We start from the raw sequence: 55335 nt of genomic DNA on the forward strand, positions 1-55335 counted from the left end.
TGTGCACCACGGACTGGAGGATCGCGGGCACGATGGCGCCGATCACCTGACCGATCCCGCCGCCCTGCAGCAGCGTCGCCAGCGCGACGGCGACCGCCACGCACGGCGGGACGATCCAGAGGAGCAGCTTCAGCAGCCGCAGCCATGCCGCGTAGTACCGGGGGCCGACGAGGTGCAGAGGACGGTCTGTCAGCGAGGCGGCGTAGGCCAGCGGCTCGCCGAGACCGGCGACGACGGCGCGCTCGGCCGCGTCGGGCGCCTCGCCCGCGGCGATGCGCGGCTCGACCTGTTCGGCGATCGCGGCCTCCAGCTCGGCGACGACCTCGTCGCGCACGGCGACGGGGACCGAGCGCCCGACCGCGGCGACGTAGCGGGCGGCGTAGGCGGGATGGGCGGTGGTGGTGGGCATGTCAGTGCTCCGTTCCGGAGAGGGCGGCGGTGGCGGCGGCGATGGCCGCGACCTCCTGGATGAGGGTGTCGGCGAGACGGATCCCCGCCGCCGAGGTGCGGTAGAACTTCCGCGGACGGGCCTCGTCCGTGTTCCACTCGCTGTCGAGGAAGCCCTGCTTCTCCAGACGGCGGAGCAGGGGGTAGAGCGTGTTCGCGTCGGTGGGGAACCCGGCCGACGCGAGCTGCTCCAGCAGGCCGTAGCCGTAGCCGGGCTCGCGCAGCAGCTGCAGACTGGCGAGCACGATCGTGCCGCGACGCAGCTCCTGGAGGTGTCCCTCGAACTCGTCTTGACTCATGTCCATCACCATATTGTGTGACACACACCATTGTCAAGGACACGACATCGTGCGTGCCCGGACTTCGAGCCGCGCGCCCCGCCGACGTCGTCGAGCGGGTCCGGGCAGGATGGAGGCATGCCCGCACGGATCGAGATCGCCCGCATCGACCCCTTCGACGACGAGGCCGTGGACGCGTGGTGGGACGTGTACGCCGCCGCTCGACACGCCGACCGCGGCGAGCGCGCCGTGCTGTGGTCGCGGGAGGAGATCCGCCGGGAGCTGCAGCAGGAGTCCGACGTGACGGACCGGCGCGCGTATCTGGCCCGCCAGGCCGGCGCCGTGGTGGGTGCGGCGAGCCTCGCCCTCCCCCTCAAGGACAACACGCACCGGGCCGAGGTCGCCGTGTACGTCGGTCCCGCCGATCGCCGTCGGGGGATCGGATCCGCGCTTCTGGCCGCCGTCGAGGACGAGGCCCGCGCCGCAGCCCGCCGCACGCTCACCGGCGCGACCCAGTGGTCCGCCGACGGGCCGCGCGACGGGGCGGGGCATCCCGGGCCGGAGTTCGCCCGAACGCACGGGTACGACATCGCCCTGGGCGACCTCGAGAGCACGCTCGCGCTCCCCGTCGCCGCCCGGACGCTCGACACCCTCCTGGCGGACGCGCCGCGGGACGACTACGCCGTCCGCAGCTGGATCGGCCCCGTCCCGGAGGACGTCGTCGCCGGATGGGCGGAGCTGGACAGCACGCTCGACACCGAGGCGCCCACCGGTGACCTCGACATAGAGCGCGCCGCCCCCGATGTCGCCGGCATCCGTGAGAACGAGGACCTCATCGCCGCACAGGGCCGGACCTCCTTCGGCGCCGTGGCCCTCGCCCCGGACGGGGCGGTGGCGGCGTACACGCAGCTCGTGGTCTCCGGCGACGACGGCAACGCGTACCAGTGGGGCACGCTCGTGCGCCGCGCCGATCGCGGTCACCGGCTGGGTCTGCGCCTCAAGGTCGAGAACCTGCGCCGGCTCCAGCAGCACATGCCCGAGGTGCCGCGCGTCATCACCTTCAACGCCGAGTCCAACGCCCCGATGCTCGCGGTGAACGAGGCGCTGGGCTTCGTGCCGACCGGACGCCTGGCGGAGCTGCAGAAGCGACTCGACCCGGATCCGCCGGCGGCCGGGCCGGATCGCCGTGCCGAGGGCATGATGGACGCATGATCCCGCCGCTGACCGACGTCCTCTCCACCGCGCGCGTCGTGGCCCTTCCGCTGCACACCCGCTTCCGCGGCGTGGACGTCCGCGAGGCGGTGCTGTTCGAGGGGCCGCAGGGATGGGCCGAGTTCGCCCCGTTCACCGAGTACGACGATGCCGAGGCCTCGGCGTGGCTCGCCGCGGCCCTCGCCGACGCGTGGGAGCCCCGTCCCGCACCGGTGCGGGACGTCGTCCGCGTCAACGCGACCGTCCCCGCGGTCGCGGCGGGACGGGTCGGAGCCGTGCTCGCGCGGTTCGAGGGATGCCGGACCGCGAAGGTGAAGGTCGCCGAGCCCGGCCAGACCCTGGCGGACGACATCGCGCGCGTCCGCGCCGTGCGGGAGGCGATGGGACCCGAGGGGCGGATCCGCGTCGATGCGAACGGGGGCTGGAACGTGGACGAGGCCGAGCGCGCGATCCACGCCCTCGCCGTGTACGACCTGGAGTATGCCGAGCAGCCGTGCCCGCGCGTCGAGGACCTCGCGGAGCTGCGTCAGCGCATCCGGTACATGGGGATCCCGGTCGCGGCGGACGAGAGCGTGCGCAAGGCCGCAGACCCCCTCGCGGTCGCGCGCGCCGGCGCCGCGGACCTCCTCGTCGTCAAGGCCGCGCCGCTGGGCGGCATTCGGCGGGCGCTGGGCATCGTCGCCGAGGCGGGGCTGCCGGTCGTCGTCTCCAGCGCCCTGGACACCGCCGTCGGGCTCTCCCAGGGCGCCGCCCTCGCCGCCGCGCTCCCGGAGCTCGACCACGACTGCGGTCTGGGGACCGCGTCCCTGTTCGCCGACGACGTCGCCGAGGCGCGACCCCGCGACGGTGCCGTGGGCATCGGCCGGGTGATCCCCGATCCCGCGGCCCTGTCACGCCTGGCCGCACCGGCCGAGCGCCGCGACTGGTGGATCGACCGGCTCACGCGCTGCCACGGCTTGCTGGCCGCCGGCGACGACCGGGCCTGACCCCGCGCGCCCGCCCCGGCCGTTGAGCGAGGTCACCACGTTTCGACTCGTCGCTGCGCTCCTCGCTCAACGACCGGAAGAGGTGCCGGTCGTTGAGCGAGCGCAGCGAGACGAAACAGGGCCGGGTCGCCGCGTTTCGACTCGTCGCTACGCTCCTCGCTCAACGACCGGAAGAGGTGTCGGTCGTTGAGCAACACTTCGACTCGCTGCGCTCGCTCAGTGCAGGTCTCCGCGAGACGACACGCCCCCAGCCCCGGGGTCACCAGTCGTGGACGGTGCCGTCGGTCAGCCGGTTCACCGGCAGGTAGGCGGCGGTGTAGGCGAACGAGGCGGCCGCCTCCTCGTCCAGCTCGACGCCCAGACCGGGCGTCTCGCCGGGGTGCAGGAACCCGCGGTCGAAGGTGTACGACGTCCGGAACACGTCGAGCGTCGTGGCGCTGTGGGGCATGTACTCCTGGATTCCGAAATTGTGGATCGCCAGGTCCAGGTGCAGGGCGGCCGCCATGCCCACCGGCGAGATGTCGGTCGGGCCGTGGATCCCGGAGCGGATGCCGTAGATCGCCGCGAAGTCGAGCAGCTTCCTCATCGCCGTGATCCCGCCGGTATGGGTCACCGCCGAGCGGACGAAGTCGATCAGGCGCTCGGTGATGAGCGTCTGATAGTCGTACACCGTGTTGAACACCTCGCCGATCGCGAGCGGCGTCGTCGAGTGCTGGCGGACGAGGCGCAACGCGCTCTGGTCCTCTCCGGGCGTGCAGTCCTCCAGCCAGAACAGCCGGTACGGCTCGATGTCCTTGGCGAAGCCGGCGGCCTCGATCGGGGACAGCCGGTGGTGTCCGTCGTGCAGGATGCGCAGCTCCGCGCCGAAGTCGTGGCGGATGCTCTCGAACACGCCCGGCATGTGCGCGCGGTACTTGGCCGTGTCCCAGACCTCCTCGACCGGGGCGGTCGCCGCTCCCCCGTCCGCCGCGCGCTTCGCGGGCTCGTAGTCGTAGCGCGCCCCCGGCGCGTTCGACGCCACGCCGTAGATCTGGCCGAGACCGGGAACGCCCGTCTGCACCCGCACCGCGGTGAAGCCCTGCTCGACGTATCCGGTGATCGCGTCCCTCAGCGCCGCGTAATCCGTGCCCGAGGCATGGCAGTAGGCGCGGATCCCGTCGCGGCTCGCTCCGCCGAGGAGCTGGTACAGCGGCACCCCGGCCTTCTTCGCCTTGATGTCCCACAGCGCCATGTCCACGGCGGCGATCGCCGCCATCGTGACCGGCCCCCGGCGCCAGTACGGACCGCGGTAGAGGTACTGCCAGGTGTCCTCGATCCGGTCCTCATCACGACCGATGAGCGTGGAGGCGACGTGATCGCGGAGGTAGGACGCGACGGACAGCTCCCGGCCGTTGAGGGTCGCGTCGCCCCAGCCCACGACGCCGTCGGAGGTGACGATCTTCAGGGTGACGAAGTTGCGTCCGGGGCTGGTGACGCTGACGTCGGCGAGCTCGATGGTCATGCGGATCCTTCGGGAAGAGGGGTGGGTGGGGCGAGGAGGGGCGCGCTGTGCGCCCCTCCGGCGGTCACATCGCGGGGCGCGGATCGGTGAGGTCGCGCCCGGTCCACTCGCGACCCCAGATCGAGGCGACGAGCGTGCAAGCGGTGAAGACCGCGAGCAGGACGATGATCGGCACGACGCTGCCGGTCGCGGCGGCCACCCAGGCCGCGGCGACCACCGGGCCGACGCCAGTGGCGATGATGGCGGCGACCTCGCGGACGATCGCGGTCAGCGTGTAGCGGTTGCGCGCGCCGAAGATCTCCGGGATGGAGATGTTCTCCAGCGACGCCAGGCCCAGCACCGACACGTTGTGGATCACGATGTAGCCGACGAACACCGCGCCGATCTCCTTCGAGGTGATCGCGAGCATCGTCGGCACGACCAGTGCCAGGGAGAGCGCGGACATCACGATGTACATGCGGCGCCGGCCGAACCGGTCACCCAGGAAGCCGACGAGCGGGATCGTGAGGAAGCCGACGAGGGACGAGACGATGACGACCTCCGCGCCGATCCCCTTCTGCAGCGCCAGGTTCACCGTGATGAACGAGATCAGGTAGGTCTGGATCATGCCGGAGTTGCCGGCCTGGCCGAACCGCAGGAAGAACGACACGATCGTCGCCTTGACCGGCTTGCGCCCGAGGGACTCGAGGGTGCGGATGTCGTTGGTCTCCGTCGCCAGGCGCACCATCTCGTCGCGGGAGAGCGCCTTGCCGTCGACGACGTCGGCGCGCTCCTCGAAGACCGGGCTCTCCTTGAGACGGAAGCGCACCCACAGGGCGAACAGCATGATGACGGCGCTGGCGACGAACGGGATCCGCCAGCCCCAGGCGACGACGTCGCTCTCGACCATGACGGCGAGCAGGATCGCCCAGATCGCCGAAGCGAAGAGCGTGCCGCAGTTCGTGCCGAGCGCGACGAGGGAGGCGACGATCCCGCGCCGGTTCGTCGGCGCGTACTCGCTGAGCATCACGCCGGCCCCCGAGATCTCCGCGCCTGCGCCGAAGCCCTGCATGAGGCGGAGGATCACGAGGAGGATCGGTGCGAGGATCCCGACCTGCTCGTAGGTCGGGAGCACGCCGATGAGGGTGGTCGCGGCGCCCATCAGCAGGATCGTGTAGAACAGCACGTTCTTGCGGCCGACCCGGTCGCCGATCCGCGCGAAGAACACCGCGCCGATCGGGCGGGCGACGTAGCCGACGCCGTAGGTCGCCATGGCGAGGACGACGGCCATCCCGGCGTCCTCCCCGGCGAAGAAGAGCTGGTTGAAGACGAGGGCGGCGGCCAGCGAGTAGAGCTGGAAGTCCATGAACTCCAGCGCGGTGCCGAGCCAGCCGGAGACGGCGGCGCGGACCAGGTCGCCCAGGCTGCGCTGCGCGGGCGCCGTGGTCGCGGCTCCCGGGGCGGATGAGGTGCTCATCGATACTCCTTCGTATGTGGCGGTCGTGCGGATCGGCTCCGCCGCGCTCCGGTCGTCGAGCGAGCGGAGCGAGACGAAACGGACAGCCCCGCCCCAGTCGTCGAGCGAGCGGAGCGAGACGAAACGGACAGCCCCGCCCCGGTCGTTGAGCGAGCGGAGCGAGACGAAACGGACATGGGGGCGGTGGGATCAGAGGGCGAGCAGGACCTTGGCGGAGGCCGAGGAGTCGCGCGCCGTGTCGAAGGCGGTCGTCGCCTCCGACACGGGCAGGACGTGGGTCACCACCGCGGCGAGTCGGTCGGACCCCGCGAGGATCCGGACCGCCTCGTCGATCTCGTCGACGAAGCGGAACGCGCCGCGGAGGACCACTTCCTTGCTCGGCAGCGGCGCAAGGTTCACGCCCGCCTCGGCGTCCGGCAGCATCCCGACCTGGACCACGGTGCCCGCCCTGCGGACCGCGCGCACCGCCTGCGTGAGCGACGCGGGGTGACCCGCGCACTCGAACACCACGTCGTAGGACTCCGCCGGGATCTCCTCCTCGCCGACGCGGTGCTGCGCGGCGGCGCCGAGCTCCGCGGCGCGGGCGAGAGGCTCCGGGCGCAGATCGGCGGCGCCCACGGCTCCGGCGCCCGCATGCAGGGCGGTCGCCACGACCAGGAGCCCAATGGGTCCGGCGCCGATGACGAGGACGCGGCGCCCCGTGAGGTCACCGGCGAGGGAGACGGCGTGGAGCGCGACGGCGAGCGGCTCCGCGAGGGCGGCGCGCTCCAGAGGCAGGCCCTCGGGCAGGACCCGGACCATGTGCTCCTCGACGATCAGGTATTCGGCGGCACCGCCCTGACGATGCGGGAATCCGGCCGCGCTGCCCAGGTAGTCGCCGCCGGGCCGCAGGTGCGGGTGCTCCTCGAGCCCCGCGACGGGGGCCCCGTAGCGGGCGGGGTGCACGGTCACCGGCGTCCCCGCGGCCAGGCGCCCGGACGGGTCGAGGTCGACCACGCCGGACAGCTCATGACCCGGGGTCAGCGGCTCCCGGATCGTGAACTCCCCGTTCGCGCCGTGGAAGTAATAGTGCAGGTCGGATCCGCAGATCCCGACGAATCGCACCCGCAGACGGATCTCGCCGTCTCCGGGCTCCGGGATCGGGGCGTCCTCCCAGCGGACGTCCTCCTTGCCATGGATCGCCAGTCGCTTCATCGGGACTCCTCGTCGTGGGCGGGATGGGTTCGTCCGGTGTGGTCCATCGTCGCGGACACCGGCTCGGTCGCGTCCACCGCGTCGCGGATCGCCGCCTCGACGCCGTGACGGGTGATGGTCTCGATCAGCTCCCCCACGCGATCGGCGAAGGCCGGCCGTTCGCCGAGCTCCTGCCCGAAGAGGCGGAGGCCGGAGAGGACCCGGTGAGCGAGCTCTCGCGGGTCGCGGGACGCCGCGGCCTGCTCGGCGAGCCGCGGGCGCGCCGCATCGGACATCGCGCGGGCGTGCGCACCGGGGTCGAACCCCGGAAGGGGCGCCATGCAGGCGAGGTAGCCGGCGACGGAGAGCGCGATGAGGTGGGGCATCCGCCCGTCGCGCAGCAGCCGCAGCGCCGGCTCGGGGATGCGCTGGCGGAGCTTGACGGACCCGTCCGTGCCCACCTGCGAGGTCCGGTGCGCCAGGGCGTCGTTGGCCCACCGGGCGAAGAGCTGGCGCTCGTACTCCTCCAGGTCGACCTGCGAGGGGACCTCGATCGACGGGACGTACTCACGGGCGAGGATGGCCCGGGCGGCGCGCTCGATGGCGGGGCGGGCGATCGCTCCGGCGATCAGCTCGTCGCCTCCGAGCGCCCCCAGGTACGCGATGAGGGAGTGGGTGCCGTTGAGGAGGCGGACCTTCATCTGCTCGTAGCGCCCGACCTCGTCGGTGAACACGGCACCCCCCGCTTCCCACGCCGGTCGACCGGCGGCGAAGCGGTCCTCGATCGCCCACATCGTGAAGGGCTCGGCGGGGACCGGGGCCTCGTCCCTGACCCCCAGGCTCCGGGCGACGTCCGCGCGGAGGACGTCCGTCGTGGCGGGGACGATCCGGTCCACCATGCTGGACGGGAACGTGACGGCCGCGTCCAGGAAGGCCAGCGTCTCCGCCCCCTCGGCTCCGGGGAGCTCCTGGAGGAACTCCCGGACCCGGTGCCCGGTGTGCTCGCCGTTGGCCGCGAGGTTGTCGCAGCTGAGGATGGTGATCGGCTCGCCGCCGGCGGCCGCCCGGCGCTGGAGGCCGCGGGCCAGCTGGCCGATCGTGCTGCGCGGGGACCCGCCGGCGAGATCGGCGACGATCTCGGGAGCGCCGGTGTCGAGGAGCCCCGTGGCCGGCGAGGAGCTGTAGCCGTTCTCGGTCACGGTGAGGGTGACGATGCGGATCGCCGGGTCGGCGATGCTCGCCACGACCCGCTCGGCGTCGTCCGCGGCGACGAACGCGTCGGTGTGCGCGGCGGGGATGCTCAGCCCCATGCCCTCCGGCGAGATCTCGGCGACCGTGTAGAGCAGGTCCTGCCGGTGCAGGGCGTCGACGACGGACCGCGAGCGCGAGGCCACTCCGACGATCCCCCAGTCCCCGCCCTCCGCCGCGAACGCAGCCGCCGTGAACACGGCCTGGTGCGCACGGTGGAAGCTGCCGAGGCCGAGGTGCACGATGCCGGCGCCTGCGGGACGCGGAGGGACGCGGAGCCCTCCGGAGGCGGAACGCCGGAGACCCGGGGTGGCGCTCATCGCACGACCGCCTCGGTGACGACGCCTGCGGGATCCTCCGTGATCAGCATGAGAGCAAGCATGATTGACTTGTACAAGCTTGTCAAGTGCTTGCACAAACCGTGATGCAGCATGATGATGAGGACACCGATCCGCCAGAGGAACACCGTGACCGTCACCCTGACCGACATCGCCCGACACGCCGGAGTCTCGCTGGCGACCGCCTCCCGCGCCTTCGGCGAGCCGGAGCGGCTCGCCCCCGCGACGCTGCGTCGCGTGCACGAGGCCGCGGCGGAGCTCGGTTACGAATCGACGCAGACGCCCTCGGGCGAGAAGACCATCGCGATCGTCTTCCCCGACGTCGCGAGCCCCGTCTACGCGGCACAGCTGAAGGGGATCCAGTCCCAGGCCTGGCAGGGACGACACGCGACCGTCGTGTTCGACTCCGACGAGGACCTGCGCCGCGAGCGCGAGCAGATCGAGCGCGCCCGCGCCTTCGACGGGATGCTGCTGTGCTCGCCGCGCCTGCCCGCGGACGAGGTCGTCGCCCTCGCGGGAACCACGCCGTTCGTCGTGCTCAACCGCATCATCGAGGACGCGCACTGCGTCGTGATGGACACCGAGCAGGGACCGCGGCAGGCGGTGGAGCACCTCGTCGCGCTGGGACACCGCCACATCGCGTATGCCTCCGGCCCCGCCCACTCCTGGGCCGACATCCGGCGCGGCGGGACGATCGCCCGCGCGTGCGAGGACCTGGGCGTGCGCATGACGCGCCTGAGCCATCAGGCGGCGTCGATCCAGGGCGGCCGGGCGGCGGCCGCGACGGTGGTCGCCAGCGGAGCCACCGCGGTGATCGCCTACAACGACCTCATCGCGCTCGGCATCGAAGCCGGCGTGGCGGACCTCGGGCTCCGCTGCCCCGATGACCTCAGCATCATCGGCAACGACGACATCGACCTCGCCTCGGTCACGCGGCCGGGGCTCACCACGGTGCGCCTCGCGATCGGACGCTGCGGAGCGCTCGGGGTCGAGCTGCTGACCCGGGCCATGGCGGGCGCCCGCCCGGACGGCGTCGTCGATCTGGACTCGCAGCTCATCGTGCGCGGCTCCACCGCCCCGCCCCGCACTCCCGGTCACTGAGCGACACTTCGACTCGCTGCGCTCGCTCAACGATCGGAAGAAGTGTCGGTCGTTGAGCGAGCGAAGCGAGACGAAACGAAGCAGGGTCGGGTCGCCGCGTTTCGTCTCGTCGCTGTGCTCCTCGCTCAACGACCGGAAGGTGGCCGGAAAGGGGCGACCGGGAGCTGAGCGGAGCGATGGCCTCGTCCGACGCGCCGGCATCGGGCCTGGCGGGAGCCGACCGAAGGACGGCGGGGGACCGCGCGACGGACGAGGCCATCGCGCAGCGGACCGACCCCACACCGCGGACCGGGTGAGCGCGTTTCGACTCGTCGCTACGCTCCCCGCTCAACGACCAGCAGGGGGCGAGCCGGGAGCCGAGCGGAGCGATGGCCTCGTCCGACGCGCTGGCATCGGGCCTGGCGGGAGCCGACCGAAGGACGGCGGGGGACTGCGCGACGGACGAGGCCATCGCGCAGCGGACCGACCCCACACCGCGGACCGGGCGACCGCGTTTCGACTCGTCGCTGCGCTCCTCGCTCAACGACCGGGCACACCCGCCTCAGCGGTCGGCAGCAGGGCAGTCGTCGCCGAGCAGGAGCTCCACCACCGCGCCCAGCTCGGTGCTCGCGCCTCGGCGCAGGCGCTCGGCGTCCAGTCCCGCCATCGCACCGCGGACGGTCCACCCCTCCCACGCGATCATGAGCATCCGCGCGGCGTCGCCCGGGGACACCCGGAGCGTCATGGTGCCCGACTCGACGATGTCGGAGATGATCCGGGCGATCCCGTCCACCATCTCCTGCTCCTGCTGCAGGTACGCCCGCCCGAACGCCTCGTCCCGCAGCGCGTGGATGCGGATCTCGCTGAGCAGCATGACCCCGAGACGGTCGTCGTTGCCGGTGTCCATGACCTGCTGGACGAGCTGGGTGACGTCGCAGCCCTCGTCCAGTACCCCGGACGCCGTCATCTCCGCCACGCGATCCCGCACCGCACGGAGCCGTTCGTTGCCGACGGTCCCCGCGAGCATGAGGAACAGCTCGTCCTTCGACTCGAAGTTGGAGTAGAACGCGCCGCGGGTGAAGCCCGCCCGCTCGCAGACGGCCTCGACGGTCGCACCGTCGAGCCCGGACTCGGCGAACACCTGCGCGGCGGCGTCGAGCAGGCGCGCTCGTGTGTTCTCCCTGCTGCGCGTCGACGTCGTCGACATCTTCCACCTCCTGATCGGCCGGCCCCGTCGCCGCCGATCTCTCGTCGATCCTCGCATGAGGAGCGGGACGGATTCACACCCCGCGCACAGAATGCGAGAGGGCCACCGGATTACGATACATTGACGTATCGGATACACGACTGTATCGAACTTTCCCGGGAGGAACCCCCGTGTCCACACTGCTGTCCTCACTCGGACGCTGGTCGTTCCGCCACCCGTGGCGCGTGCTCATGTCGTGGCTGATCGTCCTCGGGATCGCCGGCGCCGGGGCGCTGACGCTCGGCTCGGGAACGGACAACACCTTCTCGATCCCCGGCACCGAGTCCCAGGCCGGTCTGGAGCAGCTGGAGCGCACCTTCCCGCAGGTCAGCGGGACGAGCGCGCAGTTCATCGTCGTCGCCGCCGACGGCCACCGGGTGACCGACGACGCCTATCGCTCCCCCATCGAGGACGCCGTGGACGAGCTCGCGGACCTGGACGGGGTGCTCGCGGCGACCTCGCCGTTCGACGAGAACATCGCCGGGATGGTGAGCGAGGACGACACCGCCGCGATCGTCCGGCTGCAGTTCGAGGGCCAGGCCACCGACGTGACCCCCGCGACGGAGGACGCCCTGCGCGGCGTGGTCGCCGAGCTCCAGGACCAGCTGCCCTCGGGGACGGAGACCGTGCTCGGCGGGGACCTGTTCGCCATGTCGATCCCGGCGGTCACGATCACCGAGGCCGTCGGCCTCCTCATCGCCCTGCTCGTGCTGATCGTGACGTTCCGCTCGTTCGTCGTCGCGGGTCTTCCGCTCCTCACGGCGGTGCTGGGCGTGGGGATCTCGATGGCGGCCATCTTCGCCGCGACCGCCTTCGCCACGGTGTCGTCCACCACTCCCCTGCTCGCCCTGATGCTGGGCCTCGCGGTGGGGATCGACTACGCCCTCTTCATCGTCGCCCGCCATCAGGACCAGGTCCGCGCCGGGGTGGATCCGGAGGAGTCCGCGGCCCGCGCCACCGGCACGGCGGGCTCCGCCGTCGTCTTCGCCGGGGTGACCGTCCTCATCGCCCTCATCGGCCTCGGCTTCGCGGGCATCCCGTTCCTGACCACGATGGGCATCGCCGCGTCGGTGGCGGTGGCGATCGCCGTGCTCATCGCCGTCACCCTGACGCCCGCGATGCTCGGTTTCGTCAAGGGTCGCGTCGCCGGCCGGGCCAAGAGGCCCTCGCGACGCGCCCGCAAGGCCGGCGCGAAGACGGGCGCCGAGGACACGGCTGACGCCGAGACGGCGCACGACGCCCCCGCCCGCGAACCCGCCGCCCGTCCCTCGTTCTCCGAGCGCTGGGTCGCCGGGGTCACGCGGCGGCCCATCCTGGTCGCGCTCGCTGTCGTCCTCGGTCTCGGGATCGTCGCGGTGCCGGCGGCGAACCTCGCCCTCGCCCTTCCGAACGCCGGGGTCCTCCCGCAGGGGTCGGAGGCCCGGGAGAACTACGACCTCACCGCCGAGCACTTCGGTCCCGGCTTCAACGGACCGCTGATCCTCACCGGCACGATCGTCACCTCCACGGACCCGCTGGGTCTGATGGAGGATCTGGGCGAGGCCGTGGAGAAGGTGCCCGGCGTCGCCGAGGTGGCCCTCGCCACCCCGAACGAGACCGCCGACACCGGCATCGTGCAGATCATCCCGACGACCGCCCCGGACGCGCCGGAGACGGCGGACCTCGTCCGCGAACTGCGCTCCCACCACGACGAGTGGCTGGACGAGTTCGGGGTGGACCTGAAGGTCACCGGCTTCACCGCCGTGGCGATCGACATCTCGGATCAGCTGGGCGCCGCGCTCCTGCCGTTCGGGATCTTCGTGATCGGCCTGTCTCTCGTCCTCCTCACGATCGTGTTCCGCTCGATCTGGGTGCCGATCACCGCCGCACTCGGCTACCTGCTGTCGATCGTCGCCGCCTTCGGGGTCGTCTCGGCCGTGTTCGAATGGGGCTGGTTCGCGGACCTCCTGCACGTCGCCCGCGTCGGCCCGATCATCAGCTTCATGCCGATCGTCCTCATGGGGGTGCTGTTCGGCCTGGCCATGGACTACCAGGTGTTCCTCGTGTCGCGGATGCGGGAGGACTACGTGCACGACCCCGACGCGAAGCACCCCGACCGTGCCACGCGCCGCGCCGCCGCGGTCCGGGCGACGCGCACCGGGTTCGCCGGATCCGCCCGCGTCGTCACGGCGGCCGCGCTCATCATGTTCGCCGTGTTCGTGGCCTTCGTCCCGGAGGGCGACTCGTCCCTCAAGCCGATCGCGCTCGGGCTCGCCGCGGGTATCGCGATCGACGCGTTCCTCGTGCGGATGACGTTGATCCCCGCCCTCATGGCGATCCTCGGCGACCGCGCCTGGCGGATCCCGGCGTGGCTGGAGCGGATCCTGCCCCACGTCGACATCGAGGGTGAGGCCGTGGAACGGGAGCGGAGCCTGCGGTCCTGGCCCGGTGACGACGCTGTCGTCGCCGCGGACGACCTCGCGATCGGCGACCGCCATCCTGCCCTGCGGAGCGTCTCGCTGCGACTCGCTCCGGGTGCCGCGCTCGTGATCACCGGCGCCGACCCCGTCGCCCGTCGGACGCTGGCCCTCACGCTCGCCGGACGCGTCCCCGCGTCCGGAGGCCGCCTCCGCGTCGCCGGCCATCTTCTTCCCGGCCGCGCGGCCTGGGTCCGCGCCCACGTCGGCTGCGTCGTCGCCGAGACCTCCGGGGATCCGCTCGCCGACCTGCGCGATGCCCTGCGCGGCCGTACCTCGCTCGTCGTCCTCGACGGCTGGGACGCCCTCTCCCCCGCGGACCGCGATCAGGCCGCCGCGCTCCTCCGGGACGCCTCCGCCCGGCTGTCGCGCGCGGCCCGCGATCCGCTCGCCGTCGTCGTCACCGCCGCCACGGCATCGGACGCGGCCGCCGCGCTGACCGACGCCGGGTGGCGAACGGTCGCCACGCACGACCTCGCCCTTCCCGCGCCGCTCGCGCGCCGGTCCTCCTCCGTGGATGAGCCCGACGAGGCGTCGAGCTTCGCCGTGCTCGGCCTCCCCGGTCCCGACGAACCGGACGACGGCCGCTCCGATTCCCACCGCACCGATCCCTCCGGCCGCGCCGAGGCAACCGCTTGGGCCGCACCGAGCGAGCAGAGTGAGACGAAATGACCACGCGCTTGTCCTCCCTCATCGAACGGGCGCGCTCGCGCCGCCCCGTCACCTGGCTGACCCTGCTCGGCGTGCTGCTGCTGCCGGGTCTTCTCGGGGGCGTCCTCGTCGCCGCTCTGCAGAATCCCACCGAGAGGCTCGAGGAGATGACCGCCGCGATCGTCAACCTCGATGAGCCGGTGGAGATCGACGGACAGCTCGCCCCGCTCGGCCGACAGCTCGCCTCCGGGCTCGTCGAGGGCTCGGACGACGCGGACTCGAACCTGACGTGGGTCATCTCGAACGAGGACGACGCGGCATCCGGGCTCGCCAACGGCACCTATCAGGCGGTCGTCACGATCCCCGAGGACTTCTCCTCCGCCGCGACCAGCGGCGGGCGCGCGATCAACGACACCGACGTGACCGCCGAGAAGGCCAGGATCTCCGTGAGCACCGCTCCGGAGGCCCGGGTCGCGGACGGGCTGATCGCGGACCAGATCGCGCAGACCGCGGCGACGACGATGGGCACCGCGCTGTCCGAGACCACCCTGGAGAACGTGCTCCTGGGCTTCACCACGCTGGGCGACCAGATCGGCGAGGCCGCGAACGGCGCCGACACGCTCGCCGGGGGCACCCGGGACGCCGCGACCGGCGCCGCGAAGCTCCCCGACGGGGCGACCCAGCTCGCGTCCGGCGCGGGCGAGCTCGCCACCGGCGCGGACGGGCTCGCGACCGGTGCCGCGCAGCTCGGCGACGGCGCGGGGCAGCTCGCCGGCGGCGCCGGGCAGCTCGCCGGAGGGGCCGATCAGCTCGCCGGCGGCCTGGACACCATCGCCGCGGGAACCCGGGACGCGCAGTCCGGCGCGGCACAGCTCGGCGCGGGCCTCACCGGCGGAGCCGACCAGCTCGAGGCGCAGGGCATCGTCCCGCAGGAGCTCCTCGCCGCGGCGGACGGCGCCGCGCAGGCGACCTCCGGGGTCGCGCAGGGCGTGGCCCAGCTCTCCCAGGGGCTCGACGGCCTCAACGCCGCGTGCGCGCTCCAGGCGACGCCGGAGTTCTGCGCGCAGCTCGCCGCCGTGTCCCAGGGCGCGGCCGAGCTCCAGGACCCCGCCGCCCAGGCCGCGCAGGCCGCCGGCGGCACGTCCCAGGGGCTCGCCCAGCTCGCCCAGCAGGCTCCGGCGCAGATCGCCGGGCAGATGCGGACCGCCGGGTCCGCCGCCTCCGAGCTCGCCGCGGGCCTCGGTCAGCTCGCCGACGGCACGGACCAGAGCGCGAGCGGCGCCCGGAACCTGTCGCTCGGCGCGACCGGCCTGCAGAACGGCGCCACCGGGATCGCCGACGGCGCTCACCGCCTCGGCGACGGGGCGACGCAGCTCGGCGACGGGGCACGACAGCTCGGCGACGGAGCGACCCAGCTCGCCGACGGCGCGACGGCGCTGAGCGGCGGGATCGGTCAGCTCGCCGGCGGCACGAGCGACCTCGCCGCGGGCCTGCACCAGGCCGCCACCGCCCTGCCCTCGTACTCCGACACCGAGGCCTCCTCGCTCGCCTCCGTCGTGTCCTCGCCGGTGGATGCGGAGGCCGAGGATGCGCTCTTCGGGCCGACCGCGATCCCGCTGCTGGCGGCGGTGGTCCTGTGGTTCGGCGGACTGGCGTCCTTCGTCGTGATGCGCGCGGTGACCGCGCGCGCCCTGACCTCCCGTCGCTCCTCGGCGTCGTTGGCCGTGCGCGCGCTCGCCCCCGCGGCGGCGCTCGGCGCGGGCCAGGGTCTCCTCGTGGCGCTGATCGTGCAGACAGTCGCGCGGTACGACGCGGGCCACTGGTGGGCGTTCGCGGGGATCGCGATGCTCGTCGGGGTGGCGTTCGCCGCGGTGAACCAGGCGCTCGTCGCGGTGCTCGGCGGCGCGGGGCGCTGGCTCGCCGCGATCGCCGGGGTGGCCGCGATCGCCGCCGGGATCATCTCGACCCTTCCGGGCTGGCTCGCCGGGGCCGCGGGCTTCCTGCCGACCACCCCGGCCGCCACGGCGCTCCTCGTCGGCGACGGCGCGGGGGCGGCGATCACGGGCGTCGTGGTCTGGGGCGTGCTGTCGTTCGTCGCGACGATCCTCGCCGTCGTCCGCCGCCGCACCACGAGCGCGGAGGCCCTGGCCGCCGCCCCCGCCGCGGCCTGACTCGTCCTCCGCCCCGGCTCCGCGGCCCGGCCCCGCCACGCCGCGTGCCCCGCCCCGTGCCGCCCTGCCGCGTGCCCAGGGGCCCGGATCCCTCTCGCCACAACGTCGAAACCCCCTCTCCCCGTCGAGACCCCCTCAGAGATACGCGCGTAGGAGGGGGTTTCGGCGGCGAGAGGGGGTTTCGACGCATCCGCGGCGCCGGGCTCGCGGAACGGACGCGGCGCCGGGGTCGCGGAACGGACGCGGCGCCGGGGTCGCGGAACGGGCCGGGGCGGGGCTCGGAGGACGGTCAGTTCAGGCCGGAGTAGGCGTGCAGTCCCTTGAAGAACATGTTCACGATCGTGAAGTTGAACAGCACCGCGGTGAAGCCTACGATCGACAGCCACGCCGACCGGTTCCCGCGCCAGCCGCGCGTCGCACGGGCGTGGATGTAGCCGGCGTAGAGCACCCAGATGATGAACGTCCAGGTCTCCTTGACGTCGAAGCCCCAGTACCGGCCCCAGGCGTCCTGCGCCCAGATCGCGCCGGCGATGAGCGTGAAGGTCCAGAAGATGAACCCGACGGTGGCGAAGCGGTAGGCCAGGCTCTCCAGCCGCTCCGCCGTCGGGAGCGTCGCGAGGAAGCCGGGGCCCGTCTTCGGCTGGTCGCCGAGGATCCGCAGCTCGCGGCGGGTCTGCATGAGCTGCAAGACGGAGAGGGCGAACGCGAGCGCCAGGAACGCCGTGCCGAGCGAGGCCACGAAGACGTGGATCACGAGCCACACGCTCTTGAGCGGATCCATCAGCGGCGTGACCTCGACGTAGAAGCTCGTCGTCGCCCCGCCGAGCAGAACCACGATCAGGCCCACGATGAAGGTGCCGAGGTACTTCAGGTCCATGCGGATATTGACCGCGAGATAGACGGCGACGATGAGGAGCGTGCCGGTCATCGCGAATTCGTACATGTTCGACCACGGCACGCGCTCGGCGGCGATGCCGCGAAGGATCGTCCCGGCGAGGTGGAACAGGAAGCCCAGAGCGGTCAGCGACGTTCCGATACGGCCCATCACGTAGCGCGGCGCGGGTGCGGCCGCCGTGTCGGTCGGGACCGGCGTCGCTCCCCCGCCCTTGCCGGCACCGGTGCTCGCGGCGCCGGCGGACACGCCGACGAGCTCCTGCACCGCCGGAGCGGCGAGCTTCCGGTCCGCGGCACGCTGCGAGCGGTGCGCCAGGTCGAACGCGTAGCACACGAACGCCGCGGCGTACACGGCGATCGCCGTCCAGATCAGCAGCACCGACAGGGAGTCGAGGTCCATGGTCACAGCCTACTTTCGGGGGTTCTCGGACGCATCGGGGGCGGACGCCGCGGTCGTGCCGCCGTCGGCGTCGAGGAGCCGCTCGTGCCCCTCGGCCAGGTCCTTCACGGCGGCCGCGAGGGTCGGGTCCTCTCCGCGTGCCAGCGCCGCGTACTCCAGGTGGACGGCGCCGTCGACGACGACGGCCTTGACCCACATCCGCCGGCGCGGGACGAACAGGGCGAGGAGGAGGCCGACGACCGCGAGCACGGCGAAGACGAGGACCCAGACGGCGGAGGCGTCGTGATGCACCTGCAGGGACACGTAACGCCGCACGGACTGCGACGCGTCGGTCGCGCCCTCGGGCGACTCGTCCTCGAAGGTGACGGATCCGAGGCCGCCGGGCAGCTCCTGCGTCTGCCCGGGGGTGAGCTCGATCGAGTCGACGCCCGTGTCTCCGCCGGTGAGCTGGGTCATGTCGGTCGGGTCGAGGACGTACACGGACCGCGGGGTGCCGTCGTCGATCCCCAGGTCGCCGGAGTAGACGTTGAGCGTCAGGGTCGGGTTCACCAGCGCCGGGTACACCGAGGTGAGCGCACCCGTCTCCAGCGCGGCGGCGGTCGGGTAGAAGAAGCCGACCATGCCCAGCTGCTCGGGCATCCCGTCGGTGATCTTCACGACGCCCAGCGACGTCATGGTGGCGTTGTTCTGCGGGAGGAACGGCACCGGCCCGTGGAAGGCGACCTCTCCCTCGGCGTTGCGGACGGTGATCGTCGGCGCGTAGCCGTTGCCGAGCAGGTAGACCTTGTCGCCGCGCACGTCGAGCGGGTGGTTCACGCGCACGGACTCCTGACGGGGCTCCCCGCCGGGCTCTCGGACCGTGACGTTGGCGGAGAAGTCTCCGGCCTGGCCCTGCGCCGACTCCCCCCAGGGGACGTAGGTCACGTCGAACGAGTCGAGGGTCATCGCGTAGGGGGCCAGGGCGCCGTCGGCCACGTATCGGCCCTTGTTCATCGACGAGTAGTCGAGCAGCGTGTTGACGAAGGTCTCCCCCTCCGTCATGACGCGCTGCCCGGTGTAGGCGAAGCCGCCGCCGACGCCGACCGTGACGAGCACGCCCAGGAGAGCGAGGTGGAACAGCAGGTTGCCGGTCTCGCGGGCGTAGCCGCGCTCGGCCGACACCGAGAAGCCGCGCTTGTCGTCGTAGCGCTCGACCCGGTAGCGGAGGGCGCGCAGCTGCGACTGCGCGATGTCCACGGCCTTCTCGGCGGCTGCGGCGGCGTCCGCGCCCTCCGGGACGGACCGGACGGCCTCGCGGTGGTCGTCGAGGCGCTTGAGCCGGATCGGCGTCCGCGGCGGGCGGGAGCGCAGCGCCGTCGCGTGGTGCTTGATCCGCGGGATCACGCACCCGATCAGGGACAGGAACAGCAGCAGGTAGACGGCCGAGAACCACGCCGAGAGATAGACGTCGAACATCTGGAGCGCGTCGAGGATCGGGAAGAGGTCCGGGTTGTCGGCCTTCCACTGCGTGACGCCGTTGGGGTCCGCCATCCGCTGCGGGAAGATCGACCCGGGGATCGCGGCGATCGCGAGGATCAGCAGCAGCACGAGCGCGGTGCGCATCGACGTGAGCTGACGCCAGCCCCAGCGCAGCCAGCCCACGAATCCGAGCGCGGGCGAGGTCACCCGGTCGTCGCCGTCGATGTGGTCGGACGGACGCAGCGGATCCGAGCTGCGCGTTCCCTTCTCGGACATCTTCACGGGCGTCTCCTCGTCACGGGGCGATCCGGGATCGGAGGACTCAGAGCGGGACGGTGACACTGCCCATCACCGCCCCGAGTCGCGACATGACGTCGGTCCAGACGCCGGTGACCATCAGCACGCCGAGGAGGATCAGCAGGACGCCGCCGATGATGTTGACGGTGCGGACGTGCCGACGGAGGAACCCGATCGAGCGCGCCGCCCAGCCGAACCCGAGCGCGGCGAGCAGGAACGGGATCCCGAGCCCGAGCGAGTAGGCCACGCCCAGCAGCGCGGCCCGCCACGGGTCGCCGAGGTTGAGCGCGACGGCCATGATCGCCGACAGCGTCGGCCCCATGCAGGGCGTCCATCCGAGCCCGAGCGCGACGCCCAGCAGCGGAGCCCCGACCAGGCCCGCACGGCCGCTGAGGTTCACCCGCATCGTGCGCTGCGCGAAGCCGAAGAGACCGATGAACACGAGCCCCATGAGGATGATCACGGCGCCGAGGACGCGGGTGATGAGGTCCCCCCACTGCAGCAGGAACATCCCCGCCGCGCCGCCCACGACGGCGAACGCCACGAAGACGGCCGTGAAGCCGGCGATGAAGAGGAGGACGCCGAGCACCAGCCGTGCCCGCGTCGGCGCCGCCGGAGCGTCGGCGCCGGGGCGCGGGGCGCCGGAGGACGGCGCCACGGCTCCCCCCAGGAAGCCGAGGTACCCCGGCACCAGCGGCAGCACGCACGGTGACAGGAAGGAGACGAGGCCCGCGAGCATCGCGACGGGGATCGCGAGCCAGAGTGCGCCGAATCCGACGAGGGCGTCGACGTTCACGCCTTCTCCGCGAGGGCGTCCTTGACGAGGGTCGAGAGGATCGACGCTTCCTCCAGCTGCCCGACGATCCGCGCTGCGACGCGCCCCTGGCGGTCGAGCACCAGGGTGGTCGGCGTCGCCTGGATGGTCGTGGCCTGCGCGAAGGCGAGCTTGGCCTCGCCGGTGTTCACGTCGATGAGGCTGGGGTAGGTCACGCCGTACTGCTCCGCGAAGGCGCGCGCGGTGTCGGCCTGATCGTAGGTGTTGACGCCGATGAACGACACGTCCTGGTCCTGGTACTCCTGCCAGACCGCCTCGAGGTCCTTCGCCTCGACGCGGCAGGGACCGCAGGCGGCGTACCAGAAGTTCACCACCACGACGTCCCCGGCGACGTCCTCGCTGGAGAAGGAGGAGCCGTCCTCGAGCGTGCCGCCGTACTCCACCGGCTCCGTGCGCTGGTCGGCCGGGATCTCGTCCACGCGGAGACCCGCGGCGCCGATGTACCCCTTGTTGTCCCCGGCGAGGTACTGCTCGGTCGCCGGGTCCTGCGCGCAGGCCGACAGGCCGACGGCGAGGGCGACGCCGAGCGCGGCCGCGGCGGAGCGGAGGAGGCGGGTTCGGACGACGCTGCGATTCGGGCGCAGGGAGGGTGACACGCTGGGAATCCTACGTCCGATCCCTATGCGTGAGCGGAGAGGGAGCCGCTCCCGAAGCCCGCGATGATGTCGTCCACACCGGCCCGGAACCTCGGGCAGGCCATGATGTCGTGCGCCTCGCAGCGCAGCGCGTGCTCGGTCATCGCGCGCGAGCGGCGCATGTCCTCCATCCGCCGATCGAGGTCCGCGAGATGGGCGTGCAGCACCTCGTGGCGCCCGGACGAGCCGTTGTCCAGCAGGTGCGCGATCTGGTCCAGGCTCATCCCGGAGGCCTTGCTCCGGACGATCACGGCGATCCGCGCCACCTCCTCCTCGCCGTAGCGGCGCCGCCCTCCCGCATCGCGATCCGGGCTCAGCAGGCCCACCGACTCCCAGTGGCGCAGCACGTTCGTGGGCAGGTCGAACCGGGCCGCCACCTCTCCCACTGACCAGGGACGATCCTCGCTTGACTTCATGTTGACATGAAGTCACACACTGGTCCGGAACGCAACCGAGGAGGAGAGATCCATGGACGACGCCATCGTGATCGGAGCGGGGCCGGCAGGCCTCCAGGCCGCGCTGACCCTGGGCCGGATGCACCGCAGCGCCCTGGTGCTGGATTCCGGCGAGTACCGCAACGGCCCCGTCGCGCACATGCACAACGTGATCGCCAACGACGGCACGCCGCCCGCGGACTTCCGCCGCACGGCGCGCGGTCAGCTGGAGGAGTACGGCACGGTCCGCATCGAACAGCGCACCGCCGTCGCCGTCGCCGCGGAGGACGACGGCTTCCGGGTCGAGCTCGCCGGCGGCCCGGCGGTCCGCGGCCGGCGCCTGGTCCTCGCCACCGGCCTGGTCGACGAGCTTCCCGAGGTGGCGGGGCTCGCGCCGCTGTGGGGCCGGCGGGCGTTCTCCTGCCCGTTCTGCGACGGGCACGAGTTCGCCGGGCGCCGGATCGCCGTGATCGGGACCGCCGCGCCGCACGTGCTGGGGATGCTGCACCCCCTCGGCGTCGACGCGACCGTGTTCACGGTCGGCGCCGGTCCGACCGACGAGTTCCGCACAGCGGTCGAGAGCCTCGGCGCGGCGATCTCCTCGGCTCCGGCGAGCGCCGTGACCGAGTCCGGCGGCGACGTCGTCGTGCACGCCGGGGAGACCGCGACCCCGGTCGACGGGATCTTCGTCGCCGGCACCGCGCCGCGCCAGCGCGCGCCGTTCGCCGAGCAGCTCGGACTGCGGATGCTGCCCTCGGGCGCCGTCGAGATCGACGATTTCGGCCGCACCTCGGTGCCCGGCGTCTTCGCCGCGGGGGACAACGCCCACCGCGCGACGCTGCCGGGCGTCGTCGCCTCCGTGGTGATGGCCGCGGCGGCGGGCCAGATGGCCGCGGCGGCGATCGTCCAGGAGCTCGCCGCGGGGCACTGAGGCCAGGGCGCCGGGGCCGGGGCGCCGACGTCGGGGCGCCGTGCGGACGGCGGGCTCAGACCGCCGGACGCGCGGCGTCCTGCTCCACCCCTGCCGGGATCCCGGACCGCCGCGACAGCCGGTCCTCGACCAGGATCATCGCCCCCACGATCGCCGCGCCGGCCAGCGCGAGCAGGACCGGCGTCAGCATGTCCCCTCCGGGCGGAAGGAGGACGCCGACGCCGTCAGCGTCCCCGGAGGGCGAGGTCTGCCACGGCCACAGCGCACGCAGCGAACCCACGAGCAGCCCCGTCATCGCCACGAGAGTGGCTCGCCGGTGACGCCGCAGGAGCCAGCTCATGCCGCGCACGATCGTGACGAGGCCCACGAGCGCGCCGGCCGCGAAGACCGCGATGTAGCCGAGATCGCGGGACGAGAGCGCCTGCAGCGTCGTCGAGTACAGCCCGATCGCGAGCAGGAAGAAGGACCCGGACACGCCGGGGATCACCAGGGCGCAGACCGCGATCGCGGCCGCGGCGAAGACGAGCCACATCGGCGGCTCCGCCAGGGTCTCGCCCTCCGCGAGTCCGATCAGCAGGAACGCGCCCACCGCCGAGAGGACGAAGAGGACGACGTCCGTGAGGCGCACCGGGCCCCGGTCGCGCGGATCGGCGGAGTCCGGAGCCGAGGCCCATGCCATGCGCAGCGGCACGATCAGGCTCGCGGCGACCAGCCCGAAGAACAGCCCTCGGGACGCGACCGGGTTCGCGGACACCAGCCCTTCGACGACGCCGGCCAGCGTCAGGACCATGGCGGCCATCCCGACGAGCACCGGTCCGACGAGCCACCAGTCCGTGCGCCGGAGCTCGGCCCGGACGCCCGCGGCACGATCGGGGCCGCGCACCAGCCGCGTCATGGCGGACATCAGATGCGACACCGAGGCGATCAGCCGCTCGTACACCCCGGTGATGAGGGCGACCGTCCCGCCGGAGATGCCGGGGACGAGCTCGGCGGCGCCGATCAGCGCCCCTCGGACGAGGTTGAGGATCACCTGCGGCGCGGTGGCGGAGCGCAGGGACGGAGTCGGCGGCTCGGGAGTCGTCGGCATGCCGGTCACGCTACCGGCGCCACCTCGGGATCTCCTGCGGACGGCCCTCAGCGCTCCCGCGCGGCGCCGGGCTCGGGATCCGGCTCCCACGCGAGGAGGTCGCCCGGCTGGCAGCCGAGCACGCGACAGATCGCGTCCAGCGTGGTGAAGCGCACCGCCTTGGCCCGTCCGCTCTTGAGCACGAACAGATTGGCCGGCGTGATCCCGACCTCCTCGGCGAGCTGCGTGACGCTCATCTTCCGCTTGGCGAGCTCCACGTCGAGATTCAGCACGATCGCCATCAGACCACCTCGGCCATCTCGCCCTCGAGCCGGGTGGCCTTCACGAGCAGCCCGCGCATCACGACGACGAGGAGCATGGCGGCCAGCGAGCCGAAGATCGCGACGGACAGCACGAGGACCAGGCCCGGCGCGAGGATCCCGACGGTGCCGGACAGCACGAACGCCACCGCGCTGAGCAGGGCGAACACACCCAGGCTGACGATCACCGCGTCCACCCAGCGGAACGACGCCGCCTGGAAGACCCGATCGGCGGCGGCCATGCTGAGCAGCCGCCACAGGCACACGAGCACGACCTGGGCGCAGAGCACCATGACGACCGCGCCGACGATGCCGACGATCTCCAGGTGCGCGGTCCCGGGGAAGTGCGTCGCGACCTCGCGGGCGAGCGAGGGAATGGCCCAGACCTGCGCCATCAGGCAGACAGCGAAGAAGAGCACCAGGAGCGCCTTGAGCACCCACACGACCGGCTTGGACATCTCGATCCTCTCGTTTTTCGATACTTTACTATCGAAAAACGATACTTACCTGCGAAGTCGCCGTGTCCTCAGACCGCCCCGAGGTCAACTCCGGCCACGGCCGGCTCGGCGTAGTCGATCTCCCGCCAGATCCCGCCGTCGCGTTCGAAGGTGGTCACGCTGGACAGCGCGCATCGGCGCGTCCGCGGGTCGTGCCGGAGCGGGTGCCCGGCCACGGCGAGGTGGGTGATCCAGATCGGGGCCTGGTGCGAGACGAACACGATGTCCCCGTCCGGGGCGTCCGGCACGGACGCCTGCTCCCACGCCTCATCCATCGCGGCGCGCATGCGGGCGACGATCGAGACGTACGGCTCGCCCCAGCTCGGGACGGCGGGCCGGCGCAGATGCCGCCAGTTCGCGGGGTTGCGCAGCGCGCGGCGCATCTGCGTTCCCTCGAACACGTTGGTCGGCTCGATGAGACGCTCGTCCAGCGCGGGGGCCAGCCCGAAGGCCTCCGCGAACGGCGCCGCGGACTCCTGGGTGCGCTCCAGCGGCGAGCAGCGGAGCGTGAGGACGGGGCGACCGAGCCCGGCGACGTGGTCGGCGGCCGCCTGCGCCATCCGGTGACCGGCCTCGCTCAGGAGATAGCCGGGAAGACGGCCGTAGAGCACGCGCGCCGGATTGTGCACCTCGCCGTGGCGGACGAGGTGCAGGCGCTCGGCGGGCACGCGGTCAGGCCCTCTGGTAGCGGGCGCTGCCGAAGCCGATGATGAAGTACCCGATGAAGGGGATCAGCCAGAGCAGGAAGAAGGAGAACACCCCGCCCTTGCCGAAGTTCGCGCCGAGCTTCACGGCCACGACGATCGCGAAGACGATGTTGACCAGCGGGATGAGGTACAGCAGCGCCCACCACCCCGACATCCCGGCGATCTTCACGAGGAAGACGAGGTTCACGATCGGGATCAGCGCGAGGATTCCGGGATAGCCCGCCTTCGTGAATACCCGCCACATCGCGATGACGACGAGCACGTAGTAGGCGAGGGCGAGCAGAGACGTCGTGCCGGAGAACAGCCCCGCGTAGACATCGGAGATCAGGTCTGCGCCGCCGTCGGCGAGCGGGACGATGGTGGACAGCATGAGGACCTCCCGTGACGCCGCGGCCGTCGCGCGGATGCTCCGATCCTAGCGACGCCCCTTCCTGCACGAGGGAGGACGCGAGCACCCACGGGACGAGCAGGCGTCCGGACGGCGCCGGCGGACCCGGCCCGTAGAATGGCGGGGTTCATCTTTTCCCCGGATCAGGAGGAATCCTCCGTGCTGCGCACCCACCCGGCCGGCTCGCTGCGAGCCGAGCACATCGGTCAGACCGTCACCCTCACCGGCTGGGTCGATCGTCGTCGCGATCACGGCGGCGTCGCCTTCATCGATCTGCGGGACGCGTCCGGCATCGCCCAGGTCGTGATCCGCGACGAGTCCGTCGCCCATCCTCTGCGCAGCGAGTTCGTGCTGAAGATCACCGGCGAGGTCTCCGAGCGCCCGGAGGGCAACGCCAACCCGAACCTGCCCACCGGCGACATCGAGGTCATCGCCGCCGAGGTCGAGGTCCTCAACGAGTCGGCCCCGCTGCCCTTCCAGGTCTCCACGGCCCTGGAGGGCACCGAGACGGTCGGCGAGGAGGCGCGCCTCAAGCACCGCTATCTGGACCTCCGCCGCCCGTCCGCCGCGGCCGCGATCCGGCTGCGCTCGAAGGCCAACGCCGCCGCCCGCGAGGTGCTCGCCGGCCACGACTTCGTCGAGATCGAGACGCCCACCCTCACCCGTTCGACCCCCGAGGGCGCCCGCGACTTCCTCGTCCCCGCGCGCCTCAACCCGGGCAGCTGGTACGCGCTGCCGCAGTCGCCGCAGCTGTTCAAGCAGCTCCTCATGGTGGCGGGCATGGAGCGGTACTACCAGCTCGCGCGGAGCTACCGGGACGAGGACTTCCGCGCCGACCGCCAGCCGGAGTTCACGCAGCTCGACATCGAGATGAGCTTCGTGGACCAGGAGGACGTGATCGCGCTGGGCGAGGAGATCGTCCAGCGGCTGTGGCGCCTCATCGACGTCGAGATCCCCACGCCCATCGATCGGATCACGTTCGCCGACGCGATGCGCCTGTACGGATCCGACAAGCCGGACCTGCGCTTCGGCAACCCGATCGTCGAGCTGGCCGGCTACTTCGCCGACACCACGTTCCGCGTGTTCCAGCAGGAGTACGTCGGCGCGGTCGTCCACCCGGGCGGGGCATCCCTCCCCCGTCGGCAGTTCGACGCCTGGCAGGACTGGGCGAAGTCGCGCGGCGCCAAGGGGCTCGCCTACGTCACCTTCGGCGAGGACGGGACGCTGGGCGGCCCGGTCGCGAAGAACCTGTCCGACGCCGAGCGCGACGGCCTCGCCGCCGCCACGGGCGCGCAGCCGGGCGACGCGGTGTTCTTCGCCGCGGGTCCGACCCGCGAGGCCCAGGCGCTGCTGGGTGCCGCCCGCGTCGAGATCGCGCACCGCACCGGCCAGATCGACCCCGACGCCTGGGCGTTCGTGTGGGTCGTCGACGCACCCCTGTTCAAGCCGACCGGCGAGGACCCCGAGGACGTCGACCTCGGCCACTCCGCCTGGACCGCCGTCCACCACGCATTCACCTCTCCCAAGGAGGAGTGGCTGGATCGCTTCGACACGGAGCCCGGCGAGGCGCTGGCGTACGCGTACGACATCGTCTGCAACGGCAACGAGATCGGCGGCGGATCGATCCGCATCCATCGCCGGGACGTGCAGGAGCGCGTGTTCGACGTGATGGGGATCGGCGCCGAGGAGGCGCAGGAGAAGTTCGGCTTCCTCCTGGACGCGTTCCAGTTCGGCGCCCCGCCGCACGGCGGCATCGCCTTCGGCTGGGACCGCACGGTCTCCCTGCTCGCGGGCGCCCCGTCGATCCGCGACGTCATCGCGTTCCCCAAGACGGGCAACGGCTTCGACCCGCTGACGGCCGCGCCGGCGCCGATCACCCCGGAGCAGCGCGCCGAGGCCGGAGTCGACCACGACCCGGACGCCGACGAGGACTGACGCGAGACCCCCTCTCCCCGCCGAGACCCCCTCCTGCGCACGCGCGCCGGAGGGGGTCTCGACGTGAAAGGGGGGTTTCGGCGGCCCAGGGGACGAAGCGACGGCGCCGGTGCCCTGCGATGATCGGATCATGCTGTCCGCCCTTTCCCTCCCGACGGTCCTCGACTCCCGATCCGGCGACGTCGTGCTGCGACGCGCGATCCGCGCCGATGCGCCCGCGCTCGTCGCCCTGCTCGCCGACGACCCGATCAGCGCCGCCCGCGGCGACGTCGGCGCGCCGGACGATCACGACCTCTACGAACGGGCGCTGGTCGCCGTCCTCGAGGAGCCCGGCAACGACCTGCTCGTCGCCGAGTCCGGCGGCGAGGTCGTGGGCACGTTCCAGCTCACGCGGATCCCCGGCATGTCACGGCGCGGAGCGACGCGCCTGCTCGTGGAGGCGGTCCGCGTGCGCTCGGACCAGCGCTCCGGCGGCGTCGGCTCGGCGATGATGCGCTGGGTCGGCGACGTGGCGGCGCCGCAGCTGGGCGCCGCGATGGTGCAGCTCACGTCGGACGCCGCCCGCGTCGACGCGCACCGCTTCTACGAGCGGCTCGGCTACGTCGGCTCGCACCGGGGCTTCAAGCTGGCCGTGCCCTCGACCCCCTGACCGCGCCCCCGACCTCCTGACCGGCGTCGACCCCCTGACGTCGTCCCCGACCTCCTGACCGGCGTCGACCCCTGACGTCGTCCGACGCCGAAACCCCCTTTCTCCGTCGAAACCCCCTCCGGCACACGCTCGTGGGAGGGGGTCTCGACGGGGAAAGGGGGTTTCGCGATCCCCAGGACGGGGACGGGACCGGGACGGGGACGGGACGGGACGGGGCCCGGGTCAGTGCGAGGTGTCCTGCGTGAGCGTCTTCGCCAGGGCCAGGTACTCCTTCGGCGAGACCTCGGGCAGATAGGCCTTCCCGATCGCCAGGCCGATCGTCGGGAGCTGGGCCGGATCCGCGTACGCCATGTAGATCGTGTGGTACTCGGGGTTGAACTTGCTCTTGAACCGGAAGAGGGACGTGAACCCGTACGCCGGCTCCAGGACCTTGCCGAGCCACGCGAGCAGGCGCGTCATCACCGTCGGCTCGGGCGCTTCCTCCCCCGGTGCGAGCGGCTTCTCCGCCAGCGGCGCGCCCGAGAGGCTGAACACCTCCACCCCGTCCTCCTTCATCCGGAAGGCGGCGGACGCGATGACGAACTCCATGATCCCGGACATCGACTCGTCCCCGCGGCGCATGAAGTCGATCGTCCAGCCGGTGAGCCGGCCGTCCCGCCAGCTCGGCAGCCAGCTCGTGATCGCCTGCAGACCGCCGTCCTTGCCGAACGCCAGGTACAGCGCGACCTCCGGATCCTTGAGCTCCTCCACCCCGCCGAGGGTGAAGCCCATCTCCGGCAGCTCCTTCTCGGACAGCCACTGCTCGCTGAGGGCCGTGATCTCCGCGGCCACGGCGGCGGGCAGATCGTCCCACGTCGACCACAGCGTGGTGATCCCTTCCCGCTCGCCCTTATTGTACGCCTGTCGGACCTTCGCCCAGGGCTTGCCCGTGAGCTCGAACCCGGCGAGGGGGACGACGGTCTCCTCTCCGACGGACATGTACTGCCATCCGAAGCTCTGGAACACCGGCAGATGCTTCTCGTGGAAGCTGTAGAACACCGGCGTCCAGCCCTGGCGGTCGCAGTGGTCCACGAACCCGCGGATGGTCGCCTCGGCGTGCTCGTCGGAGGCCACGGGATCCGACATGGTCAGGGCGACGCCGTTGATGACCCGGTAGGCGACGGCGCCCGTCCCGTCGGGGGTGAACCAGTAGTCGTTGCCGGGCCAGGTGCCCATGAACCCGAGCGTCCCGCCGCCCCCGCTCTTCAGCAGCTCCCGGAACCGCGCCTCGCCGTCCGCGTCGCGGTGCGCGGCGGTGGCGCGATAGAGCATCAGGACGGCGCCGATGAAGACGATCCAGAACAGCACGCCCACCCACTGGTGCACGATCAGCGGGAAGCCCTCCAGCGGTGCGACCGGAGTCGGCACCGGCTGCAGCAGACCCGCGGGGAGGAAGCGGCGCACGGCGTCCACGATGACGTCGCCGGGCGCGACCGGGATCATGAACGCGTCGTCGGGAAGCGCCAGCATGACGGTGACGTAGCCGCCGGCGAGGATCACGAACGCGCCCCCGACCAGCGCGGCGAAGCGCCGCACGGCCGACCTCGGCGCGCGCACCGCGAACCGGTGACGGGTGATGAGCAGCAGCACGATCACGGCGATCGGGATCAGGATGGCCAGCACCGACCACACGACGTCCTCGACGCCGAGCACGGCCCGGGTCTTCTCGTCGAGCAGCTGACCGGCCCCCAGTCCCACCGCGGTCACGACGGCGATCACCGCATTGACCGCGATCGCGAGCATCCAGGCGGCACGGCGGCCCAGGCGCAGTCCCCACGCGGCCAGGAGGCTGAGCAGCAGCGGCATGAGGCTGAGCAGGAAGGCGCCAGGGCCGTCGGTCAGCGCGCGCGCCACGTCGGTGTCGCAGGCGGCGGTGTAGGTCGTCGCGCAGCGCTCGAAGATCTCATCGCCGTCGACGCCCTGGAAGCCGGCCACGGTGCTCGCGAGCGGACCGCTCTGCACACCCGAGAGCAGCACGATGAGCGGGCCGAGACCGGTCACCGCCACGATCGACGCGATGATCGTGCGCGTCTCGCCGTAAGAGCTGCGGTGCCAGGCGGACTGCGGGCGGTCCCGGGCCAGGAGGACGCCGCACAGCACCCCGAGCGCCGCCGACGCGAGCCGGTACACGCTGTCCGCGTCTCCGGCGTAGAGGGCGTACATGAACAGCACGGCGAACCCGATCACGCGGATCCGGCGGCGGAACAGCGCGGGCGCGAAGGCGCTGGCCGCCATGATCACGCCCACGACGCCCACCGCGGGGTCCAGGACGAACCCGGCCTCGAGCTCCAGCCCCCACAGCAGGTCGCCCTGGCCCAGCAGGAGCTCGAACCCGATGCCGGCGATGACGCCGAGCACGCCCGTGACGAAGAACAGGACCACCGCGCGCATGCTGCCCAGCAGCCGCTCCGCGTACGCCATCACCGTGAGGATCAGGGCGATCGTGAGCACCGCCTCGACGGCCGAGTCCGGGATGAGCAGGCTCGTCACCGGGGTCCACCACAGCCCGTCGAGCGTGGTGAGCGGGCTCGCCGCCATCTCCACCGGCGCCTGGCCCCAGAGCGTGCCGAACACGATTCCCGTCGCCAGCAGCACCACGCTCAGGGCGACGGCGAACGGGTGGATGAGCAGGTAACGCACGACCCCGGAGGGACGCTTCGCGGCGGCGGGGGCGGCGGACGCGGAGTCCGTGCTCGACATGGTGTGCCTTTCTCGGCGGGGCGGGAGGGGACGAACCGGCGGGACCGGGATCAGCCGGCCGGCGACGGCGGGATCAGCCCGGCGGAGCCAGACCGATGTGCGGGAAGAGGGCGCCGTAGGCCAGGGGCATGCCCAGCCGGAGGCCCTTCTGGACGTGGTCGGCGCCCGGGACCTCGAACAGCGTCGTGTCGAAGCCTGCGGCCTTCGCTGTGGCGGCGGCCTCCCGCACGTGGGGGATGTAGTCGGGGTCCTCGGTGCCGACGGTGAAGATCGCCGCGTGGCCGGCGAACCTCCCCGCGTTCCTCGCCATCACCGCGGCCGGCTTCGCCGCCTCGTAGGCCGCCTTGTCGCCGCCGAACACCTGGGCGAGCACCTGGTCCACCTCCTCGGACCCCTGGAACTCCTCGCCGGAGATGCTGACGATGTTGCCCCAGATCTCGGGATGCTCCGCACCCCACACCTGCGCGCACGCTCCCCCGTTCGAGTAACCGCTGATGGTCCAGTAGGCGGGATCCTGGAGGATGTTGAGGTTCGCCTTGGCGTACTCGACGATGTCCTTGTTGAAGTAGGTGTCCACCCCGCCGTAGGTCTTCGAGTCGGCGCACGCAGGGTTCTGGTTCGGGTCGCCGAGCTGATCGGCGACGATCACGATCGGGGCGAGACCCTTGTTCTTCGCCGCCAGCTCGTCCATCGCGTCTTTGATGAACGTCGGATTGGGATCGCCCGGCTTTCCCATCATGTGGACCATGAACGGCAGCGCCGGCATGTCCTCCCGCGCGACCCGGGCGGCCGGCGGCAGATAGATCGAGGCCGGACGAGGCGTGAAGCCCGCCGTCGACGGGATGGCGCGATCCCCGGACAATTCGAGGACCTGCCCCGTGGTCGGCATGTCCGCCGGCGGGGTCCAGCTCTCGTACAGCGGGACGGCCGGGCTCACGACGGGCTCGGGCCCCGGGCCGGGGAGGTGGTCGGCCCTGTCGAGGGTGGAGATGCCCAGGACGTCCCCGAGGGTGCGGTCCACGCCGAACGCCGCGTTCACGCCGATGGCCGTGGACAGCAGCACCAGCAGCACCGCGACGACGGCGACGATGCGCCGCCAGGCGGGACGGAAGAAGATCGAGACGATGACGAGCCCCAGCGCGGCGAGTCCTCCGATCGCCCAGCCCACGACGGCCGGGAGCGGATCCGGCAGGATCCCGCTCGCGCGGAGCACGAGGAGCGCGGCGGTGGCGAGGATCGCGCCGGTGAGGGCTCCGATGACCGTGGCCAGCGCCCAGCTCTTCGTCGGACGACGCGCGACCAGGACGACCACGACCAGCGCGGTGATCCCCCACACGGTCCAGGGCACGACGCCGTCGACGACGTCGAGCGTCAGAAGCCACGGGGGCATGGCACCTCGCTTCCGGTCCCGGGGCGGGACTCGTCGTCATGGTATCGGCCGTGCCCGACCCACCGATATGCCGGTTCAGCGCGGCGCACGATCCCGCCGGGCCGACGGCGCGGGGGCACGGTCTCCCCGGCGCTCTTCCCCTCCGTGCCGGCGGCTGGATAACGTGAGCCCAGAGTCGGGGATCCGCCCGACCGAGATCCGATCCGAGAGGACGCACGATGGCGGGCAAGTTCGAGCTGTACCAGAGCAGCAACGGCGAGTGGCGGTTCCGGCTGAAGGCGGGGAACGGCGAGGTGATCGCCACCGGCGAGGGCTACGCCTCCAAGTCCGGTGCGGTGAACGGCATCGACTCGGTGCGCCGCAACGCCGCGGACGCGGAGGTCGTCGAGGTCGACGGCTGACCCCTCGGCGCCACGAAGGGGGTACGGGACATCCCGTACCCCCTTCGTCGTCCGGGCTCAGAGCACGCGCGAGAGGAAGTCCTTCGTGCGCTGGTTCCGCGGGTTGGCCATCACTTCGCGGGGATCGCCCTCCTCGACGATGTTCCCGTCGGCCATGAAGATGAGCCGGGATCCGACCTCGCGGGCGAACCCCATCTCGTGCGTCACCACCAGCATGGTCATCCCCTCGTCGGCGAGGGTGCGCATGACCTGCAGCACCTCGCCCACCAGTTCGGGGTCCAGTGCCGACGTCGGCTCGTCGAACAGCATCATGTCCGGGTTCATGCACAGCGCCCGGGCGATCGCCACGCGCTGCTGCTGACCGCCGGAGAGATGGCCCGGGTAGGCGGCCGCCTTCTCCTCCAGGCCGACGCGCCCGAGCATCTCGTGCGCGACCCGTTCCGCCTCGGCCTTCGGCCGCTTCTTCACCCGGCGCTGGGCGATGGTCAGGTTGTCCAGGACCGTCATGTGCGGGAACAGGTTGAAGCTCTGGAACACCATCCCGATCCGGGTGCGCACCCGGTCGATGTCCGTCTCCGGATCGGTGATGTCGATCCCCTCGATGAAGATCCTGCCCGCCGTCGGCTCCTCCAGCAGGTTCACCGAGCGAAGGAGCGTCGACTTCCCGGATCCGGAGGGCCCGATCACGCAGACGACCTCCCCCGCGGTGACCGTGAGGTCGATGCCCTTCAGCACCTCGTTGTCGCCGAAGCTCTTCACCAGGCCGCGCACATCGATCGCGGGCGCCTGGACGTCGATCAGGTCCGTGCTCATCGTTCCCTCGCCAGTCGTCGTTCCAGCCATGCCGTGTACCGCGTGAGCGGGATCGTGACGACGAGGTACAGCAGCGCGCCGACGATCAGAGGCGTCGCGTTGGCGTTGGCGGTGTTCGCATCGCGCACGAGCGTGGTGAGCTCCTTCGACCAGATGAAGGTTCCCGCGATGAAGACGAGGGACGTGTCCTTCAGCAGCAGCACCAGCTCGTTCGTCATCGGCGGGATGATGATCCGGAAGCCCTGCGGGAGGATGATCCAGAACATCGTCTTCAGCGGCGACATGCCCAGGGAGCGCGCCGCCTCGGTCTGCCCCTTCGGCACCGCCTGGATGCCGGCGCGGATCACCTCGGCGATGTACGCCGAGGCCACCAGCATGAGGCCCAGCAGTCCGGCCCCGACCGGCCCTCCTGGCACCTTCCAGCCGAACACCACCGGCACGATGAACGCGACCGAGAAGATCGTGAGCAGCGCGGGAAGCCCGCGGAACAACTCGATCCACGCCGTGGCGAACCAGCGGAACAGCCCGATGCTGGACAGCTTCATCAGCGCGAAGAGGATGCCCAGCAGCAGTCCGCCGGTGAACGCGATGATGGTGAACAGGATCGTGTTGCGCAGCCCCACCGTGATGATCCCGGGGAAGAGCTTCGCCGCGACCTCCAGGTTGAAGAACTGGGGGATGGCCTTCCCCCAGTTGATCGAGAGCGCGATGCCCGCGATCGCCGCGAAGAAGATCACGTACATCACGAGGCGGTACAGCCGCGCTCTGGTGGTCCGTTTCAACGCCATCGTCAAAGACCCTCGTCCGTCTCGACCCGGCCGCTCACTCCGCCGTGAAGTACGAGTCGTAGATGGTCTGGTACTCGCCGCTGTCGCGCAGCTCCTTGAGCGCCCCGTTGACGGCGGTCAGCAGCGCTTCCTTCTCCCCCTTCGCGAAGGCGAAGCCGTACTGCTCGTCGGTGTTGTAGGTCTCGACGATCTTGTACGACTTGTCGGCCTTCTCGTGCTCGAGGTTGACGGGCTGGTCCTGGAGGATGGCGTCGATCTGCCCCGCCTGGATGGCCGGCCAGAGCTCGCCGTCCGAGGGGTACTGCACGAGCTGGGCGCCCGGCGCGTTCTCGGTCGCGTAGGACTCGCCGGTCGTGCCCTGCTGGACGCCGACGTTCTTCCCGTCGAGGTCCTTGATGCTCTTGATCCCGGAGTCGGTGCGCACGAGGAGCGACTGGAGCGAGTCGTAGTACGGGTCGGAGAAGTCGATGTTCGCCTTGCGCTCGTCGGTGATGGTCATGGCGGAGGCGCCGACGTCGCAGGTGCCGGAGACCAGGGTCACCCCGGACTGCAGGGCGTCGAAGCCGACGTCCTGCACGGAGAGCTTCAGGCCCAGCTTCTCGGCGATGGCGCCGAGGAGATCGATGTCGAAGCCGGAGTATCCCGTCTCGGCACTGGGGTCCTCGACCTCGAAGGGCGGGTACGGCACGTCCGAGCACACCGTGAGCGTCCCGGCCGTGACCAGGCCGTAGTCGTCGCCGGCCGCGGGGGTGCCGCCGGGGACCTCGGAGGGGGCGTCGCCGGAGCCCGCGCAGCCGGCGAGGGTGAGGGACGCGGCCGCGGCGAAGGCGAGACCGAGCAGAAGAGGGGTTCGACGAGACATTTTCGACTCCTATGTCGAGGGACGGGATCGCCGCCCGTGCGGGTGGGGTGCATGCCATCTTGACACGGAGGATCCGTGTCCACGAACCCCGGTCCCAGCCGGGCGGGTCACGATCGTGTTGCGGAACGGTCGCGACCCGGCCGGGCGCTCAGAGGGCGATGTCGACGGCGGCGCGCGCGCCGACCACGGAACGGATGTACGCGACGACCTCCTGGTGCGCGGGGTGCACCTGGTAGCGCTCCAGGGCGGCCTGGTCGGCGAAGTCCGCCACGAGCACCAGGTCCCAGTTCTCCTCCGGATAGGCCGCGTTCGGTCCGGCGGAGAGGGACTGGATCTCCGGGATCACACCTTCCAGGGCGGCGAGCAGGCGCGCGCCCTCCGCGGCGTGCTCGGCGCGCTGCCGCGGGTCCTCGGCGGCCATCCGCCACATCACGACGTGCCGCAGGGTCATGAGGCCGCCTCCTCGGCGCGCAGGGTCAGGGCGTCCCGAAGCCGGTCCGGCGACACACGCCAGTGCGCGTGCAGCTCGCCGTCGATGAGCACGACCGGGATCTTCTCCCACCACTCGTCGTACAGGGCCTTGTCGTCGAGGATCGAGCGCTCGGTGATCTCGATGCTCTCGGCCAGAGCGTCGGGGAGGTCCGCGACGACGACGTCGATCACGTCCGAGGCGACCTCGCAGAGATGGCAGTCCGGCTTGCCGATCAGGTCGACGCGGATCATGCGGTCGGGTGCTCCAGCTCGCGCCCCTCCGCGACCCACTGCTGGGTGCCGCCCTCGACATTGGTCATGTCGTAGCCCTCGGCCTCGAGCGCCTGGACGACGCGTGCCGAGCGCCCGCCCGCGAGGCAGACCACGTTCATGGCGCCGTCGGGGAGCTCGTGCTGACGGTCCCGCAGCTCGGACATCGGGATGTTGACCGCCCCGGGGATGTGCCCCTGGGCGAACTCGTCGCGTTCGCGGACGTCGATGAGCGGCTCCTGGAGCCGGTCGGCGAGCTCGGCCGTCGTGATCGTCTTCATGCTGCGATTCTCGCAGACCCGTGCGCGGCCGGCTCCGACGCCCCCGGACACACGAAGCGCCCCGGCGAACGGCGGAGCCGTCGGGGGCGCTCAGTGGCGGTATCGCTACCTGTGTGCCGCTTACTTCTTGTTGCGGCGCTGGTGGCGAGTCTTGCGAAGCAGCTTGCGGTGCTTCTTCTTCGCCATGCGCTTGCGGCGCTTCTTGATGACAGAACCCACGGAAACCTCACTATGTCAGGGGCTGGGCGTCGATGCGGACGACACCCGGGATCGGGCACGGAAAAATGCCTCGGACCATCCTAGCCTATGCGGCGACGAGCGCCGGCGCGGGGACGGTCCGGCGGCTCAGCCCGCGTCGGCGATCGGGCGCTGGAGCGCGGCGGTCACCGCCGACTCGGGCACGCGGTAGCTGCGGCCGAAGCGCACGGCGGGAAGCTCACCCGCGTGGACGAGACGGTAGACCGTCATCTTCGACACGCGCATGATCTCGGCGACCTCGGCCACCGTCAGGAACCGCACGTCCTGCAGTTCGGGCATCCCCCGTACCCCCTTCTTCCGGTAGCCCACACTCTAGGGGCTGTCCGCGACGGGTGTAAACCCGAGTGACTGCTGTGATCGCGGACGGGCGCGGCCTCGGATCACGTCGCGCGCGCCCGCCCGAGCCGCTCCTCGGCCTCCCGGCGGGCCTGCCCCTGCGCCTTCCGGGCCGCCCGGAGCGCCTTCTCCGCGTCGCGGAGCGCCTTCTCGGCCTCCCGCACGGTCTTCTCCGCCGCCTTGTACCGCTTGTCGGCGAGGAGCTCCGGCGGGACCGCGGCGGAATCCAGCGCCGGAAGCCCCCTCCGCGCGACCTCGCCCCCGCTCGCCGACGCCTCGCGCCGGCGGCGCATCGCCTCCTCGATGCCGTCGAGCTGGCACTCCAGCCCGAAGGCGAACGGATCCGCCGTCGACTGCATGACGCCGGCGTCGAGCGCCGCGCGCAGGGCCGGATACGCCTCGGCGTCGACCACCGCGGAGAAGATCGCCGCCTCGCGGGCATCCACCTCCTCGACCGTGATCCCCTGGTCCCGCGCGGCCTCCGTGTACCCGGCCGTGACGATCCCGTACCAGCGGGCGTGGCCGAGGATCGCGAGCATGGTCGCGTGCCGCTCGTCCGCGGTCAGGGGGGTGTCGGCGAGCGCCGTGAGGTAGGCGTCCATCCACGCGGCGTTGTTCGGCGTCACCGGGGAACCGTGGATCGGCAGGCTCAGCAGCCACGTGTGGCGCAGGTACACCCCGACCTGCGCCCGGTGCAGCGCCTCGATCTTCGCGCGCCAGCCGTCGGCGTCGGCGTGATCCGACGGGGGCAGACCCGTCGCCTCCTCCTGCATCAGGAGCAGGAGGTCGTCCTTCGCGGTGACGTAGCGGTAGAGCGACATCGGCGTGAAGCCGAGCTCCTTGGCGACGGCGGCCATGGAGACCGCCCCGAGCCCGTCCCGGTCAGCCAGCGCGACCGCGGTCTCCACGATCCGCTCCACGCTCATCTCCCGCTTGGGTCCGCGTTGGGGGTTCGACGCGATGCCCCAGGCGAGCGCGATCCCGCGCGGCAGCTCGGGCGGATCGGAGGGGACGGCGTCGGACTCGCTGGACATGCCCTCAGTCTAGGCCTGTGTATTGCATAAACAGTGTGTTACGCTCATAAACAGTTTCATCCATACACAGAAGGGAGACGCGATGCGTCCCGCCATCCATGTGCAGGGCCTGCGCAAGCGGTTCGGCACTCTCACCGTCCTCGACGGCATCGACCTCACCGTGCGACGCGGCGAGATCTTCGCGCTGCTCGGCGCGAACGGCGCCGGGAAGACCACCACCATCAACATCCTCACGACGCTCGTCCACCCGGACGGGGGCTCGGCCGAGGTCGCCGCGCACGACGTCGTCGCGCAGCCCGTGGAGGTGCAGCGGCGGATCAGCCTCACCGGCCAGGCCGCCGCCGTCGACGACGCCCTCACCGCCGCCGAGAACGTCGTGCTCTTCGCTCGCCTGGCCGGCCTCGGGCGCGGCGATGCCCGCCAGCGCGCGGCCGAGCTCCTGGGTCGCTTCGGTCTCCAGGACGCGGCGACCCGCCGGGTCGGCACGTTCTCCGGGGGGATGCGCCGCCGGCTCGACCTCGCGCTCAGCTTCGTCACGACCCCGGAGGTGCTCTTCCTCGACGAGCCGACCACCGGGTTGGACACCCGCAGCCGCCGCGAGCTCTGGGACGTCATCCGCGCCGTGGCCGCCGCGGGCACCACCGTGTTCCTGACCACCCAGTATCTGGAGGAGGCCGACGAGCTCGCCGACCGCATCGCGGTCATCGACCAGGGGCGCATCGCGGCCCTCGGCACCGCCGCCGAGCTGAAGGAGCGCGTCGGCGCGGAGTCGGTCCAGGTGCACGGCCCCGACGGCACGCTCCTGCGCGAGCTCGCCACCGACGGCTCGATCGAGGGCCTTCGCCGGGCGCTGGACGAGCTCGCCGCCCATCAGGTCGACGGCATCGTCTCCCTCCGGCGTCCCACGCTCGACGACGTCTTCCTCGCCCTCACCACCGTCCCTGGCGCCCGCCCCGCGGCCGCCGGGCCCAGCCTCCTGAAGGAGTCCGCATGAGCACCGCCGCCCTCACCCCCGACACCCCGCTCGTCCCCTCCTCCGCGCCGCGGCCGCGGTTGCGCGGTGCCACGCCCGAAGCGGTGTTCGTCGGCCGGAGCCTTCGCCACTCGCTCCGCGACGGAGAGTCCGTCCTCATGGCGATCCTGCTGCCGGTGATGCTCATGCTGATGTTCACGTGGGTCTTCGGCGGCGAGATCGACCCGGGCGGCCAGTACGTCAACTACGTGGTCCCCGGGATCATCCTCACCTGCGCGGGCTTCGGCGCCGCCACGACCGCCGTCTCCGTCGCGGCGGACATGAAGAACGGCATCATCGATCGCTTCCGCACCATGCCGTTGAGAGCGAGCGCGGTGCTGACCGGGCACGTGATCGGGAGCCTCGTGCGCAACCTCGTCGCGACCGCCGTCGTCATCGGCGTCGGCCTGCTCGTGGGCTTCCGTCCGCATGCGGACCTGGGCGCCTGGATCGCCGTCGCCGGGCTGCTGGCGCTGTACATCCTCGCCCTGACCTACCTGTTCGCCGCGATCGGACTGGCCGCCCGCAGCCCCGAGGGCGCCAACGGATACGGCTTCGTGCTCCTGTTCCTGCCCTACCTGTCGAGCGGATTCGTGCACGTCGAGTCGATGCCCTCCTGGCTGCAGCCGGTCGCGGCGCACCAGCCGCTCACGCCGATCATCGACACCGTCCGCGCACTCCTGCTCGGGACCCCTCTCGAGGGACAGCAGTGGTGGGCCATCGGCTGGTGCGTGGTGATCCTCGCCGTCGCCGCCGCCTGGGGGTCCTGGCTCTACCGGCGCAAGGCCGGACGCCGCTGACCGATCACCCGCCGGCCGTGTGTGCAGGAACGGCCGCGCTCAGGCGCCCAGGCGCTTGAGCGCGGTCTGCACGACGTGCTTGGCGGACGCCGCCGCGCGGCCGACGGCCTCCGCCGCCTGGGCGGCCCCGCCCGGCAGGGGCGGGACGACTCCGGAGAGGTCGGGAGCGGAATCCCCGTACGCGTCGACGAGGAACGGGACGAGCCAGTCGTCGACCTCCTCGAGGGGGCCGACCGACAGGCTGTAGAAGCGGCGCTGACCGTCCTCGCGCACCGTGACGAGCTCGCTGTCACGAAGGACCTTGAGGTGCTTCGACACGGTGGGCTGGCTGATCCCCAGCTCGCTGACGATCTGGGTCACGCTGGTGCCGGCATCCCCTTCGGCGGAGCGTCGGAGCAGGAGCTGGAGGATGTCCCGCCGCGTGCCGTCCGAGATCACGTCGAAGATGTCGGTCATGACATCAGGGTAGCCGCGACACGGGCGGAGTACCATGACGAGGGCTCCGCGGGGAGTCACCGGAAGGACGGGGGGACATGGCGCGCAGCGGACAGCCGCGATCGCTCGGCGCGAACCTGCGCGACGTGGTCCGCGTGGGCAAGGACCTCACGACGTCCTCTCCCTCGCGCTTCGCGATCGTCGTCTTCTCCTCCCTCATCCTGCTGTTCACCGGGCTCCTGTCGCTGCCGATCGCGAGCGCGGACCGGACGGTCACCCCGCTCGCCGACGCCCTGTTCACCGCCGTCTCCACGATCTGCGTGACGGGCCTGTCGACCGTGGACATGGCCACCCACTGGTCCCCGTTCGGCCACGCCGTCGTGTTCGTCGGCGTCAACATCGGCGGACTGGGCGTGCTGACCCTCGCCTCCGTCATGGGCCTGGTGATCTCGAAGCGCCTGGGCCTGCGCGCCAAGCTCATCGCGGCCGGAGACACGAACCCGATGCGCGCGCACGGCGGCCCGGTCAACGAGAGCCAGACCGTCCGGCTCGGCGAGGTCGGCCAGCTGCTGCGCACGGTCGCGATCTCGGCGCTCGTCATCGAGGCCGGGCTCATGGTGCTGCTGTACCCGTCGCTGCTCATGGCCGGCGTCGATCCGATCTCGGCGCTGTGGGAGGCCCCGTTCTACGCCGCCATGGCGTTCACCAACACCGGGTTCACCCCGAACCCGGGCGGGCTCGCGCCCTTCGCCGACGACTACCTCGTCCTGAGCCTGCTCATGGTCGGCGTGTTCCTGGGGAGCATCGGGTTCCCGGTGATCTACACCCTGACCCGGCACCTCTGGCACGTGAAGAAGTGGTCGCTGCACACCAAGCTGACCCTGATCACGACGGTCCTGCTCTTCATCATCGGGGCGGGCGTGTTCCTCCTCCTGGAGTACGACAACCCGCGGACCTTCGGATCCATGGACGCCGCGGACACGACGTTCCAGGCCTTCTTCCAGTCGGCGATGACCCGGTCGGGCGGCTTCTCCGTGATCGACCAGGCCGACCTCAACGGCTCCTCCCTGCTCGCCGCGTCCATGCTGATGTTCGTCGGAGGAGGATCGGCGTCCACGGCCGGCGGCATCAAGGTCACCACCCTCGCCGTGCTCGCCCTCGCCGTGTGGTCGGAGGCGAAGGGACGCCCGTCCGTCGAGGCGTTCGGCCGGCGGATCCCGAGCGACGTCCAGCGCGTGGCGCTGAGCGTCGTGGCGTGGGGGGCGACGATCGTCGCCGTCTCCACGATCGCCATCGCGCAGATCACCAAGGAGCCGGTCGTCGAGGTGCTCTTCGACGTGATCTCGGCGTTCGGCACGGTCGGGCTGTCGACCGGGGTGACCGCGAGCCTTCCGGACGGCGCGAGCTACATCATGGCGGCCACGATCTTCATGGGACGCGTCGGCACGGTCACCCTCGCGGCGGCCGTCGCCGCGACGAGCCGTTCGCAGCTCTACTCCCTCCCCGTCGAGCGCCCGATCGTCGGCTGATCCCGCGTCGCTCCCCCGAAACCCCCTCTCCCCGCCGAGACCCCCTCGTATCCGCGCGCGCCAGAGGGGGTGTCGACGGCCGGAGGGGGTCTCGGCGGGGGAAACGACGGCGTTAGAGTAATCGGCATGGTTGAAGTGCTGCGCACCGATGCACCCGTGCTCGTCATCGGCCTGGGCCGGTTCGGAGCAGCGTGCGCCGGGGAGCTGGACCGCCTGGACCGCGAGGTGCTCGCGATCGACGACAGCCTGGAGCTGGTGCAGAAGTGGTCGGAGCGCGTCACCCACACCGTGCAGGCCGATGCGCGCAACATCGACGCGCTGCGGCAGATCGGCGCCCAGGACTTCCAGGTCGCCGTGGTCGCCGTCGGATCGCTGATCGAGGCGTCCGTCCTCATCACCGCCAACCTCGTGGACCTCAAGGTCCCGCAGATCTGGGCGAAGGCCGTGTCCCAGTCCCACGGCAAGATCCTCGCCCGCGTCGGCGCGAACCATGTCATCTACCCGGAGCGCGAGGCCGGCGAGCGCGTCGCGCACCTCGTGAGCGGCCGGATGCTGGACTTCATCCGCTTCGACGACGACTTCGTCCTGGCCAAGATGTACCCGCCGAAGTTCATCCGCGGCGTGGGGCTGAACCAGTCCGGGGTGCGCTCCAAGTACAACGTCACCGTCGTGGGCGTGAAGAGCCCGGGCAAGCCCTTCCGCTACGCGGAGGCCGACACGGTCGTCACCAACCACGACCTCATCATCGTGTCCGGCACGAACAGCGACATCGAGCGCTTCGCCGCCCTCGACCGCTGATCCGGGTCCCGCACCTCCGCACAGCGCTGCGCCGGCGCGACCCGCTCCTCGCTCAACGACCGGGGCCGCCCCGCGCCACCGCGCGATGCCGCGTGCGCGCGCGTAGAGTCGGAAGCAGCGCGGAACCGCCACGGATCCGCGACGGAAGGAGGCACCGATGCCCGATCCCGACGCCCTCCTCGAGGGCATCTCCGCGCGCCTGATCGACGCGCCCCACCGCCGGGTCGGCGTCCTGGAGCGATCCGGCGACGCCGCCTCCGCCGACCCCGATGCGACGATCGTCTTCGTCCACGGCGACGTCGCCCCGGCCCTCCTCTGGCAGGAGATGATGCTGGACCTGCCCTCGGACCTTCGCGTGATCGCGGTGGATCTGCGCGGGGCGGCCGACCGCGCGCGTGCGACGGACGGGTCCGACGCCGGCGCCGTGCTTGACGTGTCCGCCGCCGTCGAGGACGTGCGCGCGGTGCTCGACGCCCTCGGGATCGCCACCGCGCACCTCGTGGGCTGGTCGACCGGCGGCGCCGTCGCGGTCCAGTACGCGTCGGAGTCCCCCGTGCTGAGCCTCACGCTCCAGGCTCCGCGCTCGGAGGACGTGGACACCGCCGGCCTCGCCGACTCGGACCACACCCCGCCGGTGCTCTGGATCCACGGCGACGACGACCGCGCGGCCGCGTCTCCCATGCGCGAGGCCCTCGCCGCGTACACCCGCGCCGGCGGGGACGTGACCGAGGTCGCGCTTGAGGGCGTGGACGGCGTGCCGCACCAGGAACGGCCGAGCGCCTTCCGCCGCGCGCTCCTGGAGCGCACCGGCTATCTCGGGCACCACCAGGACCCCGCTCCGCCGACCGAGGCGATCATCATCCCGTCCTCGAACTGAGCCCGGGGCGCACCGCCTCCGAGGATCCGTCTGGAGGCGGATGTCCGGGGCGGGGCGCGCATGGTGGGATGGAGGCATGACCGACCCCACGGCACCGCCCCCGGTGCTCGCCCTCCGTGCCCTCCGCAAGCAGTTCGGGGAGAAGGTGGCCGTCGCCGACCTCTCCCTCGACGTCCCCGCGGGATCCATGCTCGGGCTCCTCGGGCCCAACGGCGCCGGGAAGACGACGACGCTCGCGATGACGACGGGACTGCTGCGTCCCGACGCCGGATCCGCCTGGGTGCTGGGCGCCGACGTGTGGCAGGACCCGGCCGCAGCGAAGGCCCGGATGGGCGTCCTCCCGGACGGCGTCCGCATGCTGGACCGCCTCACCGGCGCAGAGCTGCTGCGCTACACCGGGCTGCTGCGCGGCATGCCCGAGACGGACGTCGTGACCCGCTCCGGCGAGCTGCTCGAGGCGCTCGGCCTCGCCGACGCCGGCGACACGCTCGTCGTGGACTACTCGGCCGGGATGCGCAAGAAGATCGGCCTCGCGTGCGCGCTCATCCATGCACCGCGCCTGCTCATCCTCGACGAGCCGCTCGAGGCCGTCGATCCCGTCTCCGGTGAGACGATCCGCCAGATCCTCCGCGCGTACGTCGCCGGCGGCGGCACCGTCGTGCTGTCCAGTCACGTCATGGAGCTCGTGGAGTCCCTGTGCGACCGGGTCGCGATCGTCGCGGAGGGCCGGCTGCTCGCCCACGGCACGCTCGAAGAGGTGCGCGACGGCATGAGCCTGCAGCAGCGCTTCCTGACCCTCGTCGGCGCCCATGACCTCGGATCGGAGACCCTGGCGTGGTTGCGCTCCTCGTAGGCCTGCGCTGGCGGCAGCTCGGCCACCAGCTGGGCCGGAACCCCTGGCTCATCGTCACGCTCGTCGTCACCGGGCTGATGGCCGCGGGGATGCTGGCGCTCCTAGCCGGAGGCCTCGCCGCGCTGCGCGTCGCCGCGCCCGAGGCGGCGGTGACGGCCATGGTGCTCGTGGGCGCCGTGATCGTGGCCGGCTGGTGGGTCGGATCGATCATCGTCAGCGCCGATGACGCTCTCGCCCCGGAGCGCTTCGCGCTGCTCCCGGTGACCGCGGGGGCGCTGCTGCCGGGCATGGTCGTCGCGGGGGCCACCACGATCGGCGGACTCGGCACGGCGCTGGCGCTCCTGCTGATGCTCGTCGGGTGGTCCGTGAGCATCCCGGCGATGATCGCCGCCGTCCTGCTGCTCCCCGTCGCCCTCGTGACGTGCGTCCTGGGCGCCCGGGTCGTCAGCGGTCTGCTCGCCCGATGGCTGGCCAACCGGCGCATGCGGGATCTCGTGCTCACCGTCGGGGTCCTCCTGCTGGCCAGCTCGGGCCTGCTCGTGAACATCGTGATCAGTGCGGTCAGCGCCGCGAAGGACGTCGCGACGGTCCTGACCGCCATCGCCGGCGTCGTGGCCTGGACCCCCCTCGGCGCCGCGTTCGGCGTCCCCGCGGCGCTCGTCGACGGCGATCTCACCGCGGCGGGGCTGCGCCTCCTCATCGCCCTGGCGACGGTGGCCGCCCTCTGGTTCGCCGCCCGCGGGCTGCTGGCCGCTCGCCTCGTCGCTCCGGTCGAGCTGCGCGGCGGAGGGCGGGTCCGCTCCGGGCGGATGCTCGACCGCCTGCTCCCGGCGACCCCGGCGGGAGCGGTGGCCGCCCGCACCCTCCGCTACTTCCGCCGTGACCCGCGACAGGTCATCAACGTGGTGATGATGCTGCTCCTTCCCGCGCTGCTCGTGGGGCTCGCGGTGATGAACGGACTGCGCGGGGACGCCTCGCAGCTCTCCCCGGCCACCGTGCTGATCCCCTCCGTCAACGCCCTGCTCATCGGGACGATCATCCAGATGGGGATCGCCTACGACAACGACGCGATCGCGCTGCACATCCACGCCGGGGTGCGCGGGACCGCCGACCGCGCGGGCCGGCTCCTCGGCTTCGGCATCATCGCCGTTCCGGTGACGATCGTCCTCTGCCTCGCCGCGTGCCTGCTCGTCGGACGGATCGACCTGCTCCCGGCGAGCCTCGGGGCGGCGATCGGCCTCGGCGCGGGCGCCGCCGGCGCCGGTGCCTGGGTGGGCGCCTTCCTCCCGGGACGCGCTCCGGCACCCGAGGCCAGCCCGTTCGGGCGCGGCTCCTCCGGCGGCGTGCAGTCCATGCTGGCGATGCTCATCATCACCCCGGTGGCCCTCGTGGTCGGCGCGCCGGCGTTCGGGTTCGCGATCGCGGCGATCTGGACCCCGTGGCTGGGCGGCGTCAGCCTCATCCTGGGCGTGGCGCTGGGCGGCGCCGCGGTGTGGGGCGGCGCGGTCCTCGGCGGGCGGATCCTGGACCGGCGGTGGCCCGAGATGCTCGCCGAGGTGTCCAGCGAGTCCTGACGCGGTGCCGCCCCGACTCGTCGGGGCGGCACCACGCGGACCGACGCAGGATCAGCCCTCGGCGGCCAGCTCCCGGGCCCGGGCGAGGGCCGCGTCGGTGGCGCGGGCGAACACGTCGTCCAGACGGGCCTCCTGGAGCACGGCGATGGCGCGCTCGGTCGTGCCCTTCGGGCTGGTGACGCCGCGGCGGAGCTCGGCCGGGTCCTCGCCCGACGCCTCCAGCAGCGCCGTGGCGCCGATGAACGTCTGCTCCGCGAGCAGACGCGCGTCCGCCTCGGAGAACCCCTTGCCGACGGCCGCCCGGGTGAACTCCTCGATGAGCAGGTACACGTAGGCGGGTCCCGATCCGGAGATCGTGGACAGGGCGTCGATCTGGTCCTCGGGGACCTCGACCACGGACCCCACGGTCTCGAACAGCGCCCGGACGAGCGCGACGTCCTCCGCGCGAACGTCCTCCGCGGCCGCGAGTCCCGTGACCGCCCGTCCCACCGTCGCCGGGGTGTTCGGCATCGCCCGCAGCGCGCTGACCCCCTCGCCGAGGATCCGACGGAAGGTCGCCAGGGTGACCCCCGCCGCGATGCTCACGACGAGCGCATCGGGACGAAGCCGGGGGGCGATCTCCGCGAGCAAGTCGGGGACCATGGCCGGCTTGACGCCGACGATGACGATGCGCGCCGATCCCGCGGCCTCCCGGTTGCCGTCCGGCTGCTCCTCGAGGGCGATGCTGCGCACGCCCGCGAGCCCGGCCAGCGGCAGCGCCCTGGCGGCCGTGCGGTTGGTCACCGTGATGCCGCCGTCGACGGGGATGCCCGAGGCGACGACGCCGCGGAGGATCGCTCCCCCCATCGAACCGGCGCCGAGGAAAGCGAGAGAGGGAAGCTGATCGACCATGCCGCCCATCCTAGGATCGGCCCCTGTGCGTCGGCTCGCCCGCAGACCCGTCCTCCGCGCGCGATCTAGACTCGGTCCATGAGTGCGACCGGCGGCGGCAAGGCGGTTCTCGCGGCGTTCCTGGCGAACATGGGGATCGCCCTGGCCAAGCTCGTGGCGTGGCTGCTGTCCGGCTCCGCATCGATGCTCGCCGAGGCGATCCACTCCGTCGCGGACTCCGGCAACCAGCTCCTGCTCATGCTCGGCGGGCGCAAGGCCCGCCGCCACGCGGACCGCGCGCATCCGTTCGGCTACGGCCGGGAGCGGTACGTCTCCGCGTTCGTGGTCTCGATCATCCTGTTCTCCCTCGGCGGCCTGTTCGCGATCTACGAGGGCGTGGAGAAGCTCACCCACCCGCACGCCCTGGACCCGGTCTGGTGGTGGCTGCCGCTCGTCGTGCTCGTGATCGCCATCGGGCTGGAGTCCTTCTCGCTCAGGACGGCGGTGAAGGAGAGCAACCGGGTGCGGGAGCAGGGGCAGTCCTGGAGCTCGTTCATCCGCCGGGCCAAGGCGCCCGAGCTGCCGGTCGTCCTGCTCGAGGACGTCGGCGCCCTCACCGGCCTGACCTTCGCCCTCCTCGGCGTGGGCCTGACCGTCCTCACCGGGAACTCGGTCTTCGACGCCCTCGGCACGCTCATGATCGGCGTGCTTCTGGTGCTGATCGCGATCGTCCTGGGGATCGAGACGAAGAGCCTGCTGGTGGGCGAGGGCGCGACCGAGGCCGATCACCGCCGCATCGTCGACGCCATCGAGTCCGGGCCCGACGTCGAGCGGCTCATCCACATCAAGACGCTGTACCTCGGCCCGGACGAGCTGCTGGTCGCCGCGAAGGTCGCTTTCCCCGCGGACCGGACCGTCCGCGAGGCCGCGAGCGACATCGACGCGATCGAGGAGCGGATCCGCGCCGCGGTGCCGATCGCGCGGGTCATCTATCTGGAGCCCGACGTCTACCGACCGTCCCGCGACCCGCAGCCCCCGACCGACGCCTTCGTGCTGAAGTCCGAGGACTGAGACCGGGCCGCACGCCATGACGGACCCGCTCGCCGACGCGCTCGCGCGCCCCGATCTCGCCGAGCACGCCCGGCACAAGCTGCAGAACGTGCGCGACGTGCTGCACGAGGACTCCCAGGCCCGTCTGCTGCAGCTCTTCTTCCTCGGTGACGAGCCGTACGCGACCATCGCGTTCGGCGACGTCGCCACCGCTGACCTCGTCGTGGTGGTGATGCACGGCATCGCGACCGACCTGTCCGAGCTGCCCAGCTGGGCGGACACGATCCGCCGTCTGTGCGCCGATGTGATCCGGGCCGTCACCGTGCGCGGCGGGTCGGCCCGCGTCGCGACGATCGCCTGGTTCGGGTACGACTCGGGCACGCACGCCACGGCGCTGGCCACCGCGCACGCGACGATCGGGGCGGCCCGGCTCGGCGCGGACCTGGATCGGATCCGCGCGGCGAACCCCACGGCGGCGATCGCCGTCGTCGGGTACTCGTACTCGTCGACGCTGTTCGGCGAGCTCGTCGTGCTGGGCGCGTCGTCCGAGGTGGACGCGGCCTTCTCGATCGGATCCGCGGGGCTCACACGGATGGCTGCGGGAGCGATCGAGGATGCGATCGCCGCGGGCCAGCTGATCTACTACGCGACCGAGGCGTCGGCCGACGCGGTCGCGCCGCTCGGGCGCTTCGGCCAGCATCCGGTCGATCCCCGCGACATCGAGGGCGCCGTCGTCTACGACGCGGACGGCGGCCCGGTCGCGGGCTCGGACGGAACCCGGGGGCTGGCGACGACCGGGCACGCCTCCCGCACGAGCGTCGACGAGCAGGGACGGACCGATCGCGGCTACTTCGACCCGCACGCCCAGGCGTACCTCTTCCTCGTCGAGCGCCTGGCCGACCTCGCCCTCCCCACGTGACGAGTGGTCAGTTTCTGCGGGTTCGAGCGCCGCGAACCCGCAGAAACTGACCACTCGGCGAACGGAGGGGGCGGGCTAGCGGCGGGACTCGAAGAAGGCGCGCAGCAGTGCGGCGGACTCCGCCTCGGCCACCCCTCCGACGACCTCGGCGCGGTACGGCAGACGGCGGTCGCGGAGCAGGTCGTACATCGATCCCGCGGCCCCGGCCTTGTCGTCCCACGCGCCGAACACGACCCGCGGGACGCGTGCCTGGAGGATCGCCCCCGCGCACATCGCACACGGCTCCAGCGTCACGACGAGGGTGCAGCCGTCGAGGTTCCAGGAGCCGCGCGCGGCCGCCGCGGTCCGGAGCGCGACGATCTCCGCGTGCCCGGTCGGATCCCCGGACTCCTCCCGGTCGTTGCGTCCTTCGCCGACGATCCGGTCCTCCGGGTCCAGGACGACGGCGCCCACCGGGATCTCCCCCGCGCGGGCGGCCTCGGACGCGAGCGTGAGGGCGCGGGACATCGCGTCGGCGTATCGCTGCATCCCGACCGTCACCATCGCCCTCCCGAGCCCGAGCGTCCTGGGTCCCGAGCCTACTGCCGCGCGCCGCGCGCCGGACCGGGGCGGCGGACCGACCCGCGGCGCACTAGCCTGTATCTATGCGAGTGCACGTCGCCGACCACCCCCTCATCACCCACAAGCTGTCGGTGCTGCGCGACGAGCGCACTCCGTCACCGGTGTTCCGCCAGCTGACCGAGGAGCTCGTGACGCTGCTCGCCTACGAGGCGACCCGCAACGTCCGGGTCAGCCCGATCGAGATCACCACGCCCGTCACCACGACCACGGGCGTCAAGATCTCCGAACCCCGGCCGATCGTGGTCCCGATCCTGCGCGCCGGGCTCGGCATGCTGGAGGGGCTCGTCAAGCTCCTCCCGACCGCGGAGGTCGGGTTCCTCGGAATGGTCCGCGACGAGGAGACCTTCGAGCCGACCACCTACGCCGAGCGCCTCCCCGACGACCTCAGCGATCGCCAGTGCTTCGCGATCGACCCCATGCTCGCCACCGGCGGATCCCTCGCCGCCGCCATCCAATTCCTCTTCGACCGCGGTGCGGAGGACGTCACGGCGATCTGCCTCCTGGGCACCCCCGAGGGCGTGGCGACCATCGAGAAGCTCGTCGGCGATCGCAACGTCACCCTCGTCCTCGGCGCCCTCGACGAGCGTCTGAACGAGAAGGGCTACATCGTCCCCGGTCTCGGCGACGCCGGAGACCGGCTCTACGGCACCGTCTGATCCCTGGCGCTGCCCGCGCCGCCGCGCGCTGGTTCCCTGATCCCGCGCCCGCCTCGTCCCCGACGATGCCGCGGACGGCGACCGGTGGCGGCGTTCAGAGCCGGATCGAGTAGGACCGCTCCTCGCCGAAGCGCCGGAACCCGGCACGCGCGAGGATCGGGGCGGGGGTCCCGACCCTGCCCTTCACGAGCGCGGTGTCCGCCCCCTCCTGTGAGCGATGGATGGACAAGGTCGTGGTCACGGAGTGCCGTCGACGAAGCCTGCCACCGCAAGTGGAACGGTCAGGGCGCGTACATGCGCCTCACGAACCGTGCCGACGACCTGGTGATGACGGACGGGATTCGTGTCCAGGACCGCCATCATGGCGAGGTTGTGTCCCCCAAAAGACCGACATCGTTGGTGAAGGATCGCGGGTAAGCTGGCGAGCTCATCTATCGAAGGAGATGGTATGAGTAAGTCACATATCCGGCTCGGCGCTGCGATCGGGGCGACGCTGTTCGCGGCTTCGCTGTTGGCGCCGGCTGCAGCATACGCGTCGTCAGATGCCCCGACCCCGCCGCCGGACGAGGCGCAGGTGACGTTGCGCGCGGCGACTCCGGCGGACACCCCGGTGATTCCGGACCCAGGTGAAACCATCGTGCTCACGGACGAGGACGGGACCGTCACGACGGTCACCTCCCTGAGCGCAGCGTGCACGGTCACGATGAGCGCCGAGAAGCCGGAGCTCCAAAGCGCGCCCCGACGCGTGGTCGCGACTGTTTCCATGGCGGTGGAGAGCGGATGCACAGACGACAAGGCTTTCGTGGGGAAGATCGAAGCTCGCAGTGACATGGGCGGATGGTACGAGAAGAGCAACACCGTCGGACCGACCGTCTCTCCCGGCGGGTACGGCAGCATCAACGTCTACTACGACTGTCCGGGGACGGGCTACCAGCAGCTCCGGGCTGCGGCGTTCAACACGCCATCTGGAGTCGGAAGCCCCACCGCGTACAGCAGGGACGGCGCATACCCTTGCGGATGAGGTACCGAACATGACTCTCAAAGCAGGAGACCGCACGTCGTCCAAAGGAGGTACGGGCTCGCTCATCGTAGGCATCGTTCTCGGCGTCATCGGGGCGGGCATCGCCGCCTACGTCTCGGGTCTACTGGTGCTCGCTGGCATCGCCGGCGAGACCAGCAGCCCCGGCACAAGGCTGCTCAGCGCGCTAGGAGTCATTGTGCTGGTGGCCCTTCTCGTTCTCGCCGGGACCCGGGTGCGAGCATTCGCACTAACCAGCGGAATCGTCCTGCTGGCCCTTTCGGTCGTGCTCTTGAGCATGGCAACACCGTCCCTCGGAACCGACAGTTCGTTGCCTGGAGCGCTCACCGCCGGGTGCCAGGTAATGCTCACCCCAGCGCTAGGCGCATCACTGCTTATTCTTGGCCTCGTCGGACGAAAGCGACGTCCGTAGGACGCAAAGTGTTAAACCATCGCTCGCGCGCCCGCTCCATGGCGGCGGCACCGTCTGGCGTTCAGAGCCGGATCGAGTAGGACCGCTCCTCGCCGAAGCGCCGGAACCCGGCGCGCGCGAGGATCGGGGCGGAGGTCTCGATCCTGCCCTTCACGAGCGCGGTGTCCGCCCCCTGGGCGGCTCCCCACCGCAGCCGTTCCGCCAGGACGGCCCGGTAGGCGCCACGACCACGCACCTCGGGCAGTGTCGCCGCGCCCCACAGCCGCAGGAACCCGTCGACGACGGTGCAGCCTCCGGTGCCGACCGGTCGCCCGTCGATCCGGGACAGCACCCGGCAGCCCTCTCCGGACTCGAGCGCGGTCGTCACCTCCGTGTGCTCCGCGCGCAGTCCCTCGGCGTCGAGCGGAGCCTGCTCCCAGACGGGGACGTTCACGGCGTCCACGTCCCGCACCTGATCCATCGTCCGCACGATCTCGACGGTGACGTCGTCCGGCACCGGGATCGGATCCCCGGGAAGCGGACGGGCGAACACGGTGACCGTGTCGTCGTGCACGGCGCCGATGCGCCGGAGCTCGTCCTCGACGTCCGGCCGGTCCGCCGCGCCCGCCCAGACGACGAGACGGTTCTCGCCCCAGGCACGGGTCCGGTCGATCGCGAGCGACACGACCTCCGCCGCATCCAGGTCCGTGTCGATCCGCGACGCCCGGACGCCGCCGCCGAAGCGCGCGGGGTAGCGCACGAGGTGCAGGTGCTGGTCGTCATGCTCACTGTCCCGCGGGTGCCACACCCAGGAGGCCGACGCCCGCGCGATGTCGTCAGGCGACCGCATGGGCACCGCCTTCACGGTCCGCACCCACCAGGCGGGCGAACGCGCTGAGCCGTGCCACGCCCTCCGGCGTCCACGGCAGATCGTCGAGCAGGGCCGGCGAATGCACGAGGTATGCCACGGCCTTGGCCCGCGACACGGCGACGTTGAGGCGGTTCTGGAGGAGCAGGAAGTCCGGTCCGCGTGGTGCATCGCGTCCGCTGGACGCGGCGAGCGAGGTGATCGAGACGACCGCTTCCTTGCCCTGGAAGTTGTCGACGGTTCCGACCTCGACGTCGCCGAAGCCGGCCGCCGACAGCTCCTCGTGGATCAGCTGCTTCTGCGCGTTGTACGGGGCGACCACGATGATGTCCGACGTCCGCAGGATCCGCGCCGGTGCGTCGGGATCCTCCATCGCGTCGCGGTACGGGCGCCCGACAAGATCGGCCACGATCCGGACGACCTCCGCCGCCTCCTCGGGCGACTGCGTCGCGTTGCCCCGATGCCGTACGGCGCGGACGTGGAGCCCGGGCTCGACCCCCTCGATGATCCGCCGCTCGGCGCCCGGCGCGGAGGCGAGGCGCCCCGCGTACGACAGCCGCGAGACGGGGGCCGCCACCGCGGGATGCATCCGCCAGGAGCGCGCGAGGAACGTGCCGTGCCCGGGGTCGATGACCGCGCGCCCCGCCATCACCCACCCCAGCGCCGAGGTGTCGACCGGCTCGGGGTGCGCTCCCTGGCTCACCTGCGGCAGCTGCTGCGGATCGCCGAGGAGGAGCAGCCGCTGCGCCGCCGCGGCGACGGCGATGGTCGAGGCGACGGAGAACTGCCCCGCCTCGTCGATCACGAGGAGGTCCAGCGCCTTGCGCTCCACGCGGCGGGTGTTGGCGAAGTCCCAGGCCGTTCCCCCGACGACGACGCCGCGGCCGGCGTTCTCGCCGAGGAACGCGGCCATGCCGTCCTTGCGGATCACCGTGTACGCCGGTTCGTCGCCGTCGCCGCCGTTCTTCGGGGCCTTCGCGACCTGAGCGGCGGGGACCCCGGCCGCGACCACGCGGTCGAGCAGGTTCTCCACGATCGCGTGCGACTGGGCGACGACGCCGACGCGGAAGCCGTGCTCACGGACGAGCCGGGCGATCACCTGGGACCCGGTGTAGGTCTTGCCCGTGCCCGGAGGTCCCTGCACGGCGAGGTAGCTGCGATCCAGGTCGAGGATCCCGCGCACGATCGCTTCGGCGGCCCCGCCGTCCTCCGCGATCGGCAGCGGTGCGCCCGAGATCGTCCGCGGCGGGATGCGCCGCAGCACGTCGGTGGCCGCGTCCTCCGGGAACCCGGGCGCGGCCGCGTGGACGGCGCCCGCCCACTCCTCGATCGCGCCCTGCTGCGCGCCGACGTGCGGGGGCGCGGCCGGACTGAGGGCCACCGGGAGCTCTTCCCACGTCTGGCCCTGCACCGCGCGCTCGCAGACGACCAGCGCGTCCTCGCCGACCTCCACGACCTCGACCTCGTGCGGCACGTGGATCACCCGCGACGGGAACTCGCCGTCGAACGGCGCCGGCACGGCGTACAGGGCGAACGGGCGGGCGCCGACCCCGATCGTGCTGCCGGGGGCCAGCTCGCCGCGCAGCGCGATGGTCCGCGTCAGCACCCGCTTGCCGTCCTCGATCTCCCAGTCGCCGACCGCCGCGGACCGTTCGGGATCCACCCGCAGCACGTCGCGCGTCGACTCCCAGAGGGACACGGGCTCGCGCAGCCGCTGGAAATGCGCGACCCAGAAGTTCTTCGCCTCCCTGGGGTAGTAGTCGATCGCGGCGGCCGCGACGCGATAGATCTCGCCGTCCCGCTCCTCCTCGTCGGCGCGCTGCGCCTCCGACTGCAGGGCGACCGACAGCGGCGACGGCTCGTAGGCCCTGGTCTCCGGGTCGTCCGGCGGCGCGGGCAGCACGCGCTCCTGGCGCGCGAGATCCACGAGCCAGTTCCGCAGTCGTCTCGTCGAGACGCAGTCGTAGCGGTTGTAGTCGGCGAGGTCCTCGAGGATCGCGTCCGCCTCCGTGGTCCGCCCCTCCGCCGCGAGCGCGCGTGCCTGAACGTACTGCACGATCGAGTCGTCCCCCTTCTGGACGTCGCTGGTACGGACCTCCGCGCCCATGTACAGCGGCTCCAGCTTCTTGATCGAGTAGGACCGCGAGCCGACCCGCACCGCTCGGAGCACCAGGGGATAGAGGTCGACGAAGACGCCCTCCCGCAGCAGCCGGTCGACATCCGCCTCCCCCACGCCGTGCCGGGCCGCCATGGCCGCCAGGTGCGAGGTCTCGTACGGGGCGTAGTGATAGATGTGCAGATCGGGGTGGGTCTGCCGGCGCAGCTTCACGAAGGCGAGGAAGTCGAGCAGCGCCTTCTTCTCGTCGGCGAAGGTGTGCGCCCACAGCGCCGAGTACTGCTCGGCGTCGTCCACCCAGCCGAACAGGTAGTCCAGCCCCCACGGCGCATCCGGTGCCGCCTCGGTGTAGAGCGGGTCGCCTTCGAAGTCGAAGAACAGGTCGCCGCGGCTCGGGCGGGGGAGCATCCCGATCGCGTTCGCGGACACGAGCTCGAACGTCGGCGCCTCGCCGGGCTCCGTCGGCGCCGCGACCTGCAGGCGGGCCTGAGACCGCAGGGCCGTGAACGTCTCGGTGCTCATCCCCTCGGGCGCCTCGGCGGCCGCGGCGAGGGCGTCGATCGTCGTGATCCCGGCGGCCCGCAGACGCTGACGCTGGACCGGCCGCATGCGTGCGACGAGCAGCAGGTCGCGGTGGGCCTCCACCTGCTCGTCGCACGTCGCGCACCGGCCGCACGCGACGATCTGGAGATCGCCGCGGTCGTCGCCCCAGGCGAGCGGCGCGCCGGCCTCGGCCTCCTCGATACGTCGGTCCGCGATGATGCGCCGCAGTCGGGCTCGCCGGACGTGGAACAGCGGGAGCAGGTCGTCGACGGCGTGGGTGCTGACCGAGCGGTCCCCGAGGATCAGGTCGACCTCGTCGGCGCGCGGGATGCCGAGACGGTCGAGCTGATCGACGTATGCGGCGAGCTGCATGAGCGCGGTCACCCGCGCGTGCCGGGCCAGCTTCGAGTCCTGCACCCGCCAACGGCCCTCATCGTCGCGTCGCAGGAAATCCGCGAACCCGACGAACTCCGGCGTCGAGAACGCGGCCTGGAAGACCACGTCGGCGTCCGACCGCAGCGCGCGCTCCGTCTCCGCGACGACCGCGGCCAGGGCGTCCGGGTCGGCGGCGGAGACCTTGGGCAGCTCCACGACGCCCGGACCGCCGCCGGAGGCCGTCCCGAACCGCGCGACGTAGTCGCCGAGCACCGCGAGCTCGTGCGCGTCGCCGAGCTCGGCGGCCCGGCGCAGCGTGGCGTCCTCGGGATCCTCGACCGCGGGCACACGACCGAGCTTCGCGTCCAGCGCCCTCGCCCAGGCGAACTCGCATTCCGCGGCGAGCTTGAGGTCCGTCGCGCTCCAGACCACCCGCGTCGTCCCGCCGGAGGAAGCGGGATCGGATGCGGGGATGACGCGCACAGGGACTCCTTGCCTCGGGTGGCGCGGCCTCGTCCGGCCGCTCCTGAAACCCTAGACCGCCCCGCGGACATCCCCGCCGACGGGGCTCAGGAGCTCAGCGCCACCAGGCGTCGTCCGGCGTCACCGGAAGGTGACGCTTGTGCGCCGTCGCGAGGTACTTGCCCTCGAGACGCTGCGCGGCGTCGGCGGAGATC

General features: G+C 71.9%; 56 protein-coding genes (2 of these 56 cut by a window edge). 21 read left to right on the forward strand and 35 right to left on the reverse strand.

The features are described from left to right. Both K8F61_RS09960 and K8F61_RS09965 read right to left on the reverse strand, forming a co-directional pair. On the reverse strand, window positions 1-409 hold the start of the coding sequence (locus K8F61_RS09960) for a hypothetical protein (protein WP_231821598.1). 542 nt of this gene lie to the left of the window's left edge; the window shows 409 of its 951 coding nt (coding positions 1-409); its start codon is at window positions 407-409; the stop codon falls past the left edge of the window. A gap of 1 nt (window position 410) precedes the next feature. Continuing rightward, entirely contained in the window at window positions 411-746 is a 336-nt protein-coding gene (locus K8F61_RS09965) for a PadR family transcriptional regulator (RefSeq protein ID WP_067248826.1), read from the reverse strand. Window positions 747-863: 117 nt separating this feature from the next. Here K8F61_RS09965 and K8F61_RS09970 point away from each other — a divergent pair, with 117 nt between their 5' ends. Together K8F61_RS09970 and K8F61_RS09975 are read left to right on the forward strand one after the other, a co-directional pair. Next, window positions 864-1937: a GNAT family N-acetyltransferase gene (locus tag K8F61_RS09970; protein ID WP_231818892.1), complete on the forward strand. Its 1074-nt coding sequence runs from the start codon at window positions 864-866 to the stop codon at window positions 1935-1937. Beyond that, window positions 1934-2923: an o-succinylbenzoate synthase gene (locus tag K8F61_RS09975; RefSeq protein WP_231818893.1), complete on the forward strand. Its 990-nt coding sequence runs from the start codon at window positions 1934-1936 to the stop codon at window positions 2921-2923. The genes K8F61_RS09970 and K8F61_RS09975 overlap by 4 nt, the downstream gene beginning before the upstream one ends. Window positions 2924-3182: 259 nt before the next feature. On the opposite strand, the gene manD is transcribed toward K8F61_RS09975, so the two are convergent. The 4 genes from manD to K8F61_RS09995 all read right to left on the reverse strand — a co-directional run bounded on the left by manD (window position 3183) and on the right by K8F61_RS09995 (window position 8621). Continuing rightward, window positions 3183-4424 (reverse strand): D-mannonate dehydratase ManD, encoded by a 1242-nt coding sequence (manD, locus tag K8F61_RS09980; protein WP_231818894.1) that lies wholly within the window; start codon window positions 4422-4424, stop codon window positions 3183-3185. A 64-nt stretch (window positions 4425-4488) separates the two neighbouring features. Then, entirely contained in the window at window positions 4489-5880 is a 1392-nt protein-coding gene (locus K8F61_RS09985; protein ID WP_067248801.1) for an MFS transporter, read from the reverse strand. A 189-nt stretch (window positions 5881-6069) separates the two neighbouring features. Then, window positions 6070-7074 carry a zinc-binding dehydrogenase gene (locus K8F61_RS09990; protein WP_231818895.1) on the reverse strand — a complete coding sequence of 335 codons (1005 nt, stop codon included), beginning with the start codon at window positions 7072-7074 and terminating at the stop codon, window positions 6070-6072. Then, window positions 7071-8621, reverse strand: coding sequence for a mannitol dehydrogenase family protein (locus K8F61_RS09995; protein WP_231818896.1), 1551 nt, complete (start codon window positions 8619-8621; stop codon window positions 7071-7073). The genes K8F61_RS09990 and K8F61_RS09995 overlap by 4 nt, the downstream gene beginning before the upstream one ends. Window positions 8622-8768: 147 nt before the next feature. Here K8F61_RS09995 and K8F61_RS10000 point away from each other — a divergent pair, with 147 nt between their 5' ends. Further along, window positions 8769-9740: a LacI family DNA-binding transcriptional regulator gene (locus K8F61_RS10000; RefSeq protein WP_231818897.1), complete on the forward strand. Its 972-nt coding sequence runs from the start codon at window positions 8769-8771 to the stop codon at window positions 9738-9740. 541 nt (window positions 9741-10281) lie between these two features. Here the strand turns inward: K8F61_RS10000 and K8F61_RS10005 are convergent. After that, a complete protein-coding gene (locus K8F61_RS10005; RefSeq protein ID WP_231818898.1) occupies window positions 10282-10926 on the reverse strand; it encodes a TetR/AcrR family transcriptional regulator in 645 nt (214 codons plus the stop codon). A 170-nt stretch (window positions 10927-11096) separates the two neighbouring features. Between K8F61_RS10005 and K8F61_RS10010 the strand changes: the two genes are divergently transcribed. Continuing rightward, window positions 11097-14093, forward strand: coding sequence for an efflux RND transporter permease subunit (locus K8F61_RS10010; RefSeq protein WP_231818899.1), 2997 nt, complete (start codon window positions 11097-11099; stop codon window positions 14091-14093). Continuing rightward, entirely contained in the window at window positions 14090-16243 is a 2154-nt protein-coding gene (locus K8F61_RS10015; RefSeq protein WP_231818900.1) for a YhgE/Pip domain-containing protein, read from the forward strand. The genes K8F61_RS10010 and K8F61_RS10015 overlap by 4 nt, the downstream gene beginning before the upstream one ends. Before the next feature lie 289 nt (window positions 16244-16532). Here K8F61_RS10015 and ccsB read toward each other — a convergent pair whose 3' ends face one another. Genes ccsB through K8F61_RS10040 form a run of 5 tightly spaced genes read right to left on the reverse strand, consistent with a single transcriptional unit; the run spans window position 16533 to window position 21178 of the window. Then, window positions 16533-17537 carry a c-type cytochrome biogenesis protein CcsB gene (gene ccsB, locus K8F61_RS10020; RefSeq protein WP_067250469.1) on the reverse strand — a complete coding sequence of 335 codons (1005 nt, stop codon included), beginning with the start codon at window positions 17535-17537 and terminating at the stop codon, window positions 16533-16535. Window positions 17538-17546: 9 nt separating this feature from the next. Next, window positions 17547-19271 (reverse strand): cytochrome c biogenesis protein ResB, encoded by a 1725-nt coding sequence (resB, locus tag K8F61_RS10025; RefSeq protein WP_067250483.1) that lies wholly within the window; start codon window positions 19269-19271, stop codon window positions 17547-17549. 46 nt (window positions 19272-19317) lie between these two features. Further along, on the reverse strand, window positions 19318-20088 hold the full coding sequence (locus tag K8F61_RS10030; protein ID WP_231818901.1) for a cytochrome c biogenesis CcdA family protein: 771 nt from the start codon (window positions 20086-20088) through the stop codon (window positions 19318-19320). Next, window positions 20085-20723 (reverse strand): TlpA family protein disulfide reductase, encoded by a 639-nt coding sequence (locus K8F61_RS10035; protein ID WP_174522567.1) that lies wholly within the window; start codon window positions 20721-20723, stop codon window positions 20085-20087. The genes K8F61_RS10030 and K8F61_RS10035 overlap by 4 nt, the downstream gene beginning before the upstream one ends. Window positions 20724-20746: 23 nt before the next feature. Further along, window positions 20747-21178, reverse strand: coding sequence for a helix-turn-helix domain-containing protein (locus K8F61_RS10040; RefSeq protein ID WP_219087025.1), 432 nt, complete (start codon window positions 21176-21178; stop codon window positions 20747-20749). A gap of 52 nt (window positions 21179-21230) precedes the next feature. Between K8F61_RS10040 and K8F61_RS10045 the strand changes: the two genes are divergently transcribed. After that, the gene (locus K8F61_RS10045) at window positions 21231-22127 is read left to right on the forward strand and encodes an NAD(P)/FAD-dependent oxidoreductase (RefSeq protein ID WP_231818902.1); all 897 of its coding nucleotides are present in this window, start codon (window positions 21231-21233) and stop codon (window positions 22125-22127) included. A gap of 55 nt (window positions 22128-22182) precedes the next feature. On the opposite strand, the gene K8F61_RS10050 is transcribed toward K8F61_RS10045, so the two are convergent. From K8F61_RS10050 to K8F61_RS10070, 5 genes are all read right to left on the reverse strand, one after another. Next, entirely contained in the window at window positions 22183-23214 is a 1032-nt protein-coding gene (locus K8F61_RS10050; RefSeq protein ID WP_067246722.1) for a DUF368 domain-containing protein, read from the reverse strand. 47 nt (window positions 23215-23261) lie between these two features. Further along, window positions 23262-23495, reverse strand: a complete 234-nt coding sequence (locus K8F61_RS10055) for a helix-turn-helix domain-containing protein (RefSeq protein WP_067246718.1) — start codon at window positions 23493-23495, stop codon at window positions 23262-23264. Further along, window positions 23495-23971 (reverse strand): DUF2975 domain-containing protein, encoded by a 477-nt coding sequence (locus K8F61_RS10060; RefSeq protein WP_231818903.1) that lies wholly within the window; start codon window positions 23969-23971, stop codon window positions 23495-23497. The genes K8F61_RS10055 and K8F61_RS10060 overlap by 1 nt, the downstream gene beginning before the upstream one ends. 68 nt (window positions 23972-24039) lie before the next feature. Beyond that, a complete protein-coding gene (locus K8F61_RS10065; RefSeq protein ID WP_231818904.1) occupies window positions 24040-24678 on the reverse strand; it encodes a histidine phosphatase family protein in 639 nt (212 codons plus the stop codon). A gap of 4 nt (window positions 24679-24682) precedes the next feature. Further along, on the reverse strand, window positions 24683-25087 hold the full coding sequence (locus K8F61_RS10070) for a DUF5684 domain-containing protein (protein ID WP_174522535.1): 405 nt from the start codon (window positions 25085-25087) through the stop codon (window positions 24683-24685). 177 nt (window positions 25088-25264) lie between these two features. Between K8F61_RS10070 and aspS the strand changes: the two genes are divergently transcribed. Further along, window positions 25265-27040, forward strand: coding sequence for an aspartate--tRNA ligase (aspS, locus tag K8F61_RS10075; protein WP_231818905.1), 1776 nt, complete (start codon window positions 25265-25267; stop codon window positions 27038-27040). 130 nt (window positions 27041-27170) lie between these two features. After that, a complete protein-coding gene (locus K8F61_RS10080) occupies window positions 27171-27689 on the forward strand; it encodes a GNAT family N-acetyltransferase (protein WP_067246708.1) in 519 nt (172 codons plus the stop codon). Between the two features lie 222 nt (window positions 27690-27911). On the opposite strand, the gene K8F61_RS10085 is transcribed toward K8F61_RS10080, so the two are convergent. Both K8F61_RS10085 and K8F61_RS10090 read right to left on the reverse strand, forming a co-directional pair. Further along, window positions 27912-30428 (reverse strand): bifunctional lysylphosphatidylglycerol flippase/synthetase MprF, encoded by a 2517-nt coding sequence (locus K8F61_RS10085; protein WP_231818906.1) that lies wholly within the window; start codon window positions 30426-30428, stop codon window positions 27912-27914. A 73-nt stretch (window positions 30429-30501) separates the two neighbouring features. After that, window positions 30502-31818, reverse strand: a complete 1317-nt coding sequence (locus K8F61_RS10090; protein ID WP_231818907.1) for an alpha/beta hydrolase — start codon at window positions 31816-31818, stop codon at window positions 30502-30504. Window positions 31819-32036: 218 nt separating this feature from the next. Between K8F61_RS10090 and K8F61_RS10095 the strand changes: the two genes are divergently transcribed. Continuing rightward, window positions 32037-32219, forward strand: coding sequence for a YegP family protein (locus K8F61_RS10095; protein ID WP_067246698.1), 183 nt, complete (start codon window positions 32037-32039; stop codon window positions 32217-32219). 57 nt (window positions 32220-32276) lie between these two features. Here K8F61_RS10095 and K8F61_RS10100 read toward each other — a convergent pair whose 3' ends face one another. From K8F61_RS10100 to K8F61_RS10140, 9 genes are all read right to left on the reverse strand, one after another. Next, window positions 32277-33032: an amino acid ABC transporter ATP-binding protein gene (locus K8F61_RS10100; RefSeq protein ID WP_067246695.1), complete on the reverse strand. Its 756-nt coding sequence runs from the start codon at window positions 33030-33032 to the stop codon at window positions 32277-32279. Next, a complete protein-coding gene (locus tag K8F61_RS10105) occupies window positions 33029-33820 on the reverse strand; it encodes an amino acid ABC transporter permease (protein WP_067246692.1) in 792 nt (263 codons plus the stop codon). Before K8F61_RS10105 ends, K8F61_RS10100 begins: the two co-directional genes overlap by 4 nt. Before the next feature lie 34 nt (window positions 33821-33854). Then, window positions 33855-34682 carry a basic amino acid ABC transporter substrate-binding protein gene (locus K8F61_RS10110; protein ID WP_231818908.1) on the reverse strand — a complete coding sequence of 276 codons (828 nt, stop codon included), beginning with the start codon at window positions 34680-34682 and terminating at the stop codon, window positions 33855-33857. A gap of 148 nt (window positions 34683-34830) precedes the next feature. Further along, entirely contained in the window at window positions 34831-35133 is a 303-nt protein-coding gene (locus K8F61_RS10115; RefSeq protein ID WP_219087045.1) for a Dabb family protein, read from the reverse strand. Continuing rightward, on the reverse strand, window positions 35130-35405 hold the full coding sequence (locus tag K8F61_RS10120) for a glutaredoxin family protein (protein ID WP_219087046.1): 276 nt from the start codon (window positions 35403-35405) through the stop codon (window positions 35130-35132). Before K8F61_RS10120 ends, K8F61_RS10115 begins: the two co-directional genes overlap by 4 nt. Then, complete coding sequence (locus K8F61_RS10125) at window positions 35402-35704, reverse strand: rhodanese-like domain-containing protein (protein WP_067246680.1); 303 nt, start codon at window positions 35702-35704, stop codon at window positions 35402-35404. Before K8F61_RS10125 ends, K8F61_RS10120 begins: the two co-directional genes overlap by 4 nt. A gap of 120 nt (window positions 35705-35824) precedes the next feature. Then, window positions 35825-35923 carry a 30S ribosomal protein bS22 gene (locus K8F61_RS10130; protein WP_003792170.1) on the reverse strand — a complete coding sequence of 33 codons (99 nt, stop codon included), beginning with the start codon at window positions 35921-35923 and terminating at the stop codon, window positions 35825-35827. A 126-nt stretch (window positions 35924-36049) separates the two neighbouring features. Further along, entirely contained in the window at window positions 36050-36241 is a 192-nt protein-coding gene (locus K8F61_RS10135; RefSeq protein ID WP_067246676.1) for a helix-turn-helix domain-containing protein, read from the reverse strand. A gap of 101 nt (window positions 36242-36342) precedes the next feature. Continuing rightward, window positions 36343-37332, reverse strand: a complete 990-nt coding sequence (locus K8F61_RS10140) for a TetR/AcrR family transcriptional regulator C-terminal domain-containing protein (protein WP_231818909.1) — start codon at window positions 37330-37332, stop codon at window positions 36343-36345. A gap of 82 nt (window positions 37333-37414) precedes the next feature. On the opposite strand from K8F61_RS10140, the gene K8F61_RS10145 reads away from it, so the two are divergent. Both K8F61_RS10145 and K8F61_RS10150 read left to right on the forward strand, forming a co-directional pair. Beyond that, entirely contained in the window at window positions 37415-38326 is a 912-nt protein-coding gene (locus K8F61_RS10145) for an ATP-binding cassette domain-containing protein (RefSeq protein WP_231818910.1), read from the forward strand. Next, the gene (locus K8F61_RS10150) at window positions 38323-39144 is read left to right on the forward strand and encodes an ABC transporter permease (protein ID WP_231818911.1); all 822 of its coding nucleotides are present in this window, start codon (window positions 38323-38325) and stop codon (window positions 39142-39144) included. The genes K8F61_RS10145 and K8F61_RS10150 overlap by 4 nt, the downstream gene beginning before the upstream one ends. A gap of 39 nt (window positions 39145-39183) precedes the next feature. Here the strand turns inward: K8F61_RS10150 and K8F61_RS10155 are convergent, their stop codons facing one another. Further along, window positions 39184-39600 (reverse strand): ArsR/SmtB family transcription factor, encoded by a 417-nt coding sequence (locus tag K8F61_RS10155; RefSeq protein ID WP_067246663.1) that lies wholly within the window; start codon window positions 39598-39600, stop codon window positions 39184-39186. Between the two features lie 77 nt (window positions 39601-39677). Between K8F61_RS10155 and K8F61_RS10160 the strand changes: the two genes are divergently transcribed. From K8F61_RS10160 to K8F61_RS10180, 5 genes are all read left to right on the forward strand, one after another. Continuing rightward, window positions 39678-41108 (forward strand): TrkH family potassium uptake protein, encoded by a 1431-nt coding sequence (locus K8F61_RS10160; protein ID WP_219085328.1) that lies wholly within the window; start codon window positions 39678-39680, stop codon window positions 41106-41108. 126 nt (window positions 41109-41234) lie between these two features. After that, window positions 41235-41906 carry a potassium channel family protein gene (locus K8F61_RS10165; protein ID WP_067246661.1) on the forward strand — a complete coding sequence of 224 codons (672 nt, stop codon included), beginning with the start codon at window positions 41235-41237 and terminating at the stop codon, window positions 41904-41906. Between the two features lie 157 nt (window positions 41907-42063). Next, complete coding sequence (locus K8F61_RS10170) at window positions 42064-42783, forward strand: alpha/beta fold hydrolase (protein ID WP_231818912.1); 720 nt, start codon at window positions 42064-42066, stop codon at window positions 42781-42783. A 76-nt stretch (window positions 42784-42859) separates the two neighbouring features. Beyond that, a complete protein-coding gene (locus K8F61_RS10175) occupies window positions 42860-43636 on the forward strand; it encodes an ABC transporter ATP-binding protein (RefSeq protein ID WP_067246655.1) in 777 nt (258 codons plus the stop codon). Continuing rightward, complete coding sequence (locus K8F61_RS10180) at window positions 43618-45210, forward strand: hypothetical protein (RefSeq protein ID WP_231818913.1); 1593 nt, start codon at window positions 43618-43620, stop codon at window positions 45208-45210. Before K8F61_RS10175 ends, K8F61_RS10180 begins: the two co-directional genes overlap by 19 nt. Window positions 45211-45261: 51 nt before the next feature. Here the strand turns inward: K8F61_RS10180 and proC are convergent, their stop codons facing one another. After that, the gene (gene proC / locus K8F61_RS10185; RefSeq protein WP_219085325.1) at window positions 45262-46101 is read right to left on the reverse strand and encodes a pyrroline-5-carboxylate reductase; all 840 of its coding nucleotides are present in this window, start codon (window positions 46099-46101) and stop codon (window positions 45262-45264) included. 78 nt (window positions 46102-46179) lie between these two features. Between proC and K8F61_RS10190 the strand changes: the two genes are divergently transcribed. Beyond that, window positions 46180-47151 (forward strand): cation diffusion facilitator family transporter, encoded by a 972-nt coding sequence (locus tag K8F61_RS10190; RefSeq protein WP_067246647.1) that lies wholly within the window; start codon window positions 46180-46182, stop codon window positions 47149-47151. Window positions 47152-47167: 16 nt separating this feature from the next. Beyond that, window positions 47168-48049: an alpha/beta hydrolase gene (locus K8F61_RS10195; protein ID WP_231818914.1), complete on the forward strand. Its 882-nt coding sequence runs from the start codon at window positions 47168-47170 to the stop codon at window positions 48047-48049. Between the two features lie 75 nt (window positions 48050-48124). Here K8F61_RS10195 and K8F61_RS10200 read toward each other — a convergent pair whose 3' ends face one another. Continuing rightward, window positions 48125-48556, reverse strand: a complete 432-nt coding sequence (locus K8F61_RS10200; RefSeq protein ID WP_231818915.1) for a nucleoside deaminase — start codon at window positions 48554-48556, stop codon at window positions 48125-48127. A 137-nt stretch (window positions 48557-48693) separates the two neighbouring features. Here K8F61_RS10200 and upp point away from each other — a divergent pair, with 137 nt between their 5' ends. Then, the gene (gene upp / locus K8F61_RS10205; protein WP_067246642.1) at window positions 48694-49326 is read left to right on the forward strand and encodes a uracil phosphoribosyltransferase; all 633 of its coding nucleotides are present in this window, start codon (window positions 48694-48696) and stop codon (window positions 49324-49326) included. Window positions 49327-49420: 94 nt separating this feature from the next. On the opposite strand, the gene K8F61_RS10210 is transcribed toward upp, so the two are convergent. Continuing rightward, on the reverse strand, window positions 49421-49567 hold the full coding sequence (locus K8F61_RS10210; protein ID WP_231818916.1) for a hypothetical protein: 147 nt from the start codon (window positions 49565-49567) through the stop codon (window positions 49421-49423). A 207-nt stretch (window positions 49568-49774) separates the two neighbouring features. Here K8F61_RS10210 and K8F61_RS10215 point away from each other — a divergent pair, with 207 nt between their 5' ends. Together K8F61_RS10215 and K8F61_RS10220 are read left to right on the forward strand one after the other, a co-directional pair. Next, window positions 49775-50347, forward strand: a complete 573-nt coding sequence (locus tag K8F61_RS10215) for a hypothetical protein (protein WP_231818917.1) — start codon at window positions 49775-49777, stop codon at window positions 50345-50347. A gap of 10 nt (window positions 50348-50357) precedes the next feature. Then, window positions 50358-50777, forward strand: coding sequence for a hypothetical protein (locus tag K8F61_RS10220; RefSeq protein ID WP_231818918.1), 420 nt, complete (start codon window positions 50358-50360; stop codon window positions 50775-50777). Between the two features lie 61 nt (window positions 50778-50838). Here K8F61_RS10220 and K8F61_RS10225 read toward each other — a convergent pair whose 3' ends face one another. The 3 genes from K8F61_RS10225 to nadE form a co-directional block, all read right to left on the reverse strand. Continuing rightward, complete coding sequence (locus K8F61_RS10225) at window positions 50839-51606, reverse strand: GNAT family N-acetyltransferase (protein ID WP_231818919.1); 768 nt, start codon at window positions 51604-51606, stop codon at window positions 50839-50841. Next, entirely contained in the window at window positions 51593-55141 is a 3549-nt protein-coding gene (locus K8F61_RS10230) for a TM0106 family RecB-like putative nuclease (RefSeq protein WP_231818920.1), read from the reverse strand. The genes K8F61_RS10225 and K8F61_RS10230 overlap by 14 nt, the downstream gene beginning before the upstream one ends. 94 nt (window positions 55142-55235) lie before the next feature. Beyond that, window positions 55236-55335, reverse strand: partial view of an ammonia-dependent NAD(+) synthetase gene (nadE, locus tag K8F61_RS10235; protein WP_231818921.1) — the final stretch only. Its footprint extends 719 nt past the window's final position; the window shows 100 of its 819 coding nt (coding positions 720-819); the start codon falls outside the window, past its right edge; its stop codon occupies window positions 55236-55238.

Source organism: Microbacterium resistens (assembly GCF_021172025.1).
GTDB lineage: Bacteria > Actinomycetota > Actinomycetes > Actinomycetales > Microbacteriaceae > Microbacterium > Microbacterium resistens.

What these genes read in the sequence shown, in the direction of transcription:
- K8F61_RS10005 (WP_231818898.1), bottom strand. Translation starts at nt 10,926, where the DNA reads ATGTCGACGACGTCGACGCGCAGCAGGGAGAACACACGAGCGCGCCTG.
- K8F61_RS10095 (WP_067246698.1), top strand. Translation starts at nt 32,037, where the DNA reads ATGGCGGGCAAGTTCGAGCTGTACCAGAGCAGCAACGGCGAGTGGCGG.
- K8F61_RS10070 (WP_174522535.1), bottom strand. Translation starts at nt 25,087, where the DNA reads ATGCTGTCCACCATCGTCCCGCTCGCCGACGGCGGCGCAGACCTGATC.
- K8F61_RS10120 (WP_219087046.1), bottom strand. Translation starts at nt 35,405, where the DNA reads ATGATCCGCGTCGACCTGATCGGCAAGCCGGACTGCCATCTCTGCGAG.
- K8F61_RS10170 (WP_231818912.1), top strand. Translation starts at nt 42,064, where the DNA reads ATGCCCGATCCCGACGCCCTCCTCGAGGGCATCTCCGCGCGCCTGATC.
- K8F61_RS10140 (WP_231818909.1), bottom strand. Translation starts at nt 37,332, where the DNA reads ATGTCCAGCGAGTCCGACGCCGTCCCCTCCGATCCGCCCGAGCTGCCG.
- K8F61_RS10190 (WP_067246647.1), top strand. Translation starts at nt 46,180, where the DNA reads ATGAGTGCGACCGGCGGCGGCAAGGCGGTTCTCGCGGCGTTCCTGGCG.
- K8F61_RS10080 (WP_067246708.1), top strand. Translation starts at nt 27,171, where the DNA reads ATGCTGTCCGCCCTTTCCCTCCCGACGGTCCTCGACTCCCGATCCGGC.
- K8F61_RS10225 (WP_231818919.1), bottom strand. Translation starts at nt 51,606, where the DNA reads ATGCGGTCGCCTGACGACATCGCGCGGGCGTCGGCCTCCTGGGTGTGG.
- K8F61_RS10155 (WP_067246663.1), bottom strand. Translation starts at nt 39,600, where the DNA reads ATGACCGACATCTTCGACGTGATCTCGGACGGCACGCGGCGGGACATC.
- K8F61_RS10215 (WP_231818917.1), top strand. Translation starts at nt 49,775, where the DNA reads ATGAGTAAGTCACATATCCGGCTCGGCGCTGCGATCGGGGCGACGCTG.
- K8F61_RS10135 (WP_067246676.1), bottom strand. Translation starts at nt 36,241, where the DNA reads ATGCCCGAACTGCAGGACGTGCGGTTCCTGACGGTGGCCGAGGTCGCC.
- manD (WP_231818894.1), bottom strand. Translation starts at nt 4,424, where the DNA reads ATGACCATCGAGCTCGCCGACGTCAGCGTCACCAGCCCCGGACGCAAC.
- K8F61_RS10200 (WP_231818915.1), bottom strand. Translation starts at nt 48,556, where the DNA reads ATGTCCCGCGCCCTCACGCTCGCGTCCGAGGCCGCCCGCGCGGGGGAG.
- K8F61_RS10105 (WP_067246692.1), bottom strand. Translation starts at nt 33,820, where the DNA reads ATGGCGTTGAAACGGACCACCAGAGCGCGGCTGTACCGCCTCGTGATG.
- K8F61_RS10085 (WP_231818906.1), bottom strand. Translation starts at nt 30,428, where the DNA reads ATGTCGAGCACGGACTCCGCGTCCGCCGCCCCCGCCGCCGCGAAGCGT.
- K8F61_RS10015 (WP_231818900.1), top strand. Translation starts at nt 14,090, where the DNA reads ATGACCACGCGCTTGTCCTCCCTCATCGAACGGGCGCGCTCGCGCCGC.
- K8F61_RS10115 (WP_219087045.1), bottom strand. Translation starts at nt 35,133, where the DNA reads ATGACCCTGCGGCACGTCGTGATGTGGCGGATGGCCGCCGAGGACCCG.
- upp (WP_067246642.1), top strand. Translation starts at nt 48,694, where the DNA reads ATGCGAGTGCACGTCGCCGACCACCCCCTCATCACCCACAAGCTGTCG.
- K8F61_RS10090 (WP_231818907.1), bottom strand. Translation starts at nt 31,818, where the DNA reads ATGCCCCCGTGGCTTCTGACGCTCGACGTCGTCGACGGCGTCGTGCCC.
- K8F61_RS10110 (WP_231818908.1), bottom strand. Translation starts at nt 34,682, where the DNA reads ATGTCTCGTCGAACCCCTCTTCTGCTCGGTCTCGCCTTCGCCGCGGCC.
- K8F61_RS10100 (WP_067246695.1), bottom strand. Translation starts at nt 33,032, where the DNA reads ATGAGCACGGACCTGATCGACGTCCAGGCGCCCGCGATCGATGTGCGC.
- K8F61_RS09970 (WP_231818892.1), top strand. Translation starts at nt 864, where the DNA reads ATGCCCGCACGGATCGAGATCGCCCGCATCGACCCCTTCGACGACGAG.
- K8F61_RS10175 (WP_067246655.1), top strand. Translation starts at nt 42,860, where the DNA reads ATGACCGACCCCACGGCACCGCCCCCGGTGCTCGCCCTCCGTGCCCTC.
- K8F61_RS09990 (WP_231818895.1), bottom strand. Translation starts at nt 7,074, where the DNA reads ATGAAGCGACTGGCGATCCATGGCAAGGAGGACGTCCGCTGGGAGGAC.
- proC (WP_219085325.1), bottom strand. Translation starts at nt 46,101, where the DNA reads ATGGTCGATCAGCTTCCCTCTCTCGCTTTCCTCGGCGCCGGTTCGATG.
- K8F61_RS10150 (WP_231818911.1), top strand. Translation starts at nt 38,323, where the DNA reads ATGAGCACCGCCGCCCTCACCCCCGACACCCCGCTCGTCCCCTCCTCC.
- K8F61_RS09995 (WP_231818896.1), bottom strand. Translation starts at nt 8,621, where the DNA reads ATGAGCGCCACCCCGGGTCTCCGGCGTTCCGCCTCCGGAGGGCTCCGC.
- K8F61_RS09965 (WP_067248826.1), bottom strand. Translation starts at nt 746, where the DNA reads ATGAGTCAAGACGAGTTCGAGGGACACCTCCAGGAGCTGCGTCGCGGC.
- resB (WP_067250483.1), bottom strand. Translation starts at nt 19,271, where the DNA reads ATGTCCGAGAAGGGAACGCGCAGCTCGGATCCGCTGCGTCCGTCCGAC.
- K8F61_RS10195 (WP_231818914.1), top strand. Translation starts at nt 47,168, where the DNA reads ATGACGGACCCGCTCGCCGACGCGCTCGCGCGCCCCGATCTCGCCGAG.
- K8F61_RS09985 (WP_067248801.1), bottom strand. Translation starts at nt 5,880, where the DNA reads ATGAGCACCTCATCCGCCCCGGGAGCCGCGACCACGGCGCCCGCGCAG.
- K8F61_RS10055 (WP_067246718.1), bottom strand. Translation starts at nt 23,495, where the DNA reads ATGGCGATCGTGCTGAATCTCGACGTGGAGCTCGCCAAGCGGAAGATG.
- K8F61_RS10040 (WP_219087025.1), bottom strand. Translation starts at nt 21,178, where the DNA reads ATGAAGTCAAGCGAGGATCGTCCCTGGTCAGTGGGAGAGGTGGCGGCC.
- K8F61_RS10220 (WP_231818918.1), top strand. Translation starts at nt 50,358, where the DNA reads ATGACTCTCAAAGCAGGAGACCGCACGTCGTCCAAAGGAGGTACGGGC.
- K8F61_RS10160 (WP_219085328.1), top strand. Translation starts at nt 39,678, where the DNA reads ATGGCGCGCAGCGGACAGCCGCGATCGCTCGGCGCGAACCTGCGCGAC.
- K8F61_RS10060 (WP_231818903.1), bottom strand. Translation starts at nt 23,971, where the DNA reads ATGTCCAAGCCGGTCGTGTGGGTGCTCAAGGCGCTCCTGGTGCTCTTC.
- K8F61_RS10045 (WP_231818902.1), top strand. Translation starts at nt 21,231, where the DNA reads ATGGACGACGCCATCGTGATCGGAGCGGGGCCGGCAGGCCTCCAGGCC.
- K8F61_RS10165 (WP_067246661.1), top strand. Translation starts at nt 41,235, where the DNA reads ATGGTTGAAGTGCTGCGCACCGATGCACCCGTGCTCGTCATCGGCCTG.
- K8F61_RS09975 (WP_231818893.1), top strand. Translation starts at nt 1,934, where the DNA reads ATGATCCCGCCGCTGACCGACGTCCTCTCCACCGCGCGCGTCGTGGCC.
- ccsB (WP_067250469.1), bottom strand. Translation starts at nt 17,537, where the DNA reads ATGGACCTCGACTCCCTGTCGGTGCTGCTGATCTGGACGGCGATCGCC.
- K8F61_RS10145 (WP_231818910.1), top strand. Translation starts at nt 37,415, where the DNA reads ATGCGTCCCGCCATCCATGTGCAGGGCCTGCGCAAGCGGTTCGGCACT.
- K8F61_RS10050 (WP_067246722.1), bottom strand. Translation starts at nt 23,214, where the DNA reads ATGCCGACGACTCCCGAGCCGCCGACTCCGTCCCTGCGCTCCGCCACC.
- K8F61_RS10125 (WP_067246680.1), bottom strand. Translation starts at nt 35,704, where the DNA reads ATGAAGACGATCACGACGGCCGAGCTCGCCGACCGGCTCCAGGAGCCG.